The sequence below is a fragment of the Alistipes intestinihominis genome, from assembly GCF_040095975.1.
Taxonomy (GTDB): Bacteria; Bacteroidota; Bacteroidia; order Bacteroidales; family Rikenellaceae; genus Alistipes; species Alistipes senegalensis.
Window position 1 is genome coordinate 57,672 of the sequence record NZ_JBBMFL010000014.1, and the last position, 54,320, is coordinate 111,991.

Sequence of the window (54,320 nt, forward strand, 5' to 3'; positions counted from 1 at the left end):
GAACATCCCCGACCACGTCAGCTCCGCGAAAACCGCCGAGCTGCTGAACGTGGCGCTGAAAAACACGCAGAGCTTCGGATCGCTGATTCCCCAATGGCAGATCGACGAATACGCCCGTCCGTCGTCGAAGATCAACACGATCCGCTACCCCGACACCGACTGGTTCGACCTGACCATGCGCACATGCGCCCAGACGATCACGGCCAACTACAACGTTTCGGGCGGCTCGCAGCGCGTCAAATACTTCCTGTCGCTCGGCTACAACCACGAGGGTTCGATCTTCAAGGATTTCTCGGAGTGGACCGCAGCCAACTTCCGCTACGACCGCATCAACTACCGTTCGAACTTCGATTTCGACGTAACGAAGAGCACCCGGCTCTCCGTGAAGGTCGGCGGCGTGCTGGGCATCCGTCAGGCCCCCACGGGGGCTTCGGTCTCGGGGCTCTTCAACATGATGTATTCGGCCTCGCCGATGATGTTCCCGGCCTACTACCCCGCCTGGATGCTGGATATGGTCTCCGACCCGGACTACCCCGACGCCTCGGGAGAGCGTCTGGCCAGTTCGAAAGGCAGTTTCTACGGCAATGCCAAGACGACGCTCTCGACGGGCGACTACCAGCAGACGACGAGCAACAAACTCTACACGGACCTCGTTTTCGAGCAGAAACTCGACTTCATCACCAAGGGGCTCTCGCTGAAGGCCAACGTCTCGCTGAGCACTTACTATTCGCGCGTCTCCCAGGAGGCGAGCAGCGCGAACCCGATGTACTACATCGACTGGGACGCCTACGACTCGGGCGAGGGCAATCCGTGGGTGCTGTCCACGCAAAGCGACTACGTGTACGAGCGCGATCCGTATTCCGTCACGACGGGAGTCATGCAGGACAACTACTATACGACCTTCTACTGGGAGGCGGCGCTCAACTACAACCGCACCTTCGGCGACCACACCGTGACGGCCCTGGCGCTCTTCAACCAGCGCGAGAACGCCAAGGTCGTGGATTTCCCCTACCACTCGCAGGGCCTCGTGGCGCGCGCCACCTACGACTACAAGCACAAATACCTCTTCGAGTGCAACATCGGCTACACCGGCTCGGAGCAGTTCTCGCCGAAGAACCGCTACGGATTCTTCCCTTCGGTGGCCGTCGGCTGGGTGCCCTCGCAGGAGCGTTTCTGGAAAGAGGCGATGCCCTGGTGGTCGAAACTGAAGATCCGCTACTCCGACGGTCTGGTCGGAAGCGACAGCGCGGCCGAACGCTGGCTCTACTACACGAGCTACGTCAGCGACAGCAGCGGCAACATCACCGAAGACAAGAGCGCCAACCTCGAAGCCCAATGGGAGGAGGCCCGCAAGCGCGACCTGGGCATCGAGATGGGGTGGCTCGACAACCGGCTGACGCTCAACCTCGACCTCTTCGACGAGAAGCGCACGAACATGCTGGTGGAACCCAACGTCACGATGCTCGTCGGCACGCAGTACAAGGTCGTGAACCGGGGCAGCATGAAGAAGCACGGCATCGACATCGAACTGGGCTGGAACGACCGGACGAAATCGGGCTTCAACTACCACCTGACGGCCCTGCTGTCGCTCAACGAGAACCGCATCACCAACTACGAGGACGCACCCTACGCCCCCGACTATCAGAAAGTGGCCGGCAAAGCCTACATGGGGCAGACCGGCGGCATGAGCGTCGTGGATTCGGGGTACTATGAAAACGTCAACGACATCCACAACTACCCCGCCTACTCGGACAACTGGCTGTACGTCAATATCGGATCGTACAAATACCTGGACTATGCGGTCGATGGCTCCCTCAACTCGCAGGACCTGCACGCCATCGCCGGCAGCCAGTATCCGCCGGTCAGCTGCTCGTTCCGGGGCGGATTCGAATACAAGGGGCTCGAATTCAACATGCTGTGGACCGCCGACTTCGGCAAGTACGTCAACTACAACAACAGCTGGGAGATCGAGTTCACGAAGGGCGACTACCGCGCCTCCAAGTCGCAGCTCGACTACTGGAGCCCGACCAATCCGAATGCCAACCACGCCACGCTGGTCTTCGGCGGCTCGTCCGGCCACCCCATGTACTCGTGGGCCGGAACCACCGGCGCCGGCTCGACGATGATGCTCGAAGGCCGCACGTGGCGCAAGGCCGACTACATCAGTCTGAAAGAGGTCTATCTGGGCTACACGTTCCGCTCGAAACGGGTGCTGCAACGCGCCGGATTCCGCAACCTGAGCCTCTATCTGACGGGCACCAACCTGCTGACGCTCTCCGACCTGATCGAGGGCGACCCCAAGAGCACCACCTTCACCACGGGCTTCTACCCCATGATGACCAGCGTCAAACTGGGCGTAAAAATCGGATTCTAAGATTCTAACCAAGAAAAGAGCATGAAAAAAGCGATCATATCCATTCTTTCGACCCTCACGTTGAGCGTCTCGGGATGCAACTACCTGGACATCAACCCCGAGATGGGTCTCGACGAGGATCAGGTGTTCACCGTATGGGACAACTTCAAGTCCTACTACTACAATATCTACACGACACCGACGGGAATCCATTGTGCCTATCCGCTCTATCTCGACATGAACGCCCGCCGCTACACCTGGTATCAGTTCACCGATCTGAGCGACGCCGGCCGCCTGCTGCGCTGCCAGCAGATCAAGTCGGGGACGATGGGCGAGAACGCCGCGGAATTCACGACTTCGACGGCCGGACGGGCGATCTCCTATTCGATGTTCCGCATCATCCGCGTCTGCAACAAGTGCATCGAGAACATCGGCCGCGTGCAGAACGTCAAACAGGAGAACAAGGACGACCTGCTCGGACAAGCCTATTTCGTCCGCGCATACGCCCACTTCACGCTGTGCCGTATCTTCGGCGGCATGCCCTATCTCGACAAGGCGCTCGACGAGAACGACGAGTGGGACATGGCGCGGCTGACGGCCTGGGAGACCTATTCGCGGTGCGCCGAGGATTTCGACCGCGCCTACGAGTGCTTCGTCTCCGCCGGCAAGGTGCGCCGGGATGCCGCTCCCGGAACCGAAGGCCATCTGACGAGTTCCGACATGGCCTATCCCAACGGCGTGGCGGCCAAGGCGATGAAAGCCCGCGCACTGCTCTATGCGGCCAGCAAGCTGAACAACCTGCACGGCCAGAGCGACTGGGAGGATGCCGCCGAAGCCTGCGGCGAAGCCATCCGCATCGCCGAAGAGTACGGCTACGACCTGGTTCCGGGAAGCGAGTGGTCCAGCAACTTCTGGGGCGCCGCCTACACCAACGAACACATCTGGGCCTGGAACTACGGAAGCGGCAGCTACTACCAGACGGATGTCTGGTCGGCGGTCTTCGCCTATCCGCAGGCGAATTTCTCCAAATCCAGCGGAGAGTGCCCGACGCAGAACTGCGTCGATCTTTTCGAGACCGTCTGGGGCGACCCGCTGGAGACCGAGGCCGAGCGTCAGGAGGCGATCGCCCAGGGACACTACGACGAGCAGGACCCCTACTCGAACCGCGACCCGCGTCTGGATCTGACGGTCGTCCACGACGGCAGCGTCGTGTCGATGTGTCCGACCGGGATCAACATCCACTACGACCCCTCGACGGGAACCTATCCGATGACGGTGATCAACAGCCAGTCGCGCCAGTTCGGAATCGCATGGGGCTCGATGGACAGCAAATCCACGGGATATTCGAATACGGGCTATTACATAAACAAGTGGTGGAACGGCGGTTACGGATCGGGCACCGCATCGAGGACCGAGCACACCGACCCGCTGATCCGCATGGCGGAGCTCTACCTCAACTACGCCGAAGCCGTGAACGAGGTATCCGGACCGCAGGGCACGGCCGGCGGCCTTTCGCTGACGGCGCTGGAGGCCGTGAACAAGGTGCGCAACCGGATAGGAATGCCCGACGTGCTCGACAAATTCACGGGCAGCGCCCCGCTGCTGCGCGAACGCATCCGCAACGAACGCTGCGTCGAACTGGCCTTCGAAGGCCACCACTACTACCACGACATCCGCCGCTGGATGATCGCCCCGCAAAAGATGACCGCGACCCTGACGGGCATGTACATCGAGAAAACCGATGTCTCGGAACAGTATCCGAAAGGCCGCATCTACACGCGCCGTGCGATTCCGCAGAACCGGCAGTCATCGTGGAAGGATGCCATGTACTACATCCCGTTCCCCACGGAGGAGGCCAACAAGATGAAGAACTTTGTCAACAACGAAATTTGGTAGAACCACATCATGAAGAACACCTGCATATACCTATGGGGCATCCTGACGGTATGCGTCATCGGAACGATTCAAGGCGCTCCGCATCCGGAAGAGGCGGAAAACCGCGTCGCCGCGATGTCCGATTCCGCGATTCGGACGGACTCCGCGATTCGCGCCCGGCGCGTCCTGCGTATCTATCAGACTTTGGACATGCCTTTCGCCCGCACGCTCGACAAGCGCAGTTCGACGAGCAGCACCGCGGCCTATTACGAAAACGACCTGGACAAATATCCGTCAAACGACCTGCGCAACGCCTTCACGGGCGTCGTGGACGGACTGACGGTCACCGAGCGGAGCGGCATGCCGGGGCTGCACTACGGGGAGGAGTCGCTCCGCGGGTCGATCACCAGCCGGGGATTCACGCCGACATTCGTCGTTGACGGCATGCCGATATACCTCTCGCAGCTGCAACTCGATCCCGAGGAGATCGAATCCATGACGTTCGTCCGCGACATCGCCGACAAGGCCCTCTTCGGATCGCGCGCCAGCGGCGGCGTAATCAACATCACCACCCGTCGCGGACATCCCGGCGAACGGCGCATCCGCGTGGGGTTCGAAAGCGGCGTGAGCGTGGTGGACCGCAGTCCCGAATGGGTCAACGGCGTCGAATACGCGCAGTTGCAGAATCAGGCGCGCATCAACAGCGGATACGCGCCGCTCTACTCCAACGAAACGATCGAAGGGTTCACGCTCCGCGATGCGAACAGCCTCACGGCGCCGAACGCCGACTACCGCAGTCTGATGTTCAAGGACACGAAACCCTATTACAAGGCCAACGTCTCGTTCGACGGCGGGTCGGAGCGGCTCGCATACAGCACCTACCTGGGGTATGCCGGCGAAGGGGACATCTTCAAGGTCGGGAGCACGGCCGACTTCAACCGGCTGACCGTCCGCACGCACCTCAACGCCGCCATCACGCGGGACCTGAAGATCGACTTCGGATTCGCCGGCGGCCTGAGCTTCCGCCGTTCCCCGCGCTACGGCAACAGCGGAGCGGCCTCCGCCGCGGAGTTCGACAATGCGTTCGTCGGGGCCGTGCGCACGCCCGCGGTGGAATTTCCGCTGATCGTCTCGCGCGACGAGACGACCGGAAACGTCGTCTACGGCGTCAGCCAGAACTACGGAACCAACCCCTACGCCGCACTCACCGAAAACGGCTTCTTCACGGAGAAAGGACGTTCGGGCACCGTTGCGACCACACTGACCTACGATCTGCACGCCCTGCTCAAGGGGCTGAAGTTCCAGTCCTATGCGGCGCTCGACCTCTTCAACATGACCCGCATCGGCAAGAATCCCGACTACACGGCGGTGATCTACGACCAATCGACCGGTTCGACCATCAAGACCCCGCACGAAGGGGCGCAGGTCTCCGGCAAGTCCATCATGGGCAAATGGACCCATCAGGGGCTCTTCCTGCACGAAAAGCTGAGCTACGACTACCGGAACGACGACCACCGGGTCGGCGCGGCGGCGGTCTTCTATCTGGAGACGGTCGAGCGCTCGGGAAACTCCTACCGCGAACGCCAGCTGGCGCTGATCGGCTCTCTGGACTATGCGTTCCGGGAGAAGTATCTCTTTCAGGCCGTCGTGAACTACGCCGGTTCGTCGATGTTCCGGCCGGGGAAACGCTTCGGGGTTTTCCCATCGTTCGGCGTGGGCTGGGTCGTATCCGAAGAGGGATTCATGCAGGACGTGAAATGGATCGACTACCTCAAGGTGCGCGGTCAGGCGGGCGTGATCGGCTACGACACGTTCGGCTCGCAGGACCTCTACGAGGACTACTACGTGAAAAGCAAGGGAATCAATTTCGGGTCTTACACGACGAATTACCAATGGCTGGGCTCCTCGAACCGCTACCAGTCCTACATCAATACCATCTCGCGGCTGGGCAATCCCGACCTGACCTGGGAGAAACGCAAGGAGATAACCGCGGGCATCGACGTGCTGCTGCTGCGTAAACGGCTCTCGCTGGAGGTCAACTACTTCAACACGAAGCGCGAGGGCATCATCACCAACATGAGTTCCGTACTGCCGAAACTCTACGGCATGGACGGCATCGGCACCTACGAGAATTACAACGACATCCGCTATCGGGGCTGGGAGGCCGCGCTCTACTGGTCCGACCGGATCGGCAAGGTGGAGTACACCGTAGGCGGCAGCATCTCGACGCTCAAGGGCAAATACCTGCGCTACTCCGAAAACGTGGTTTACGATTACCAGCGCGTCACAGGATCGGCGACGGGTTCCTACCGGGGCTATGTCTGCCTGGGCAAGTTCACCTCGCAGGAGGAGATCGACACCTCGCCCCGGCAGCTCTTCGACGACGAAGTGCAAGTCGGCGACCTGAAATACGCCGACCTGAACGATGACGGACTCATCGACAGCAACGACACGCGGGTGATCGGCAACACGACGCCCAAAGTGAACTACTCGGTGAGCATCAACCTGCGCTACCGGAATTTCGACCTGACGATCGTCGGAACGGGCCGGGCCGGATTCGACACGGCGCTGACCAACAGCTGGTATTGGAACGGCTGGGGAACCGACAACTATTCGACCTTCGTGCGCGACAACATCGGCGGCGACTATCCGCGCCTGGCCTACGTCAAGTCGAACAACAACTTCCAGAACTCCTCGTTCTGGCTGCGCGACGGCGGATACTTCAAGATTCAGAACGTCGAACTGGGCTACAACCTCCGCTTCCGCAGCCAGTCGGTCTTCAAGGGGCTGCGCGTCTTCCTGCGCGGCGCCAACCTCTGCACCATCAGCGGAATCAAGGATGTCGATCCAGAAAACATCAACTCGGGAGTGACCGAGTATCCGCTCTACCGCACCTTCACGGCAGGGTTCAAACTCTCTTTCTAAATGTTTCCGATCATGAAAAATACAATTTGGGGGCTGACAGCCCTGCTGGCGCTGGCCGGATGCTCCGACTTCCTCGATCCGCTGCCCAACGGCCACTATACGGACGAAAATCTGAATGAATACCCCTCCATGATCCGCGGTTTCGTCGAAAAAAGCTACGACCTGCTGCCTACGGCCTACACGAAGGCGGAGTATCTCTATCTCGACGGTGCGACGGACGACCTGGTCATAACAGAGCGGAACCATGCGATGCGCAGCTTCGCCCTCGGCACCGGAACGCCCGCCAGCGACCCGTTCAAGACCTACTGGATACGCGACTACCAGGGCATCATGTATGTGAACAAGTTTCTGGACAACGATCTGGGCCTCACCACGCGCTATATGATCAACGAGGAGCAGAACAGGATGTTGCAGAAGAACCTGCAAGGCGACGCCTACGCCCTGCGGGCCTGGTGGCAGTACGACCTGCTGCGCAAATGGGGCGGCCGGGGCACCGACGGGCGGCTGTTAGGATTCCCCATCGTGCTCGAACCCGTCGATGTCTTCGACGCCGACGCCGGCTCGTTCGAACGAGCCACCTACGAGGAGTGCGTGAAGCAGATTCTCGACGACTGCGACCGGGCGCTCGAATACCTCCCGGAGGCCAACCGCGACTGGCTCACGACCAATACGAACCTCGAAGGGGCGATCCGCTGGCATCGTTTCGACCAGCTGTCCGTCAAAGCCTTGAAGGCGCTGGTCTACCTGCAATGGGCCTCTCCGGCGTTCAACCCCGACAACGACCTTTCGCGCTGGGAGAACGCGGCGAAATACGCCGCCGAAGTGATGGATTTCAAACTCACGCAGGACGGAGCCCACGGATTCGATCCCGCAGCGGCGTTCGCCTGGACTGATCCCAACAGCCCCGAGATCATCTGGTCGTCCGACTACTCGAAAGGCAGCACGCTGGAGAAGCTCTTCTACCCGGCCGGATTTCTCGGGACCGGCAGCCTGGGCCCCACCCAGGAGCTGGTCGATGCCTTCCCGGCGGCCAACGGCTATCCGATCGACCATCCCCTGTCGAATTACGATCCGCTCCGGCCCTATGCCGACCGGGATTCGCGCTTTTACAGCGCCATATTCCATAACGGGGCGGATGTCTGCCGTGTCGGCAACGGCGAAGTGATGTACACTTTCGACACCTCGGTCGGCGGACGCGACGAGGCCGGAGGCATCAACAATTCGATGACCAACTACTACATCCGCAAGTACCTCTACCTGGGGTGGAACGGCAACGACGAGTCGATCCAGACCATGCCCAAGTCGATCTTCTTCATCCGCTGGGCCCAGATGTGCCTCACGTTCGCCGAGGCGGCCAACCGGGTGTCGGGCCCGACGACGGAACTCTACGGCTACACCCCCAAGCAGGCCCTCGCCTATCTGCGAAGCCGCCCCACCAACGACGGAATGCCGGGCGTCGGAGCGACGGCGGACCCCTATCTCGACGAATGCGCCGCCGCGGGCCCCGAGGAGTTCGAGAAGCTCGTGCGCAACGAACGCCGCATCGAACTCTGCTTCGAGGGGCAGCGTTTCTACGACCTGCGCCGCTGGGCGACGGACGCCACCGCACTGAACGGCTCGGTGAGCAAGCCGGTCATCTCCGCCGCGCAGATCAACCGCGTCGAGGTCGAAAAGCGCAGCTACCAATCATTATGGGTGCCCATCCCCTACACGGAGATGATCCGCATGGAAAAGATGGTGCAGAACGAAGGATGGTCCAACTGGGAATAAAAAACAACGCATTATGAAAAATAGAATTGCAGCGCTGCCGCTCTTGCTCGCACTCTTCTGCTCGGGCTGTTACGACGATTATGTCGAGGATTACGACCACAGCGGCGTCTATGTCGCCTATCAGTACGATCTGCGCTCGTTCATCGTGGGCGAGGAGATGTCGTTCGAGATCGGTTCGGTGCTCGGAGGCGTGATAGAGAACGAACGCGACCGTTCGGTCTACTACGTCCTCGACGACGATCTGGTCGATGGCGACCTCTCGCCTTACAGCGGAGCCGCATCGCCGTTCACGGCATGGCAGGCGATGAGCGGAGCCGTCACGGTCTCCGGCATCAGCCAGTCCTATGTCACCGAGGCCGTAAAAGCGAGCGGCATCGGCCGGCTGACGCCGCTGCCGCGGGAGTATTTTACGGTCAGCGACGACCGGAAGATCTCGATTCCGCGCGGCCGGCATACGGGCACGGTCACCGTAACGGCCGATCCGGAGGCTCTGCTCGCAGATCCGAACATGAGCCACGATCCGTACTACGCCATCGGATTCCGCCTCACGAGCGCCGATGCCGACACCGTGCTGATCGCCAAATCCTATCAGGTAGTCGCCGTGCGCTATGAAAACATGCTTTTCGGGCACTACTACCACGGCGGAAAGATGCACACGGTCAATGCGGCAGGACAGATAACGGCGACCAAGGTCTATCCGACGACGATCCCGAGTCAGGAGGGCACCCACGCCGTCTATACGCTGACCACGGTGGCTCCCGACGCCGTGGAGACGGACTACATCGGAAACGGCACCAAACAGGGAGCGCTGCGGCTGACGCTCGACGGGGATAAAGTCACGGTCTCGTCGTCTTCGATCTCCGTCGAGGATCTGGGGTCCGGTTACAACCGGGCCCGCCTGCTCCAGGACCGCAAGATCTTCCTGCACTACCGCTATCCCAACGGGGACGGAACCTCGACGGAGGTGATCGACACGCTCTCCTTCCGCAACCGCATGCACGACGGCGTGAACGAATGGCAGGACAGCGACCCCGCCCATTACGATTGACCGGCGGATCATGAAACGCTTTCTGACATACGCCGCTCTGCTCGCCTGTTCCGCCGTTCATGCCGGCACCGGGTCCCTGGACGCCCTCCGTGCGGCGTTCGTCCGGGCCTCGACGGCATCGTACGCCCCCGACAGGCAGCTCGCGGAACGCTTCATCGAGTGCTCGGACAGCGGCCGCGCCAACGACGTGCTGCTGTTGCAGCTCTACATGTCCGTACATCTTCCGGCGGAGGAGGTGCGGCGTCTGCTCGGCCTGATCGACGAGCAGGGGCGCTGGAGCGACATCGACTACGCGGACCGCACCCGCGGACGCTGGCAGCCGACGCTCCACCTGACGCGGCTCTACGCCCTGGCCAAACTCTGGGCGGACCCCGGTTCGGAGAGCTACCGCAGCCAGCGGCTGCGCGACGTGCTCCATGCCGGCATCGGGCTCTGGCTGCGGATCGACCCCCGGTGTCCGAACTGGTGGCACAACGAAATCGGCGTTCCGAAAAAGCTGACCGCCATTCTGTTGATGCTCGGCGACGAAGCGACCCCCGAAGAGATCGCAGGAGGACTGCGGATTCTGAAACGGTCGCAGTTCGGACGCACCGGCCAGAACAAGGTCTGGCTCGCGGGCAACAACCTCATGAAGGGGTTGCTGACCGACGACGGGGAGCTGGTGCAGCGGGCCCGCGACGCTATCGCCGAGGAGATCCGGCTCACCACGGGCGAGGGCATCCAGCCGGACTGGTCGTTCCACCAGCACGGCCCGCAAATTCAGTTCGGCAACTACGGACTGGCCTACGCCGAGAGCATCTCGTTCTGGTTCCGGGTGCTGGAGGGTTCGCCCTATGCCTTCCCGGCGGAGCAGTACGACATCGTGCGGAGGCTGCTGACCGACGGCATCTGCCGAAGCGTCTGGCAGGGCACGATGGACCCGAGCTTCTGCGGCCGTCAGGTCTTCATCGACGCCGGACGGGGCAAGGCGCTGTCGCTGGCCGTAACGGCCCGGAACATGGCGGCGACGGGGCGTCCCGGAAGCCGGGAGTTCGCCCGCATCGCAAAGCGGAATCTCCGGCCGGGAGGCCGGGAGGCTGCGGGCAGCAGCTACTACTGGCGTTCGGACTGCGGCATCCACCGTTCGAAACGATGGTATGCCTCCGTGCGGATGCACTCCGAACGCACGGTCGGATTCGAGATGACCAACCGGGAGAACCTGTTGGCGAACTTCTCGGCCGACGGTGCGCTGCTGACCATGCAGCACGGGGCGGAATACGAGAATATTTTCGCCTGCTGGGACTGGCGGCGCGTCCCGGGAACCACGGCTTACGACGACGGAGCCCCGATCAAGTGCAGCGACGACGCCGACGAAAAGCGGAACCGCTCCCGGTGGGTCGGCGGTCTGGCCGCCGACGGCCTGCTCTGCACGACGATGGAGCTGCGGCGCGACAGCCTCCGGGCCGTCAAATCGAACTTCCTGTTCGAAGAGATCGTCGTGGCGCTGGGCTCCGGCATCCGGAACGACGCACCGCCGCGGGAGCTCTTCACGACGCTGGAACAGAACCGGCTGCGCGGCGAGGTCGTCGCGGGAACCTCCGGCGGCAGGCTCAGCATTCCGGAGGAGCGACCGACCGGGCGCAGTTTCCGGCCGGGAGAGGTGCAGTGGATTCACCACGACGGACGCGGCTATCTCCTGCTCGACGAACAGGAGGTGCGGCTCTCGACCGCCATGCAACACGGCAAATGGGACCCGATCGACCCCTTCTACCGCGACCGCGCGGACTCGGCCCGGATCTTCAAATGCTGGGTGGAGCACCGCTGCGACACGGCCGGCAGCTATGCCTATGCGATCCTGCCCTGCCGGAATGCGAAGCAGACGGCGCGCACGGCAGCCAAACGCCCGGTGGAGCTCCTGCGCAACGACGACGCCTGCCAGGCCGTGAAATACGGCCGCACGATCTGCGCGGTGTTCCGCAGGCCCGGAAGCGTCGGGGCCGGAGGGCTGACGCTCCGCGTCGATGCCCCCGCCGTCGTAGCGATCGACCTGCGCACGAAACGCATTGCGGCCTCCTCGCCGTGCGCGTCCGCGCTGAACGTATCGCTGTCGGACGGAAAAAGGCGGCGCGCGGCCAGCCTCAGCCTTCCGGACGGCGACGCCATGCAGGGCGCGACCGTATGCGGACGATTGAAATAACAAAAAACCATAAAAATATTCCTATGCGAACCGATTTGTTTCTCTTTCTGACCCTTTCTCTGGCGGCAATCACCTCGTGCGACGAGGCATCCGGCGACAGATACGACCCGTCCACCTACAAAAACCCGGTCACGACACAGAAGATGCCGGACCCCACGGTCATCCGCGACGGCGACACGTTCTATCTTTATGCGACGGAGGCCGTCCGCAACGTGCCGATCATGAAATCGCGCGACCTGGTCAACTGGACGCTGTGCGGCACGGTCTTCTCCGAGGCCACGCGCCCCGACTTCACGGAGGGCGGCGAGATATGGGCCCCCGACATCAACTATGTCGGCGACCGCTATCTGCTCTACTATTCGCTCTCCTCGTGGGGCGGCATCGAGGACTGCGGCATCGGCGTCGCCGAGGCCGAGACGCCCGAAGGACCCTGGATCAACCACGGCAAGCTGTTCATCAGCAAGGAGATCGGCTGTCTGAACTCGATCGACCCGTTCTTCATCGAGGAGGACGGCGCGAAATACCTCTTCTGGGGAAGTTTCCGCGGCATCTGGGGCGCCCGGCTGTCGGACAACGGGCTCACGCTGGACACCTCGACCATTCAGCTGGTCGCCGGCACGGCTTTCGAGGCGACATACATCCACAAACGCGGAAACTACTACTACCTCTTCGCCTCGACCGGCAGCTGCTGTTCCGGACTGAACAGCACCTATTCGGTCGTGGTGGGACGCTCCGAGAATCTCTTCGGCCCCTATGTGGACCGCAACGGCGAGGAGATGCTCTCGAACCATTACGAAACAGTCCTGAAGGGCAACGGAGCCTTCGCCGGACCGGGGCACAACGCCGAGATCGTAACCGACCGCGACGGCACGGACTGGCTCCTCTACCACGCCTACTGGGTCAACAGCCCGAGCAGCCGCACCCTGATGCTCGACCGGGTGAACTGGACCGACGGCTGGCCGCTGGTCAACGACGGCTATCCGTCGAATCAGGCCGCTTCGCCGCGCCTCTGATCCGGGATTCGGCCCATGCCGCGGTCCCTGCTCTTCGGGCCGCCCGAAATATCCGTCGCGGCCCGAAGAGATTCGAAGCCCGAATAAACGCGCCGACGGCAAATCGCCCCGAGGATTCGCAGGTTATCAAAACCGACGATCTCCGGGGCTTGTCGTATCCATAGAGGAGGCCATGCCGAAAGGAGGCGGAGAACCCGCCGCACAGGCCGATCGGAGCCATTCCGTACCGACCAACAGCGGCCATATGCGAGCAGGGTTGCAGCTTTGAAAGCTGCAACCCTGCTTGAAAACGGGCGGAACCTGCCGGGCAGGCCCGTTCGGAAATTCGGGGAATATGCGGCGACTGGCGCCGCAACCGTCGGAATCAGACCAGACCGGAGAATCCCATGAACGCCATAGCCAGAATTCCGGCCGTGATCAGCGCGATGGGAATGCCCTTGAACGCCTTGGGAACGTCCTCGAAATCGAGACGCTCGCGGATGCCGGCGAAGAGCACCAGCGCCAGCGCGAAGCCCAGGGCCGTGGCCACCGAGTAGGTGACGCTCTGCAAGAGGTTGAACTCCTTCTGGATCATCAGGATCGCAACGCCCAGCACGGCGCAGTTGGTCGTGATGAGGGGCAGGAAGATACCCAGCGCCTGATAGAGCGACGGCGACATCTTTTTGAGCATGATCTCGACCATCTGCACGAGGGCCGCGATCACGAGGATGAAGACGATCGTCTGCATGTAAACGATGTCCAGCGGCACCAGCACGTAGGTCTGGATCAGCCACGCCACGACGGCCGCAATGGCCATCACGAAGGTTACGGCGGCTCCCATGCCCATCGAGGTCTCGACCTTGGACGACACGCCCAGGAAGGGGCAGATGCCGAGGAACTGCGCCAGCACGACGTTGTTGACGAAGATGGCGCCGATGATGATTGCAAAATAGGAAATCTCCATAACTATTTCTTGGCTAATTTGTTAAACAACACCATAAGGTATCCGAGCACCAGGAATGCACCGGGAGCCAGCACGAAGATCAGCGGCGTGTAGTCGGCGATTCCGAGGCTGACGCCGAAGATGGCCCCGCTACCGAGAATCTCGCGCACGGCGCCGACAACCGTCAGCGACAGCGTGAATCCCAGACCGATGCCCACGCCGTCCAGCGCGGAGTCGAACGGCGAATTCTTCGAGGCGAACGCCTCGGCGCGTCCCAGGATGATGCAGTTCACCACGATCAGCGGGATGAAGACGCCCAGCGCATCGTACAGCGCCGGCACGAAAGCCTGCATCAGCATCTGGATGATGGTCACGAACGAGGCGATCACGACGATGAACGCCGGAATGCGGACCTTGTCGGGAATGATGTTCTTGATGAGCGAGATCACGAGGTTCGACATGATCAGCACGGCCATCGTCGCCAGCCCCATGCCCATGCCGTTCCCGGCCGAAGTGGTCGTTCCCAGCGTGGGGCACATGCCCAGCACCAGCACGAACGTCGGGTTGTTCTTGACGATACCGCTCAAAATAATCTGCAACTTATTCATTTTGACCTCCTTCCTGAGCCTCAGGCCCGTTGGTTCGTTCGGCGGCGGCCGCTGCCGTCGCTCCGGATGCCGCGTCCGCCGGGGCTTCGCCCGTCACGACGCTCTTATAAGCCATCCATGCACGGTTGATCGCATCGACATAGGCGCGCGAAGAGATGGTCGCAGCGGTCAGCGCATCGACATCGCCGCCGTCCTTCTTCACGGCCAGTTTGCCGTTCACGAGCTTCTTCTCCTCGAGTTTCTGTCCTTTGACGCTGGCGAGCAGGACGTTGCCCTCGTCGGCCATCTTGGTTCCCAGACCCGGGGTCTCGGTCTGCTCCAGCACGTTGACGTTCACCACCTCGCCCTCGGGCGTAAAGCCCACCATCAGGCGCACCACGCCGCCGAATCCCTGCTTGGTCATCGACTGCACGGCATATCCGCTCACGGCGCCCTCCTTGGTGGCCGTGTAGACCGTAATCGGCATTTCGTCGATCGTCAGCTCCTCGGCCTCCGTCGCATCGAACGCCGGGAGTACCTCCGTAAGCGCCGCCTTCGTCGCCGCCTCCTTGGCCGCGGCGATCGGCTCTTCGGTAATCATGTTGACGACGCCCACTCCCGCCGAAGCCGCGAGGGTGATGCCGAAGAGGACGGCCGTCATGTTCAAAAGTGTGCTTTTCATACTGCCACCTCCGTTATTTCACGCCGAAGCGCTTGGGTTTGACATACTTGTTGATCAGGGGCACGCAGGCGTTCATGATGAGGATGGCGAACGACATGCCCTCGGGATAGGCGCCCCACAGACGGATGCACATGGTGATCGCGCCGATTCCCACGGCGAAGATCACCCCGCCCCGCACGGTCATCGGCGACGTGGAGTAGTCCGTCGCCATGAAGACGGCGCCGAGGATCGCACCGCCGGCCAGCACGTGGAACAGCGGCAGCTGCCACAACGCCGCACCCGACTCTCCGGAGCAGAGCGCCACGACGAAGGCGAACAGGGCCATCGTCACGAGCACCGTCACGGGAATCTGCCACGTGATGACGCGCCGCCACAGCAGGTAGACGAAGCCGCACAGCAGCGCCAGCGCGGCCACCTCGCCCATCGAACCGGGCATGTTGCCCAGCAGCAGCTCCTGCACGCCCAGCACATCGGCCGCAGCGCCGTGCTTCACGGCGGCCAGCGGCGTGGCGCCCGAAAGGGCGTCGAACGCGCCGTTCACCGGCATCGGGAAGGTGGTCATCTGCACCGGGTAGGCGATCAGCAGGAACACGCGGCCCACCAACGCGGGATTGAAAGGATTCTTGCCGAGACCTCCGAAGGTCATCTTGGCGATGGCGATCGCCACGAACGCGCCGATCACGACGATCCACCAGGGAATCGACGCCGGGAGGTTGAAGGCCAGCAGCACGCCGGTCACCGCGGCCGACCAGTTGGTGACGGTCACCGCGCCGCGGACCAGGAATTTCTGAATCAGGTACTCGAACGCCACGCACGCCGCCACCGAAAGGGCCGTAACGCGCAGCACGTCGGCTCCGAACACCACGGTCGAGACGACCAGCGCAGGCATCAGCGCGATCACCACGTCGCGCATGATCCGTGCCGTTGACTGCGAGGTCTGGACATGCGGCGCAGGAGCTACAATGAGTTTGTTTGCCATAAGTTATACTATAATTTTACATTCTTCGTATTATCGGACCGTTCCTGCCATTCCCGAGGCATCGTCCCGCGGCTTGCAGCCGCGTTTACAAATCCTGCCCCACCCTAAACCCTCCATCGAGAGGGACTTACGGCCGCAAGCGGCCGCCGGGCCGGAATCTTCGGAACGGAAATCCACCCTTATTTTTTCGGCGCTGCGGCAGCGCGTGCGCGGATAATTCCCATCACGGTCTGTTTTCCGAGACGTATCCAGTCCAGCAGCGGCAGGTACGAGGGGCACGTGGACTGGCAGCATCCGCACTCGATGCACGAGGTGATCATCTGCTGTTCCAGCACGTCCCATCCCTTCTTCTGCGTCATTTTCGAGAGGTAATAGGGTTCCAGACCCATCGGGCAGGCCGACACGCACTTGGCGCACTTGATGCACTGCGCGGCTTCGCGGCGCACGGCCTCGCGGCCCGAGAGGACCGTGATTCCCGAACACCCCTTCGTGACGGGCGAGTCGAGGTTGACCATCGCACGACCCATCATCGGACCGCCGTTGATCACCTTCGCAGGCTCGTCGGGAACGCCCCCGGCAGCCTCCAGCAATGCCGAAACCGGCGTACCCATGCGGGTCAGCAGGTTCTTGGGCTCTTTCAGACGTTTGCCCGTGACGGTCACCACGCGCTCGATCAGCGGCATCGACTTCTGCACGGCGCGGTAGACGGCCACGGTCGTCGAAGCGTTGCACACCACGGCGCCCACGTCGATGGGCAGCGCGGGCGGGGGCGGCACCTGGCGGCCCGTGACGGCCGCGATGAGCTGTTTCTCGCCGCCCTGCGGGTACATCACTTTCAGGGGCACCACCTCGATACCCTTGTATCCCTCCGCGATGCGTTTCAGATGCGCGATGGCGTCGGGTTTGTTGTTCTCGATGCCGATATAGGCTTTCTCCACGCCCACGGCCTTCATCAGGATCGTCACGCCGACCACCAGCTCCTCGCCGTGCTCCAGCATCGTGCGATGGTCCGAAGTGAGATAGGGTTCGCACTCCACGCCGTTGATGATGACGCACTCGGCCTTCTTACCGGGAGGCACCGAGAGCTTCACGTGCGTAGGGAACGTCGCTCCGCCCATGCCGACGATACCGGCATCCTTGATCTTGGCGACGATCTCCTGCGCCGAGAGGGGGCAGACCTTCACCAGCGTCTCCGAGCGGTCGATGCCCTCGGCCCACTCGTCGCCCTCGCGCTTGATCGTGATCATCATCTGGCGCAGGCCCTGGCCGTTGGGAACCATATCCACGGCCGTGACCGTTCCCGACACCGGGGAGTGAATGTTCGCCGACATGAAGCTGCCGGCTTCGGCGATGAGCTGTCCCGTCAGCACCTTGTCGCCCTTGGCGACCTTGGCCACGGCGGGAGCCCCGATGTGCTGCGCGAGGGGAATCGTCACCACCTCGGGCAGCGGCAGAACCTCGATCGGTTTGGCGCAGCTCAGCTTATTTTCCGACGGATGGACTCCGCCCATTGGAAATGTCTTCATATATTATTTGGTTCGTTTTTACGTTTCTAAAACCGAATTTGTTTTCGTTCCGCTTTTCCGGACCGGAGGGTTTTACCATTCGCCGCCAAGGCGGCGTCTTTATTCCGCCCCTCCCCTAAATCCTCTCCTCGGAGGGGACTCGTCCGCCTGCGGCGGAAAATCACGACTCCGACGGAACTTTCGTATCAGGCGTAGCCTCGGCCTTCGGGGCTGCGGGAGCCGCAGGTTTCTCCGCCGCAGGGGCCGTTTCGGCCTTGGGAGCCGCAGGGGCAGCCGGAGCTGCCGGAGCTGCCGGAGCGGCCGGGGCGGCCTTCGGGGCCTTGGGCAGCGGGTCCATGCCGACGAGCCGGATGGCGCCCGTGGGGCACTCGTTCACGCACTTGCGGCACAACTTGCACTTCTGCGGGTCGATGTAGGCGAGGTTGTTCTCCACGGTGATGGCGTCGAAGGCACAGACCTTCACGCACTTGCCGCAACCGATACACCCGGCCTTGCAGGCTTTCATCACCACGGCGCCCTTGTCTTTCGAGACGCACGACACGTAAACCGCGCGGTTCTTGGGCCACTTCTTGCGCAGTTCGATGATCATTTTCGGACATGCCTTCACGCAGGCGCCGCAGGCCGTACACTTGTCGGGATCGACCTCCGGAAGCCCCGTCGCGGGATTGATGTGAATGGCGTCGAAGGCGCAGACCGCGACGCAGTCGCCGAATCCGAGGCAGCCGAACGCACAGCCCGTCTCGCCCACATAGAGCGACGAAGCCACGGCGCACGACTTGGCCCCGTCGAAATCGTTCGTCCGGGGACGCTTCTCGCACGTACCGCCGCAGCGGACGGTCGCCACTTCGGGCTGCTTCTCGGCAGCGGCCTTTCCGAGGTAGGCAGCCACGGCCTTCATGCAGTCGCCGCCGCCCACGGGGCAGAACAGCGACGAAATGTCATCCTGCTTGACCAGCGCATCGGCCATACCCCGGCAGCCTGCGAATCCGCAGCCGCCGCAGTTGGCGCCGGGGAGCATCTTCTCCACCTCGTCGATGCGCGGGTCCTCCTCGACCCGGAACTTCTGGGCCACGAAATAGAGGATCACCGCCGAGAGCACGCCCAGCGCGCACAGCGTCAGGATCGTGTAAAGTAATACTTCCATCAGATTTTAGTTATTGTAAATTGAATTGTGTGTTCGATTTTCGCGCGGAAGAGCCACAGCACGAAATAATAGACGCCCACGCCGGCGATCGCCGCGAGGGCGCCTGCGCCTTCACTCCACCCCATGCCGGCGATGGCCGCCACGAGCACCGCCATGAGCACCGCCAGGGCGCCGACGTATGCCAGCACGACGGCCCGCATGCCTGCGCTTCGGCGCACGCCGACCGACACGGCATCGCCCGCCGCGAACGACGCGGCCTCCGGGGTCGCCACGACGACGACCTTTTCCTGAGCCTCGGCCAATCCGCACGCCTGACGGGCCTTGCAGCTTCCGCAGGCGCTCCGGGAGGTGATACGCACATGGACCGCGCCGCGCTCCGTACGTTCCACCACGCCGCTGTGTTCGATCAGTTCCGCCACGCCGCTAATCTCCGTATTTATTGGTCAGGGGCATCAGCCGCTCGTGACCGAAGGTGCACGACGACAACCGCAGCACGGGCGGGAACTGGTAGCGTTTCTTCTCGTTGTGCATGATCATCGCGTGGATCTTCTCCACGACTTCCGAATCGAATCCCGCGTTGACGATCTCCTCGCGGTGCTGTCCCTCCTCGATCATGCGCGTCAGAATGGCGTCCACCACCTCGTAGGGAGGCAGGATGTCGCTGTCTTTCTGCCCCGGATGGAGTTCCGAAGAGGGTTCTTTCGTCAGAATGCTTTCGGGAATCGGATTGCCCTGCGTACGGTTGATGTAGCGGGCCACGTCGTACATTTCGCTCTTGTAGAGGTCGCCCGTGGGGCTGAACGCACCTGCCGTGTCGCCGTACAGGGTGCAGAGTCCCAGCGCGTTCTCGCTCTTGTTCGAGGAGTTCAGCAGGATGTAGTCCGTCTTGTTCTGCAAGGCCATCAGCAGCACCGTGCGGATGCGGGTCTGGATATTCTCCTCCGTGGCGTCGAACTCCGTGCCGCCGATGACGGGTTTCAGGGTGTTCACCACGCTGGTATAGATTTCGGAAATGGGAATGACGTTGTATTCGATGCCGAGGTTGCGGGCCAGCTCCTTGGCGTCCTCCACCGACTCGAAAGAGGAGAACGGCGAGGGCATCAGCAGCGCCCGGACATTCTCCGCGCCCAGCGCATCGGCGGCGATGCAGGCCACCACGGCCGAGTCGATACCGCCCGAGAGGCCGATCGAAGCCTTTTTGTAGCCGTTCTTGCGGAAGAAATCGCGCAGTCCGCAGCGGGCCGCCTCGTAAACCAGCCGCGTGCGGTCGTTGTAGGTCGAGGGGAGAGCGATCGGCTCCGCAGCGGCCTCGGTGTCGAAGATCTGGAAATCCTCCTCGAAATTCTTCATCATCAGCACCACTTCGCCGCGGCCGTTCATCGCCCCCGACGTGCCGTCGTACACGATGTCGGTCGAACCGCCCACCTGGTTGACCAGCACGAGGTTCTTGCCCTCGACGAACGCCAGATGGCGCATCATTTCATACCGGTAGGTCATGGTTCCCTTGCCGTACTTGCGGGCATTGATCGAGATGACGGTTTCGACCGACTGGTCGAAATCGTGCTCGCGGCTCAGGTCGTCGCCCACGATGATGGCGCACTTGTGGCCCTTGATGGTGGCGTATTCGAAGCCCTTCGAGGGGGTCAGGAAGCCCATCTCGCGGCGTGCCGTGATGTATTTCTTGCCGACGTAGCGCAGCACCTTGCGGTCCTGGATCAGCGCCGCGGCGCTGATCGTGCCGTTGTTCGTGAGGATCGGCAATCCCACGATGGCGGCGATGCCGTCGCAGCACGAGGCGATCTCGACCAATGCGTCCTCGCACAATTCGAGGAAGGTCGTTTTCCGCAGCAGGTCGAAGGCAGGGGTTCCGCTCACGGCCTGTTCGGCGAAGATCACCAGGTCGGCGCGCTGTGCTTTCGCTTTGTTGATCGAGTCGATGATCTTCGATGCGTTGCCGTCCACATCTCCGATCGTGTAATTCAACTGGGCAATAGCTATTTTCATGGCGATAGTTTAAGTCGGGGCATTACAACTCCGCAAAGTTAAGGATTATTTGCAAAAGTCGGAAGAAATTTCAATGTTAATAAATTAACATTCTTCCATTTACAAAAATTCTTAAAAACGAACGAAAGGCTCCCGGAAAACCGGAAGCCTTTCGCCGTCGCTGCAATCCCTATTCCTGCGATTCTTCGGGATCGGCCACCAGAATACGGCCGCAGTACTCGCAGATAATGATCTTCTTACCCTGGCGGATGTCCACCTGACGCTGGGGCGGGATGCGGTTGAAACACCCTCCGCAGGCATCGCGCTTCACGGTCACCACGGCCAGCCCGTTGCGGACGTTGCGGCGGATGCGCTCGTAGGCGGCGAGCAGCCGCTCGTCGATCTTCTCCTTGACGCCGTCGGCCTGCACGGAATACTCCGCCACCAGCGGCGCGGTTTCCGCCTCGATGCCCTCCAGCTCGGCCTTCTTGGCCCCGAGGTCCGCGGTGCGCTCCTTCGAGAGCGCCTCGGCCTCCTCCAGCTGGGCTTTCTTGACCTTCACACCGGCAGCATACTCTTTCAGACGCTTTTCGGCCAGCTCGATTTCGAGTTCCTGATACTCGATCTCCTTGGTGATGGCGTCGAACTCGCGGTTGTTGCGCACGTTGTTCTGCTGCTCCTTGTAGTTGCCGATCATGATCTTGGCTTGGTCCACCTCGCGCTTGCGCTGCTTGGAGAGCGTGTTGAGCTCCTCGATCTCCGCATTGATGTGCTCGATGCGGGTCTTCATCCCGGCCATCTCGTCTTCGAGATCCTGAACTTCAAGAGGCAGTTCACCTTTCACCTTGTTGATCTCGTCGATCTTGCTGTCGATCTTTTGCAGCTCGTAGAGCGCCAGGATCTTCTCCTGCATCGAGTAATCAACCTCGGCCGTCTTCTTTTGTGTTGCCATATAATGTACTGTATAGTTTAGACTTGCACCAGATAATTCACCGGATTGCGAGAGTGTTCACTCTTGCGAACCGCAAAGGTACATAAATTTTTCGATAAAATATCAAATAATAGCTCAATTACGCAATATTCGCTCTCAAAATGGCCTATATCCGCTACCGTGAGGGCCTTATCGGGTGTCATGAAGTCGTTGTACTTCAAGTCCGCGGTGATGTAGATTCCGGCTCCGGCGCGGCGTGCGTCGCCGATCAGCGAGGCCCCGGCACCGGTGCAGACCGCCACGCGGCGCACCTCGGGAGTCGCCACGTCGCTGTGTCTGACGACCTTCACTCCGAGCTTCCGCCGGACGAACCGCATGAACTCCACGGTATCGACGGCTTCGGGCAGATCACCCACCACGCCGAACCCCACGCCTCCGCCGGCTTCCGCGGGTTGCAGCACTTCGAGGTTCCCGACGCCCAGCATCCCGGCCAGCCGCCAGCTCATCCCTCCGGGGGCGCTGTCGAGGTTGGTGTGGCAGGCATAGAGGGCGATCCGGCTGCGGATGGCCCGCTCGACGCACCGCTGCACGGGGTCCGCGGAGTTGAAACGCTTGAGCGCATGGAAGACGATCGGATGGTGCGTCAGCACGATGTCGCACCCCTCGGCTTCGGCCTCGTCCAGCACCTCTTCCGTGACATCCACGGCCAGCAGGGCTTTGTGGACCTCGTCGTCGGGACGCCCGACGATAAGTCCGGCATTGTCATACGATTCCTGCCAGCCCAGCGGGGCGAAGCGTTCGATGACTTCGGTTATCTGACTGATCTTCATAGGTTTTTCCTTAAAACAACGATTGTTCGTAGAACGCGAACAGCTCCTTGTGCTCGACCTCCTCCTTCTTGCGGCGGGGCTTGCGGACGGTGCGTTTGGCAGCGGCCTGTCCGTCATCGGAAAGCTCCCCGCCCGTCGATTCGTCGATCTTCACCACAGCCTTGGCACGGCGGCGCACGGGAGCGGCCTCCGGCGTCCCGTCCTCAGCGGCGTCGTCCGTATCGGCCACGATCTCCCCCTCCCCGGCTTTCAGGTCCTCGCGGACCTCGACCAGCAGGGCGCGGATGTGTTGCAGACGTTCCATCAGTTCGGCGTCGCGGTCCACGCCGCTCCCGGCAGGCCCCTTGCGGAGCGCCTTGCGGGCCCCTTCGAGCGTCATGCCGCGCTCCTTGACCAGATGGTAGATCAGCTTCAGATTCTCAACGTCCTGCGGCGAGAAGAGGCGGTTGCCTTTCTTATTGCGCTTGGGGCGGAGGATGCTGAACTGCGACTCCCAGTGGCGGATGAGCGACGTATTGACATCGAACATCTCGGCCACCTCGCCCATCGAATAATAAAGTTTTTCGGCCATATCTATTGTTTTATGATTCGCAACGAATTGGGATACATGTTGTTCACCCGGGCGCCGATCCGCTTGGCGAATCCCAGCGCACGACCCCGCGCGCAGACGAGATTCACCCCTTCAGCCAGCCCTGCGGCGGCGATCTCCTGCTTGCGCAGGTAGCGCAGCGCCTCCGCTTCGTCCAGCTCCGCGACGGGCACCGCCCCGCGGTTCAGCCCGTCGAAGAGAGCCAGCGCGGGATCGGGTTTCAGCGTCCCTTTGAAGACCTGCCCCAGCGCCACGCCCGAACAGATGACGGGCAGCGCCTCGGACAACGCCCGCACGGCGTCGGCCTGCGCCGCATACCACGCATAGAACGTGTCGGCGACCTGCGCGAAACACATCCGGTCCAGCTCCCGGACCCAGCGGGCCAGTTCGGCGGAGGTCTTCCTATCCGCCGCCGCAAATACCGTGCGCCGCGCCTTCGGCGTGCGTACACGGCCCCCGGCGTCGAACGACTTGCGGGCCACGGCGGCGAAGAATCCCTCGCCGCAGGCCCTGTGGGGATAGAACCGGAACGTCCGGAACGCCCCGACACGCCCGCAGACGATGCCCCACGCATCCTCCACGGCGATTTCATCCGATTCGGCGACCTCGTCGCCGGCCCATGCGAGCATCCGCTCCAACGCCCCCTCGTCCTCGTCGCGGTTGAAGGTGCAGGTGCTGTAAACGAGCGTTCCGCCCGGCTTCAGAGCCCGCCACGCCTCGCGCAGGATGCCGTCCTGACGCGCCGCGCAGAGTTTCACACTCCCCTCGCTCCATTCGCCGCGGGCCTCGCAGTCCTTGCGGAACATCCCCTCGCCGGAGCAGGGGGCGTCCACGGCCACGATGTCGAACCACGCCTCGAAGTCGCCCAGCATACGCGGTTCGCAGGTCGTGACGGCCACGTTGCCCGTGCCCCACTTGCGCACGTTGTCCGCCAGCACGGCGGCACGGCGGCGGTCGATCTCGTTGGCGACGACCAGTCCGCCGGGCCCGGCCAGCGAGGCGTAGAGCGTCGTCTTGCCGCCCGGAGCCGCACACAGATCGAGGATGCGGGCCCCCTCGGTCCGCACGCCCTCCAACAGGTGTCCCACGAACTGCGACGAAGCCTCCTGCACGTAGTAGGCCCCGGCGTGGAAATCAGGGTCGAGCGTGAAGGACGGACGCACGGCGAGGTAACGCCCGTCACGGCACCACGGCACCTGTCCGGCGATCTCCAAAGCCGACAGTGCATCGGCGGCAGCCTTCGCGGGATTGATCCGCACCGACACCGGCGGCATCCCGTCGAGCGCGGCGCAGAGGGCGCGTCCCTCCGCCTCACCCAGGTCGCACAGGACCCGTTCGACGAATTTCGCAGGCAGCGTCATCCTCAGCGTTTTCGGGCCTTGATCGCATCGAGCCGCGCGCAGATCTTCTCCAGCACGTCCGGATTCGACACGAAATCCTCATGATCCTTGTCCACGACGAGCACCTCGCCCCCGTAAATGTGGTCGATCCAATGGTTGTACTTGTCGTTCAGGCGTTTGAGATACAGTTCGTCGATATTCATCTCATACTCCCGGCCGCGCTTGCGGATCTGCGAGATGAGCGTCGGAACGCTCGCCTTGAGGTAGATCAGCAGGTCGGGCTTGGGGATGAGCGTCGTCACCAGCCGGAAGATTTTCATGTAGGTCTCGATATCACGCGTGGCCATCAGCCCCATTTCATGCAGGTTGTCGGCGAAGATGTGCGCATCCTCGTAGATCGTGCGGTCCTGGAAGATCACCCCCGAACGGCAGTCGGCCAGCATGTCCATCGTCTGCTGGATGCGGCTCCCGAGGAACGAGATCTGGAGATTGAACGCCCAGCGGTTCATGTCCTCGTAGAAATCGCCGATGTAGGGGTTGTCGCACTCTTCGAGATAACACTTGGCGTCGTAGCGCTTCGTGAGAATCTGGGTCAGCGTGGTTTTCCCGCTCCCGATGTTTCCGGCTATGGCTATGTACATATAGTATAGGTATTTGTTTATCTCTCCGTTCCCGCCGGCTCCGCCCGGAAAGCCGCCAGGTCGTCGGCCACACGGCGGTCGTTCACGAGCCGCGGCACCTTGTTCTTGCCCCGCGCACGCATCCACGCGAGGAACGTCCCGCGCTCCGCCACCGTCAGACGCTGGCGTTCGAGCGTGGTCCGGCGCTTGGCGTCGTAGTCCGAATTGACGGCCCGCAGCTCCTCGTCCAGCACCCCGGCGAAACGTTCGAGGCTGTCGGGCTCGCGTTCGAACTCCACTATCCACTCGTGGGCTCCGCGTTCGCGCAGCGACATGTAGCACGGCGCGACGCTGTATTCGCTCACCGCGGCCCCGGTCCTGCGGCAGGCCGCCAGCAGGGCGCGCTCGGCGTTATCGACGATCAGCTCCTCGCCGAAGACATTGATATACTGCCGCGTGCGGCCCGCGAAACGGATGCGGTAGGGATTCGTCGAGGTGAACTCCACCGTATCGCCGATCTCGTAACGCCACAGTCCGTTGTTCGACGTGATGAGCACGGCGTAGACCTTCCCGCACTCCACGCCCTCCAGCGGCACGATCTGCGTCCCGCTGCGGAACTCGAAGAAGGTGCCGTAGTCGAGCATCAGCAGCATGTCGCTGCGCGCGGGATCGTCGGCCATAGCGAAAAAACCCTCCGAGGCGTTGTAGGTCTCCATGTATTTCATCCGCTCCGAGGGGATCAGCTCCTCGAACGACGCCCGGTAGGGCGCGAACTCCACGCCCCCGTGGGCGAACATCTCCAGATCGGGCCACACCTCCAGCAGATTCCGTTTGCCGGTGTATTCCAGCACGCGGCGCATCATCGCCAGATTCCACGACGGCACGCCTGCAAAGGCCGTGATCCGTTCGCCGACGCACTCGCGGCAGATCGCCTCGACCTTCTCGTCGAAATCCGGAATGATCGCCGTCTCGGTCCGCGGGGCCCGGAACCAGCCGCTCCAAAACGTCGTCTCGTGGATCAGCAGCGCCGAGAGGTCCCCCACCAGGTTGCGCCCCTCGCGGCTGCACGAACCGCCCAGCGTCAGGGTCTTGCCCTCGAAAACCCGCGACTTCGGATAGTTGGCCGAAAAGACCGTCGCCACGTCGCGCATGCCCAGCGTATGATTCCACCACAGCGACTCCATCGTCACGGGGATATATTTGCTCCGGTCCGAGGTGGTGCCCGACGAACGGGCGAACAGCGACACCCGGCCCGGGTAGGCGACGCTCCGCACCCCCTCCATCATCCGTTCGACGTAGGGTTTGAAGGTCTCGTAGTCGAAGGTCTCGACCTGCGACTGGAACTGCTCCACCGAGCGGATATGCCGCAGGTCGTAGCGGTCGCCGAACTCCGTCAGCCGCCCCCGGCGCAACAGCCGGCGGAACATCCGTTCCTGCGTTTCGACGGGCCGGCGGCGGAACCGGTCGATCGACCGTTCGCGCTGCGAAAACCACGCCCTGAGAATTACACTGCGGAAAGACATTTCGCTACGCAATTAAAAATTAAAAATGAAAAATTAAGAATTGAAAATTTGCCTGCAACTTGCATTGGCCATTTTTAATTCTTAATTTTTAGTTAAAGTAATATCCCACTTTCCCCACGGCACCCGGCATGGCGAAGACCACCACCCGGTCGTAGGGGTTTATTTCCATGTTGTCCACCGCGATGAAGACCTTGTCACCGCGGACGATGCCGCCGATGATCGTATCCTCGGGCAGCCCGAGGTCCTTGATCCGGGACTTCGTGGCCGGGGAGTTGGGCTTCACGATGAACTCCAGCACCTCGGCGTCGCTGCCCGTCAGGCACTTGATGGCCTGTACGTCGGTTGACATCGTGAAGCGGAAGATATTCGACGCCGTCACCAGCTTCTTGTTGATGATCGTGTCGATGCCGATCGACTCGGCGAGGTTGATGTAGTTCATGTTCTCGACCTCCGCGATGACCTTCTTGACCCCCATGCGCTTGGCGAGCATCGCCGCCAGAATGTTGGTCTCGCTGCGGCCCGTGACGGCCACGAAGGCGTCCATATTGGCGAGCCCCTCCTCCATCATGGCCTCCGTATTGCGCCCGTCCTCGTTGATTATCAGCGTCTTGTCGAGCATCTCGGCCAGCCGGTAGGCTTTGTCGGCATTGTAGTCCACCAATTTGATGTTCACCTCGTCCTGCAACTCCGTGGCGATGCGGATGCCGATGCGCGAACCGCCGAGGATCATCATGTTCTTGATCTCGATGTTGGACTTTCCCGAGAACTCCATCACCTCCCGGACGGCGTCCTGCCGGGCGATGACATAGACCGTGTCGCCCTCCATGAACTGCTCGCCCTCACGGGGGATGATCGTCTGTCCGCCGCGCGTGATAGCCACCGTGCGATAGCTCAGCGGCGTTTCGTCGGCGAAGCCCGTGAGCACCTGCCCCACCAGCGGCGAGGCCGGTTCGAGGCGGAAAACCACCAACGAGAGCTTGCCGCTCGAAAAATCGACGTATTCCGTGGTCGAAGTGTGTCCCAGCAAGTTGATGACCTCGCGGGCCGCGACCTTCTCGGGATAGAACAGGTAGTCGATGCCCATGTCGATGAACATCTCCTTGTTGTTGGGTTCGAGGTATTCGTTGTTGTCGATGCGGGCGATGGATTTCTTGGCCCCGAGCTTCTTGGCCAGCATCGCCGCCACGACATTGGCGTTCTCCTCGTGGTTGACGGCGATGAACAGGTCGCATTTGCGCACCGAAGCCTTGCGCAGCACGGCGAAGATCGTCGAATCGCCCTCGACCGTAATCACGTCGGCCAGGCTGCTCACTTCGGAAAGCAGCTTCTGATCGCCGTCGATGACGGTAATGTCGTGGCCGTTTCCGCTGAGCATCCGCGCCAGGTGGCTGCCCATCTCGCCCGCACCCGCTATCACGATTTTCATAGATACAACATTATTGGGTTGCGCTCCATACGCCCGGTCCCGAACGTACGGGCAACATTTTTGCAATTTATCTTACAAATGTATACATTTGTCCCGGAAACCCCAAATTTCGGGCACTAAAAAACTGAATCCCATGCCGACCTGGTTAATCGTCATACTGTGTGCCGTCGCGGCCGTCGGGCTGTTCGTCGTCGGCATGTCGCTGACCCTGATGATCAAGGGCCACCACATCGACTCCGAAATATCGACCAACAAGAACATGCAGCGGCTGGGCATCAAATGCGCCGTGCACGAAACCCGCGAGGCGGACGGCAGCTCCGACTGCGCCGACGGGCAGCCCGCGGGCTGTTCGGGCAACTGCGGGGCGTGCGACATCGAGTCCCACGAGGCGGGAAAATAGCGCCTCGCGCGGAAACAGGAGAGGAGCCCCGCCCGGGCTCCTCGTTTTTCACAGCTTGCAGAATTTCGACCGGCAGACGAACCACGGGTTGCGGAGGTCCGGTTCGTTGTAGAGCAGCTCCCCGCCGCCGGGCAGCGTGCGCGTGCTTCCGCCGGCTTCGGCGAGAATCAGCTCCCCGGCCGCGGTGTCCCATTCGTAGGTGTGCGTCGTGCGGACGTAGTAATCGACCCGTCCCTCGGCCAGCAGGCAGAATTTGTAGGAACTCCCCTGCTCCACGATCTCCAGATCGGGATGCGTTTCGCGCAGGCGTGCGATGTGCTCGTGGGTCTCGGGGGTCTGGTGCGACCGCGACACGGCCACGACCGGATGTCCGTGGTTCATCTCGGATGCGAGCGGCAGAGGCGTCCAGTCCTGCACGATCTCGTCGTAGGTGAAGGCCGCCGCCGCGTCGGGCGCGATGCGCTCTTTGAGGAAGGCGCCCCCGCCGCGCCCCGCGACATACATCTTTTCGAAATAGGGAACATAGATGACTGCCCCCATGCAGACGTTGTTCTCCATCAGGGCGATGTTCACCGTGAATTCGTTGTTGCCCTTGATGAATTCGACCGTGCCGTCCAGCGGATCGACCAGCCAGTAAAGCTCCCAGTTGCGGCGCTCTTCGTAGCGCATCTCCCGGCCCTCCTCCGAAAGGACCGGAATGCGCGTGGTGCCGAGGTATTCGCGGATGGTCTTGTGAGCCACGCGGTCGGCCACCGTGATCGGGGTTTTATCTTCCTTGAGGCTTATATCGTAATCGTCGAGGTTCTTGTATACGTTCATTATCGAAGCTCCGGCTCGGACCGCTGCGTTGAACAGAGGCGGCAGCAGATACATTCTCACCTTGTCGTTAATCATCGAAACTCTTATTTTGGGGTCGGATACTTTTATTGTCATGGTAAAGGTAACAAGAATTTATGATATGGTGAAATATTTCGGGTCCTTAATAGTAACGGAAAATACGCCGTATTGGTATGAAACGCCGGAGTCCGGACCAAGCCTCTCCAGAGACGGCCCGCGAGACGCATGCGGCGGCAGCCCACACCAGCGCGGCGGTCACGACGGCGGCCGCAGCCGTCCACCGTCCTGCGGCGACCGACAGGCCGAACGCCGCGGCCAGCAGCAGCGCCGGCAGGAAAAGCCACCTCCGGGACAGGCTCCGTCGGGCTTCGGACGGCGCTAGCAGCGGTTCCCAAAGAGTCCGCCGCCGGCTGCGGGGAATCCCCCGCAGAGGCCGCATTCCGAAGCCGCCCGCGGCGACCAGCGCCTCGCGGCTCAGGAGCGCGGCGGGTTCGCCCAGATGCGAGCGCACGAGGTCGAGCGATCCGGGCAGTTCGGAGCCCAGTTCCGCGACGAGGCGTTCGACGGTCCCGGGAAGCAGGCATTGCCCCCTGCCGACGGGAAGCAGGTAGTCGTAGGTGGCCACGGCGGCGGCCGCGTCGAGATCGCCCGCAGCACCGTCGAACACGCGATCGACAAGCACCAGCCGCCGGAAGCACCGCTTGCGCGAACGCCCCAGCGCCCGCACCCCCGTAACCTCCAGCTCCCCCGCGAAGGTCCACTCGACGCGGATCATGCGGTAGCGGGCGACCAGCGCCCCGAACTCCGCAGCCTGACGCCGGGAGTCGAGCACGACGACCACTTCGTAGCGGGAGTATTCGGGCGAAAGCAGGTTTTCGAGCTGCGCGGGGTCGGTCACGCCGCTGCAAAGGACCGAGATGCCGATGCCGTCGGGAGCGTCGCTGTACGCGGTGCGCGCAGCGGCGACCAGCAGACGCCGGTCCCGCGCCCGCAGGACGGCCAGCAGCAATGCACAGGCGCACCCCGCCGCGACGACGAAAAACAGAAGTAGAAAAAGTTTCATGCCAGGGAACGTTTATAGGATTGCACGAGCGATTCGCAGTAGCTGCGTTCGCGGGCGTCGAAAAGCCGGCGGAGAAGTCCCGGAGAGTACCCTTCGGCAGCCATGTAGCGCATCAGGGCCTTGCGTTCGGTGGGGCTCATGGCGGTCAGGCGGCGGCCGACGCGGCGGCGCGTCAGCGGACGCCGCAGGGTGCAGAGCGTATAGAGCGCCTCGCGTCCCAGCTCCGGCGCGTCGTCCCCGGCGACGATGCGCAGCAACTGCCGCTCGGCCTCCTCAATGCCGAACTGCCGCACGATGCCCAGCCCCACGATCCGCAAGTTGCGGCAGGGCGACTCCACGAGCGGTCCGTAGGCGATCGGCAGCATGCCGCGCCGCAACAGGATCAGAATCTCCCCCACCTCGCAGGCCGAAAAGGGCGCGGGATATTCGGCCATCAGCCGCAGGGCCGTCGAAGGGTCGGCCGACAGCTGCACCATCAACGCCTGGAAGCGGACCCAGCGGTTGCGGCTCCGAACGTAACGCGCCGCCCGGGCTGCCACGGCTTCGTCGAGCGGCAGACGGGCCAGCAGCATCAGCCCACGGGCCCGGCGGCATCCGGAGGCGAGACGGATGCGGCCCAGCAGCCAGCAGTCGAGGCCGTATGCCGCGACGACGCGCCGCAGAGGCGCGGCATCGAGTCCGCAGGTCACGCCCGTCAGTCCGGCGACGGTCTCGGCCAGCAGGCGCCGCGCCCCGGCACGGCGGATCATCGGGAAGCGCGGCACGGGGCCTGCGCCCGAAAGCAGGTAAAGCATCAGAATGCGCAGGTATCTGCTTCTCAGCACGGTATCGCGGCCGCTCCGGCGGCGGGTGCGAAGCTCCGAGATGCACAATGCCGCGAGCAATGCGGCCGTGGCGAGTGCCGCAAGCGCCGTATAGGCGATCAGAAGTCGTTCGGTCATAACTGGCGGTCCAATTCGTTGGCGACCTTCGTCCGCAGCCGCTGCAAGCTCACGGGAAAGGTCAGATACTGATCGACGCCGCATTCCAGCAGGCTCAGCACCGACTGCTCGGCCTGCTGCCACGCCACGACGTAGACCAACGGCCTCCGCAGTCCCGGAGGACGCAGGAGGCGGACCACATCGCAGCCCGAAAAGAAAAGCGACGTGCCCACGACGATCACCAGGTCGAAAAGCATGCGCCGCGACAGACGTTCCATCGCGGCCACCCCCGACACACAGCGCACGTCGGTCCGCATGTCGGCCAGCGACAGGCGGATCACATCGCTCAGAAACTCCTCTTCGGATACGATCAATATTCGGTGCATGGGCGTCATGCCGGCTTTGCCGGCCGGGAATGGCGCGCCCAAAATCGTGCCAGAACGCCGTGCGGACAAAAAAAATTGCCGGACGTGTTGTTTATAAGATAAATATGCGTATATTTGCACTCCGAATTTATGTTCAAATACATAACCGAATTCAATGTACGTTATAGTAGAGATTGCAGGTCAGCAATTTAAGGCTGAGAAAGGTCGGAAACTTTATGTCCACCGTCTTCCGGGCGAGGAAAATTCGTCCGTAAGTTTCGACAAGGTCCTGCTCACAGACAACGACGGTCAGGTCAAAGTCGGCGCACCTGTAGTGAAAGGCGCCGCAGTGAAGTGCAAGATCCTGAAGCATCTGAAAGATGACAAGGTTCTGGTGTTCAAGAAAAAACGTCGCACGGGATACCAGAAGTGCAACGGCCATCGCCAGTACCTCACCCAGATTCTCGTCGAGGAAATCGTTGCATAAACCTTTATAAACTGAATCAACATGGCACACAAGAAAGGTGTAGGTAGTTCGAAGAACGGCCGTGAGTCGGAAAGCAAGCGACTCGGCATCAAACTGTTCGGCGGTCAGTTCGCAAAGGCGGGCAACATTATCGTTCGTCAGCGCGGAACGGTGCACAATGCCGGCGAAAACGTAGGCATGGGCAAGGACCACACGCTCTTCGCTCTCGTAGACGGAACCGTGGAGTTCTGCAAGAAAGGCGAAGGCAAATCGTATGTAAGCGTATCTCCGCTGAGCGAATAAGCACAGCGTCAAGAGCATAAGGAAACGGCCTCCCGAAATCGGGAGGCCGTTTCCTTTTCGGGGCGGTTAGGCAAAACCAAAACCCGCCTCCGGTCATTCCGGAGGCGGGTTCATTCGCCGGACGAATCCGGACGGTTACTTCTTGGCCGGGGCGGGCACGGCGCGGAACTCGGCGACGACCTTCTTGTCGTCGTAGAATTTCAGCTCCGAACCTTCGATCGCATAGCTGTCCACTTCGTCGAGCATCTTCACGAAAGCATCTTCGTACTGCATGTCGGGGCAGGCCATCCGGGTCATGCCCAAGTTTCCGAACGACAGCTTCTGTCCTTTCAGTTCGTATTTGCCGAAGAAACGGTTGCAGTTGGTGCGTCCGGCCACCATCGTATCGGCAGCGTTGAATTCCAGGGTGAAGAAATCGGCCTCGGCGGCGACGGCCTTCGCGGGAATGGCCTCCATCCTGGCGAGTTTCCATTGGGTACCCTCCAACGGCAGGGCTTTCTGCTGCGAGCCGCCGCAGGCGGTCATCGTTCCGAGCAGCACAGCGGCTGCGAAAATCTTTTTCATCATATCATTATAAATTATTCTCCGTTCCGAGCAATTTATACGCCAAACGCGTTTCAGCAGTAAAGATAGCAATTTTCCGGCCGGCGTCCAAATCATCGGTCCGAACGGCACAAAAAACGGCCCGGAAAATCCGGACCGTTACCGTATCGGCAGGCGGCCGATCAGATACGCTTCAGGGGAAGAGCTATCTCCAGTTCCGTCGTGTTGTCGAGAACCTTATTGACGATATCTCCGAGTTTGACGCCCATGAACGCGGCATCGTCGCCGAGCAGCGAGAACACCATATCGAGCACCCCGCGGAAAGAGAGGATCATCGCACGATCGACATAGAGTTTGGTCACGCCGTCCTTGACGCTGTATTTCAAAGGAATTCCGTAATAAGCGTCCGTCGAGACGATATCGAGCTTATAGGTTTTGATCATCTCGTCAACGATCGACAGCACGTCAAGTTCGGCAGACACTCCTTTCAGGAAATCCTTGCTGATCGTGAAATAGAAGCGGGAATTCTTCGTGTAATAGCCCAGCGCCCCTTCGGGAAGCAGTTCGGCAGTAGCGGCACCGGGGAAAGTTTTCAGTTCGGTCCCGAAAGTGGGGTCCATCAGCGAGCTGATGATATCCGGCTCCCCGCTTCCGTCCGTTTTGATGACCAGATCGTAGTAATTCGCGCCGAACGAACCGTCGTTGCCGAGGTCCAACTGATCCAGACCGCCTTTGACGATGGCAGATGCCATACTCTGAATCAAACCGCAAATCGTGTTCATCGGCATAACGAAGGAACCGGCAGGCATCCCCATCGACTCCGACATGTCGATGCCAGGGATATTCTCCGGATCGGACCACGTCGGGAGCAGGATGAAATAAAAATCCGAAGGATCATCGACCACATCGGGAATGGTCATCGTGACGGGAGTCGGTTTGTAGCTGCCGATCAGTTCGGATTTGAACGGTTCGGGACCGTCATTGTCGTCGTTGCATGCGGTAAAGGTAAATGCCGTCGCGGCAACGGTCAGCAGCATCGCTGCGCGTGTGAAAAGTCTTTTCATAATAAGGTGTATTAGAATTCAATTTGCGCCGTAAAATTACCTTTCGGGACCATTACGGGCAAATAAATTCAATCGGGGGGGGGAAAGCGACAACGAAACGGAAGGTTTTCATCACGAACCTTTTTGCCGGAAGCCGAAAACAGGCCGCCGGCGCAAAAAAAGCCGCGGCATTGCTGCCGCGGCTTTCACCTATTATTTAATGGAGATATCAGAACTCCATCTTCGAAAGACGGACATAGCCGTTGTAACGCCACTTGGCGTTCTCCTCGGCAGCGGCGAACAACTCGTCGGCCTCGGCGGGGAACGACTTCTGGAGCGAGGTGTAACGAACCTCCTTCATCAGGAATTCGCGGAACTTCGACCAATCGGGCTCCTTCGAATCCAGCACGAACGGATTCTTGCCCTGCTCTTCGAGCATCGGGTTGTAGTGCCACAGGTGCCAGTAACCGCAGGCCACAGCCTCCTTGCCGACGGTCTGCGTGCGGGTCATGCCGCCTTTGATGCCGTGGTTGATACACGGGGCATAGGCGATCACGAGCGAAGGTCCGGGATAGGCCTCGGCCTCCTTCAGCACGTTGAACAGCTGCTGCTGCGAAGCGCCGATCGAAACCTGGGCCACATAGACATAACCGTAGGTCATGGCCATTGCGCCGAGGTCCTTCTTGCGGATGCGCTTGCCGCTCGATGCGAACTTGGCGACGGCGCCCACGGGGGTCGATTTCGACGACTGGCCGCCGGTGTTGGAGTAAACCTCGGTGTCCACGACGAGGATGTTCACATCCTGACCCGAAGCCAGCACATGATCCACACCGCCGTAACCGATGTCGTAGCCCCAGCCGTCGCCGCCGATGATCCACTGCGACTTCTTCACGAGCCACTCCTTGTGTTCGAGAATCTTCTTGCAGGCGTCGCAGCCGCAAGCCTCCATCAGAGGAATCAGGCGCGCCGTAACCTCGGCCGACTTGGCCGACGAACCGCGGTTCTCGATCCACTCCTTCATCACGCCTTTCAGCTCGTCGGAGCACTTCGCGCAGTTGGCAATGGCATCCTCCATCGCCAGCTGGATGCGGTCGCGGAGTTTCTCCACACCGACGTGCATACCCAAACCGAACTCGGCGTTGTCCTCGAAGAGCGAGTTGGCCCATGCGGGACCGTGGCCCTCCGCGTTGGTGCAGTAGGGCGTCGAGGGAGCCGAACCCGAATAGATCGAGGTACATCCCGTGGCGTTGGCGACCATCATCTTGTCACCGAAGAGCTGCGAAATTGCCTTGATATAAGGGGTTTCGCCGCAGCCGGCGCAGGCGCCCGAGAACTCGAACAGCGGCTGTGCGAATTGCAGGTTCTTGACCGACTTGGTCTTGTCCACGACCTGCTTGTAGCCGATATGCTTGGTGATGTAGTCCCAGTTCTTCTGCTGAGGCATCTGCTCCTCCAGCGGACGCATGACGAGCGCCTTCTCCTTGGCGGGGCAGACATCGACGCAGTTCGAGCAGCCCGTACAGTCGAGCGGCGAGATCTGGATGCGGAACTTGTACTCCTTGGTTTCGCCCAGGCCCTGCTTCCAATCCACGCCCGAAGCGGCGGCCTCCTCCTCGGTGGCGAGGAACGGACGGATCACGGCGTGGGGGCAGACATAGGCGCACTGGTTGCACTGGATACAGTTCTCGATCTTCCACTCGGGAACGTTGACGGCGATGCCGCGCTTCTCGTAAGCGGCCGTGCCGTTGTCCCACGTGCCGTCCTCACGGCCGTTGAAGGCCGAAACGGGCAGCATGTCGCCTTTCAGGCCGTTGATCGGCTCGACGATCTTGCGCACGAACTCCGGATACGAGGCGTTCGAAGCGTGTTCGAAGCCCTTGTCCTCGATCGAAGCCCACTCGGCGGGAACGTCGATCTTCACGACGGCGTTGCCGCCGGCATCGACGGCCGCATAGTTCATGTTGACGATGTCCTCGCCCTTCTTTCCGTAGGATTTGAGGATGGCCTTCTTCATCTCCTCGACAGCCTTGTCGAACGGGATGACGTTGGCGATCTTGAAGAACGCCGACTGCATGATGGTGTTCGTACGCGAACCCAGACCCAGTTCGGCGGCGATCTTCGTAGCGTTGATGATATAGAAGTTGATCTTGTTCTTGGCGAGGAAGACCTTCATGTGGTCGGGCAGCGTCGCGCAGGTGGTCTCGGCGTCGTGCACCGAGTTCAGCAGGAACGAACCGCCGGCCTTCAGGCCCTTCAGCACGTCGTACTTGTCAACGTACGAGGGAACGTGGCAGGCCACGAAGTCGGGGGTGGTCACCAGATAGGGCGACGTGATGGGCAGGTCGCCGAAACGCAGGTGCGACGAGGTGTAACCGCCCGATTTCTTCGAGTCATAGGAGAAATAAGCCTGGCAGTACTTGTCGGTCGTGCCGCCGATGATCTTGATCGAGTTCTTGTTGGCACCCACCGTACCGTCGGCGCCCAGACCGAAGAAGAGCGCCTCGAACGTGCCGGGCTTCGCCAGCGAAATCTCCTCGCCGACGGGCAGCGAACGGAACGTCACGTCGTCCACGATACCCACCGTGAACTGATTCTTGGGCTCGTTCATCTTCAGGTTCTCGAACACGGCCAGCATCTGCGCCGGGGTGGTGTCCTTCGACGAAAGTCCGTAGCGGCCGCCGATGATGAGCGGTTTCTTGTCGCACGGGCAGGTTGCGAACGCCTCGACGACATCCAGGTAGAGGGGATCGCCGTTGGCTCCCGGCTCCTTCGTGCGGTCGAGCACGCAGATGCGCTTCACGCTCTCGGGAAGCACCGCCATCAGGTATTTCACCGAGAACGGACGGTAGAGGTGCACGGTGACGACACCCACCTTCTCGCCTTTGGCCGTCAGGTAATCGACCGTCTCCTTGAGAGTCTCGGTCACCGAACCCATCGCAACGACGATGTTCTCGGCATCCTCGGCACCGTAATAGACGAACGGCTTGTAGTCGCGGCCGGTGATCTTCGAAATCTCCTTCATGGTGTCGGCCACCATGTCGGGCACGGCGTCGTAGAACTTGTTCGAAGCCTCGCGCGTCTGGAAGTAGATGTCGGGGTTCTGGGCCGTACCGCGGGTCACGGGGTGCTCGGGGTTCAGGGCCCGGTTGCGGAACGCTTTCAGAGCGTCGCGGTCGAGCATGGCCGTCAGCGCGGCTTCGTCGATGAGCTCGATTTTCTGAATCTCGTGCGACGTGCGGAAGCCGTCGAAGAAGTGCAGGAACGGCACGCGCGATTTCAGCGACACGAGGTGTGCGACGCCGGCGAGGTCCATGACCTCCTGCACCGACGAGGTGGCCAGCATGGCGAATCCGGTCTGGCGCGTGGCCATCACGTCCTGATGGTCGCCGAAGATCGACAGCGACTGTGCGGCCAGCGCACGCGCCGAAACGTGGAACACGCCCGGGAGCAGCTCGCCCGAGATCTTATACATGTTGGGGACCATCAGCAGCAGGCCCTGCGAGGCCGTGAAAGTCGAAGTCAGGGCACCGCTTTGCAGCGATCCGTGCACGGCGCCGGCAGCGCCGGCCTCCGACTGCATTTCAACGACCTTGACGGTCTCGCCGAAAATATTTTTACGTCCCTGGGCAGCCCACTCGTCCACGAGTTCGGCCATCGTCGATGACGGCGTGATGGGATAGATGGCTGCGACTTCCGAGAACATATAAGCCACATGGGCCGCAGCGTAGTTACCATCACAGGTGATAAATTTCTTTTCTGCCATTTTAGTTGAAATTTTAGATGATATTTGTGTGCATTTCCTAACGATTCAGACACAGCCCGGACAAACGAGCGATGCAAAGATACGAATTTCGACCGAAAAACGATGTCGATTTTTTCACAAAAAAGTGTAAATTTTTACCTTTTCGAATGTTATTGAAATAACAATCAATCTGTTATTTAGCTAACAGAAAAGTCGCGGAAAATCACTGAGTTGACGAACGTTCTATCCGATAGCGCGTTAACCCGGAGCGCACACCGGAAACCGGAGTCCGACGCAAAATACGGACCTAAAAATAGGACTTTCGGATCAGCAGCGTTCATGTCCGGAAAAATTGTTAACTTTGTCCGCGCGATATTCCGTTATCCGCAACCGTTCTTGAATAATCGGATATAAAAGACGATTGTATTGGGGCTCCTGAAATCTGGTAAATTTTTGTAAACCCACGATGATCGTACCTAAGGGTGCGTGCTGATGCGAAGGGTTTACAGGCTTACCAGAGCCGCAGGAGCCAGACTGTCGGCAGCACTCTTCTCGTTTCTGCCGGTCATGAATGAAAAACATGCAGCGGCGGGAGCGATGGATTCTCTACATCCCAAACTTCTTCATAGTCACCGAATCCATTTTTCTGAAAACAATGAGGCGTCACTTGTGCTCCCCGCCGCTGCTTTTTGAAAAACTGCACGCAATTTGAACCTGTCCTCAGTCCGGTATTTTTATTACCTTTGGTGCCGTAACGGCACTTTTACCGGTCGGGACGTTTTGACGAACCGCACGCAACCCGGTTTTGCACTCGTCCCCGCTTTTTTGTACTTTCGGTGTCGTAACGGCACTTTTACCGGTCGGGACGTTTTGACGAACCGCACGCAACCCGGTTTTGCACTCGTTCCTGCTTTTTTGTACTTTTGTAAATTATGATTCCATACACTAAGAAAATACTGCCGAACGGCCTCACCGTCGTCGTCAACCGCGACCGGGCCTCGAAACTCGCCGCCGTGAACATCCTCTACAAGGTCGGAGCGCGCAACGAAGATCCCCGGCGCACGGGATTCGCCCACCTGTTCGAACACCTCATGTTCCGCGGCACGCGCGAAATCCCCAACTTCGACCTCCCGGTGCAGATGGCCTCGGGCGACAACAACGCCTTCACGAACAACGACTATACCGATTTCTACATCACGCTCCCGAAGGACAACCTCGAAACGGCCCTCTGGCTGGAAAGCGACCGCATGGAGGGGCTCGACATCACCCCCGCGAAGCTCGAAGCCGAAAAGAAGGTGGTGATCGAAGAGTTCCGCCAACGCTACCTCAACCAGCCCTACGGCGACCAGACGATGCTGCTGCGGGGGCTGGCCTACAAAGTCCATCCCTACCGCTGGGCGGCTATCGGCCTCACGACGGACCATATCGCCGAAGCCACGCTGGAGGATGTGGAGGCTTTTTACCGCACCCACTACCGTCCGTCGAACGCCGTGCTGTCGATCTCGGCGGACATCGAGGAGGAACGGATGCTGGAACTGGCCGAAAAGTGGTTCGCACCCCTCGCCGACCGCCCGGCAGACGCCGCGCCGATCCCGCAGGAACCCGCACAGACCGAAGCGCGCCGCGAGGAGGTCGAACGCGACGTGCCGGCGCCGACCGTCACCGTGGCCTACCACATGGGCGGGCGCACGGACGCCGGATTCTACACGGCCGACCTGGTTTCGGACCTGCTGGCGGGAGGCGACTCGGGGCGGCTCTACACGCATCTGGTCAAGGAACGCCGATTGCTGTCGAGCGTCAACGCCTATGTCACGGGCGACGTGGACCCGGGGCTGTTCGTCTTCACGGGCCAGCTGCTTCCGGGCGTGACGCCCGGAGAGGCCGAAGCGGCGTTCCGCGAGGAGATCGAAACCCTGCAAACCGCATCCGCGGCCGCCCGCGAGATCGAAAAAGTCAAGAACAAGTTCGAAGCCAACACGCTCTTCGGCGAACTGAACGTCATGAACAAGGCGATGAACCTCGGATTCTACGAGATGCTGGGCGACCTCGCCCTGATCAACCGCGAGGTCGGCCTCTACCGCGCCGTCGGCGACGACGACATCCGTTCGTTCAGCAGCCGCACGTTCCGGCCCGAAAACAGTTCCACACTCATTTACAACACGAAAAAATGACACAACCCCGCATAACCCCCTCGGAGGTCGAGGTCGCCGAGGCCGCAAAGACGCTGCTGCCCAACGGCGTCGCTCTCTACACGCTCGCTTCGGAGGAGTTCGAAGTGCTGCGCATCTCGTTCGTTTTCCGGGCCGGATCGGCACTCCAGCAGGTGCCCTTCTCGGCATCGGCGGCGGCCAATCTGCTCGCCGAAGGCACGCGCGACATGACGGCCCGCGAGATCGCCGAACAACTCGACTACTACGGCTCGTGGTACGATGTCAACATCGACCGCGACTACGCCTATATCAATTTCGCCACCCTCTCGAAATTCTTCGACCGGACGCTCGCCGTGGCGGAAGAGATTCTGCTCCGCCCCGTATTCCCCGAAGAGGAGCTGCGCACCTACGCCGCCAAACGCAAACAACGGCTGGCGATCGACCGCACGAAAGTCGATGTCGAGGCCCGCGAAGCCTTCGCCCGGGCGCTGTTCGGGGCGCACCACCCCTACGGCATCTCGTCGGACGAACGCGAATACGACAACCTCACGCGCGAAGCCGTGGCCGATTTCCACCGGAGGTTCTACACCGCCGAGAACTGTTTCGTCGTATGCAGCGGCCGCATCGGGGAGCACGAATTGCAGGCCGTCGGGGCCCTCGCGGCGCAGCTCCCCCACGGGGAGGCCGAAACGGCGATCCGGTTCCCGGCGCCCGAGACCACGCACACGGCGTTCGTCGAGCATCCCGGAGCGGTGCAGTCGTCGCTGCGGCTGGGACGCCTGCTGTTCCCGCGCCAGCATCCCGATTTCGTGGGCATGCAGGTCGTGGCGACGGCACTGGGCGGATACTTCGGGTCGCGGCTGATGCAGAACCTGCGCGAAGAGCACGGATACACCTACGGCGTGGTGTCCGCGATGGTCAATTTCGAGCGCGAGGGCTATTTCGCCGTGGCGGCGCAGGTCGGAACCGGCGTCACGCAGGAGGCTTTGCAGGAGATCTGCAAGGAGATCGAACGCCTCCGCACGGAGCCGATGCCCGAAAAGGAGCTGGCGTTGGTGAAGAACATGATGACGGGCGAGATGATGCGCATTCTCGACGGACCGTTCGGCATCGCCGACGTGACGATCGAGAACATCCTCTGCGGCACGGACAACACGGTGATCGGCGAAAACATCCGCCGCATCCGGCAAATGACGCCCGCCGACGTACAACGGCTGGCCCGAAAATACCTGGCGAAAGAGGATTTGGTGACGGTTATTGCCGGTGCGCGGCAACCCAATTCGTAAGCTCCACGAAATCGGCCACCGAGAGCTGCTCGGCGCGCCGGGTGAAGAAGGGATGTTCGGCACCGCCGAAGTCGCCGAACACGGATTTCAGCGAGTTGCGGATCATCTTGCGCCGCTGGCCGAAGGAGGCTTTCACCACCTTGACGAACAGCGGCTCGTCGCACCCCAGGCGCTCCGTGGCGTTGCGGCGCAGGCGGATGACGGCGCTCTTGACCTTCGGGGGCGGATTGAAAACCGTCTCGTTGACGGTGAAGAGATATTCAATGTCGTACCACGCCTGCAAGAGCACCGAGAGGATGCCGTATTCCTTCGATCCGGGAGGCTCGGCCAGCCGCACGGCGACCTCTTTCTGAATCATGCCGACGCATTCGGGCACGAGGTCGCGGTTTTCCAGCACCTTGAAGAAAATCTGGGACGAGATGTTGTAAGGGAAATTGCCGATGATCCGCAGCCCTTCGGGAAAGCGTTCGCGGAGGTCCATCCGCAGGAAATCGCCCTCGATCAGCCGCGGCGAGAACTCCGGGTAGTGTGCGTGGAGGTAGGCGACGCTCTCCGAGTCGATCTCGGCGCCCCACGTCACTATATCGCCGCGGCGCAGCAGAAACTGCGTCAGCACGCCCATGCCGCACCCCACTTCCAGCACCGGGCACGGCGCAGAGGAGGTGCCGCCCGAAAGCGAGTCGCAGATCTTGCGCGCAATGTTCAGGTCGGTGAGAAAATGCTGTCCCAGCGCCTTTTTAGCCCTTACTTCCGTCATAATTCCTTTCAAACAGGATACAAAGGTAGCAAAAAACCGGACGGGACAAAACCGAATCGCACAGAGTCCGGCAAAACTTTCCGACAGTCAAAGGCGTCGTCGCGGCACCGGAAGCACGAACCGTCGCCGCCGTCATCGCCATACGCCCCCGAAAATCCGTCCTGCGGAGTGCCTCAGCGTCTCCTGCGGCGGCTGCGCTTCTTTTCGAGGCGCTCCTGCTCGCGCCGGGCACGGGCCGCACGCCGCTGCGTCAGGCGGAACGTATAGAGCAATCCCACGAATCCCACGCCCAACAGCGTGATCCAAAACCACACGGCAATGCCGCGCTCCATGAATTCGAGGGCATAGATGATGCCCGCGACAGCCAGCACCATCGCCACCAGGCGCACGAGCTGCATAAGATTGTTCTTCATATCAATCCTCGTTTTGAGCATGTCTGTTTTTCCGGTGCCGGAGCGCTCCGAGGGTCATCAGGGCCGAGGCGACGGCCAACAGCAGCGGAACATACCAGATGTCCCGGCCGCCGGCGACGGCCACACGCCACGACGCGGTGACCGCAGCGACGAAGAAAACAGCGGCCATAATCGCCTGAAAACGGTCTATCGCACGCATCCGGCTACGGAATCTGATGCCGGTTCACCTCGTCGAGATGGCGGCACCTTTTCTTTTTCATTTCGTTGTAAACCATTCCGATTCCGGCCGCGACGAACAGCACGCCCACGACCAGATCGAACACATTCACACAATTGGAGCGCGTCACGCGCCAATAGACATTGGCTCCGAGCCACCCCAGCGCGCAAATCAGAAAAATCACGGCTAAAGTAAAAGTTTTCTTGTTCATAGGCATCTAAATATAGGTTGTATGCTGTCCGATCAGTTTCCCTGTTCGCACATGAACTTGATGCGCACGAGGCGAATCTCCTCCTCGGTATAGTCCGCCCCCAGCTCCTCGATGGCCGCGTCGAGCGAATCGCTCTCGGCGTCCTCCTTGAAATAGAGGTAAATATCCTCGATCTTGTCCTCGTCCATGAACCCCTTCAGGTAATAGGAGATGTCGAGTTTCGTACCCGAATTGACGATACCTTCGATCTCGGTGAGCAGTTCGTCGAAATCGAGGTCCTTGGCCCGTGCGATGTCCTCGAAATCCATCTTGCGGTCGATCGACTGGATGATGAAGATCTTGTTGCCCGACTTGCTGGCCACGCCCTTGACGACCATGTCCTGCGGACGGATGATCTCCTTCTCCTCGACGTAGGCTTTGATGAGTTTGACGAACTCCTCGCCGAACTTGCGGGCCTTGCCCACGCCCACGCCCGTGATGTTCTGCATCTCCTCGATGGTGATCGGGTACTGCACGGCCATGTCTTCCAGCGACGGGTCCTGGAAGATGACGAACGGCGGCAGCCCGTGCTGCTTGGCCACCTTCTTCCGCAGGTCCTTGAGCATCGAGAACAGCTCCTCGTCGGCGGCTCCGCCCTTGCCCATCGGGGCCACGGACTCGGCCTCCTTCTCCTCCTCGTCGTAATCGTGGTCGAGGGTCACGGTCACCGGGAACGGCAGGGCGATATACCCCTCGCCTTTCTTGTTGATCGAAATGAGGCCGTAATTCTCGATATTCTTGTCCACGAGCCCCAGAATCAGCGCCTGCCGCAGCACCGCGCCCCAGAAGCGGGCGTCGTGGTCGGCGCCGGCCCCGAACCATTTCGACTTGTTGTGGCCGTAGCTCTTGATCAGCGCCGTGGTCTTGCCCACCAGCACGTTGACGAGATAATCGGCCTTGAACTTGTCGCCGATGTCGCGCAGGGCTTCGAGGGCCATTTTGAGCGCCGCACGGGCGTCGATCTTCGGCTTCGGGTCGCGGCAGTTGTCGCAGTTGCCGCAATTGTCCTCGGTGTAGTCCTCGCCGAAATAGTGCAGCAGCGTCTTGCGGCGGCACATCGAACTCTCGGCATAGGAGACCGTCTCCAGCAGCAGCAGTTTGCCGATCTCCTGCTCGGCGATGGGCTTGCCCTGCATGAACTTTTCGAGTTTCTGAATATCCTTGTAGCTGTAAAAGGTCAGACAGTGGCCCTCGCCGCCGTCACGGCCGGCGCGGCCCGTCTCCTGATAATACCCCTCCAGCGACTTGGGGATGTCATAATGGATGACGTAGCGCACGTCGGGCTTGTCGATGCCCATGCCGAAGGCGATCGTGGCGACGATCACCTCGACGCGCTCCATCAGGAAATCGTCCTGGTTGGCGGCGCGCGTCGCGGCGTCCATCCCGGCGTGGTAGGCCCGCGCGCGGATGCCGTTGGCCACCAGCAGTTCGGTGAGCTCCTCGACCTTCTTGCGGCTCAGGCAGTAGATGATGCCGCTCTTGCCCTCGTTCTGCTTGATGAAGCGGATGATGTCGTGATCGACGTTGCGCTTGGGACGGATCTCGTAGTAGAGGTTCGGACGGTTGAACGACGACTTGAAGACCGAAGCGTCGGACATCCCGAGGTTCTTCTGGATGTCCATCTGCACCTTGGGCGTGGCCGTGGCCGTGAGGGCGATCAGCGGCGCCGTGCCGATCTCGTTGATGATCGGTCGGATGCGGCGGTACTCGGGGCGGAAATCGTGGCCCCACTCCGAGATGCAATGCGCCTCGTCGATGGCATAGAACGACACCTTTATTTTATGCAGGAACGCCACGTTGTCCTCCTTGGTGAGCGACTCGGGGGCGAAATAGAGCAGTTTGGTCTTCCCGGCGAGCACGTCGGCGCGGACCTGCGCCACGGCGGTCTTGTTGAGCGACGAATTGAGGAAATGCGCGATCCCCGACTCGGCCGAGAAGGTCCTCATCGCATCGACCTGGTTCTTCATCAGGGCGATCAGCGGCGAGATGACGATGGCGACCCCGTCCATCAGAAGCGCCGGCAACTGATAGCACAACGACTTGCCGCCGCCCGTGGGCATCAGCACGAAGGTATCCTTGCCTTCCAGCACGTTGCGGATCACCGCTTCCTGGTTCCCCTTGAACGACGAAAAGCCGAAATACTCTTTCAGCTTGTCATGCAACAGGGATGAATCGAATTGTTTCATTTCGCCGTTTGTCTGCTTTAATCTTTTATAAATCGGAAAATTCAATGTAAAGATAAAAAACTTTTCGGAAAAAAGCATAACTTTGTAAAAAATTTTATCGCCGATACGCAATGCGTCTTTACACCAGTGAACTCGTAAAAAAATACAAGGCCCGCACGGTCGTGGACCACGTGTCAATCGATGTCAACCAGGGCGAGATCGTCGGACTGCTGGGCCCCAACGGAGCCGGCAAGACCACTACGTTCTACATGATCGTCGGACTCATCAAGCCCAACGAAGGACGCATCTTCCTCGAAAGCGACGAAGGAGAGGCCACCGAGCTGACCGATTTCCCGGTCTACCGCCGCGCCCAGTTAGGCGTGGGCTATCTGGCCCAGGAGGCGTCGGTGTTCCGCCGCCTCTCGGTCGAGGACAACATCCGCGCGGTGCTGGAGATGACCTCCTACTCGAAGGAGTACCAGGCCGAACGGGTCGAGGCGCTGATCGAGGAGTTCCGCCTGCAAAAGGTGCGCAAGAGCCTCGGCATCCAGCTCTCGGGCGGCGAGCGGCGGCGCACGGAGATCGCGCGCGCGGTGGCCATCAACCCGGCCTTCATTCTTTTGGACGAACCGTTCGCCGGCGTGGACCCGATCGCCGTGGAGGACATCCAGTCGATCGTGGCGACACTCAAACACAAGAACATCGGCGTGATCATCACCGACCACAACGTCGATGAAACGCTGGCCATCACCGACCGCACCTACCTGCTCTACGAGGGCAAGATTCTGAAAACCGGTACGGCCGAGGAGCTGGCCGCCGACCCGATGGTCCGCAAGGTCTACCTCGGGCAGCATTTCGAGCTCAAGAAGAGCCACCAGCTCACCCAGGAGATGAAAAACCGCAAAGGACAGGAGACGAAGGAGTAATTATGGACAAAACGGCTGGCCCGGGCCGCGTCAAAGGCACACTGACGCCGCCCTGTTCGAAAAGTTATGCCCAGCGCGCCCTCGCGGCGGCGCTGCTTTCGGAGGAGGTTTCGGTGCTGCGCAACCTCGAATTCTGCGACGACACCCGTTCAGCCCTGCGCTGCATCGAGGCGCTGGGCGCCCGGGTCCGTCAGGCGGACCCCACGACGCTCTCCATCCAAGGGGGGCTCGACCCCAGGGTCAGCCGGCTCGATGTCGGCGAATCGGGGCTTGCGACACGCCTCTTCACCCCTCTGGCATCGCTCTGCTCCACGCCCATCGTCATCGAGGGGCGCGATTCGTTGCTGCGCCGCCCGATGGGAATGATGCTCGAACCGCTGCGCCGGCTGGGCGTGACGGTCCGCGACAACGACGGCTACCTGCCGGTCGAGGTCCGCGGCCCGATCCGCGGCGGGGAGGTCGAGGTTGACGGATCGGTCTCGTCGCAGTTCATCACGGGGCTGCTGCTGGCCCTGCCCAAAGCCGGACAGGACACGACGCTGCACGTACACGGCGCAGTATCGACACCTTATTTAGATATGACGCTCGACACGGCGGCCCGCTTCGGCGTGGAGATCAGCCAGCGCGACTACGAGGAGTTCTACATCCCGGGACGCCAGCACTACCGTTCGACCTATTTCAGTATCGAGGGCGACTGGAGCGCCGCGGCCATGCTGCTGGTGGCGGGCGCCACGGCGGGAGAGGTCACCGTGCGCAATGTCTCGATGCTTTCCAAGCAGGCCGACACGGCCATCTGCACGGCGCTGGTGCGCGCCGGGGCGGCGGTCATCAACGAGCCGGAGTCGGTGACGGTCCAGCACCGTCCGCTCCGCGCCTTCGAGTTCGACGCCACCAACTGCCCCGACCTCTTTCCGGCGCTCGCCGCGCTCGCCGCGGCGGCCGACGGCGTGAGCGAGATCCGCGGCACCTCGCGCCTCGAATACAAGGAGTGCAACCGCGCCGAGGCCATCCGCGACGAATACGCCAAGCTGGGCATCGAAGTCGATACCTCGGAAGAGGACCTGATGCGCATACGCGGCGGACAGGCGCACGGAGCGCACACCCGGAGCCACGGCGACCACCGCATGGCCATGTCGCTGGCCGTCGCAGCGCTGCGCGCCGACAGCGAGATCACGATCGAGGGGGCCGAAAGCGTCGCCAAAAGCTATCCCGGATTCTTCGAGGACCTCGAACACATCCGGTATTAAACCCATTTGCCCATGAACCAATTCGGACACAATTTCCGGCTCACCCTCTGGGGTGAGTCGCACGGGGCGCAGATCGGCGTCTCGATGGACGGCGTTCCGGCCGGAATACCCCTCTCGGAGGCCGATTTCGCCGAAGACCTCGCACGCCGCCGCAGCGGAGCCCCCGGGACCACGCCGCGCCGCGAACCGGACCTGCCGCAAATCGTCTCGGGCATCTACGACGGCCGCACGACGGGAGCCCCGCTGACCGTCGAGTTCGCCAACACCAACACCCGGTCGCAGGACTACTCCAACGTCGTGCTCCACTACCGCCCCTCGCACGCCGACCTGGTGGCCCGTCACAAATTCGGCGGGTTCAACGACCCGCGCGGCGGAGGCCACTTCTCGGCCCGCCTGACGCTGGGGCTGGTCGCCGCAGGAGTCGTCGCCAAAAAGATACTGCCCGCCGGGGTGCGCTTCGCCACACGGCTCACCGAGATCGGCGGATGCACCGACCCGGCGGGATTCGACGAGGTGCTGCGCGCAGCGGCCGCCGACCGCGATTCGGTGGGCGGAGTCGTCGAATGCCGCGTGCAGGGCGTTCCGCTGGGGCTGGGAGAGCCGTTCTTCGACTCGGCGGAGAGCATGATCGCCCACCTGCTGTTCGCCGTTCCGGCGGTCAAGGGGGTGGAGTTCGGCAGCGGATTCGCGGGCTCGCGTCTGCGCGGCTCCGAGAACAACGACTGCTTCACGGACGGCGAAGGCACGACCGCGACGAACCGTGCCGGCGGCATCAACGGCGGCATCACCAACGGCAACGAGATCGTGGTCCGCGCGGCGCTGAAGCCCACGCCGAGCATCAGCCGCGAACAGATGACCTACAACGAAGCCACCGGCCGAGTGGAGCCGCTGGAAATCCGCGGCCGCCACGACACCTGCGTCGCCCTGCGCGGTGCGGTGGTCGTCGAGGCCGCCGTGGCCATCGCCCTGGCCAACTTCATCCGCCGATGACCCGCCGCGATGCCGTCAACCGACTGACCGCACGCCTCGTGCCCCTCTACGGGGAGCGCGAAGCCCGCGCAATAGCCCGCAATGCCGTCGCAGAGCTCGCGGGAATCCCGCTGTCGGCGCTGCTGACCGATCCCGGGGCAGAGTTCGCCGCGGAACGGTCGGAGGAGGCCGCGGAACGTCTTGCGGCCGGAGAGCCGCTGCAATACGTCGTCGGACACACCGAATTTTACGGGCGCCGCTTCGCCGTGCGCGCGGGGGTGCTGATTCCGCGCCCCGAAACCGAGGAGCTGGTGGACCGGATGCTGCGCGGCGAGTGCGGATCCCGGAGGATTCTCGACGTGGGGACCGGAAGCGGCTGCATCGCGGCGTCGCTGGCGCTGGGGCTTCCCGACGCGGAGATTTTCGCGGCCGATATTTCGGATGACGCGCTGGCCGTCGCCGCGGAGAATTTCCGGACGCTCGACGCCCGGGTCACGCTCCGCAAGGCCGACGCGCTCGGCGGACTGGCGGAGGCATTCCCGGAGCGTTTCGACGCGATCGTGTCGAACCCGCCCTATGTGCCCGAAAGCGACCGCGCGGAGATGCACTCCAACGTCCGCGACCACGAACCCGCCGTGGCGCTGTTCGTCCCGGACGACGACCGCATCCGCTTCTACCGGGCCATCGCGCAGGCAGGGCGGCGGATGCTCGTGCCCGGCGGACGGCTCTGGTTCGAGATTTACGAACACGCCGCGGACGAAATCGTCCGCATGCTGGAGGGCGAAGGATATACCGACATTGCGGTCCACAGGGACCTTTTCGACAAACCCCGCATGATATGCTGCCGGCTGAAGTGAAAAAACGACGCGACAAGACCCCCGAACAGGCGCTCGCCGCGCTGATGCGGCTCTGCGCCCGGGCCGAGAAGTCGGAGAGCGACGCCCGGCGGCTGATGCGCGGCTGGGGGCTGGCCGAACGGGACGCCGAGCAGGTGCTCGGAAAACTCGTCCGCGACCGTTTCATCGACGACGGCCGCTATGCCGAAGCCTTCGTGCGCGAAAAGCTGCGGCTGAGCGGCTGGGGCGCATACAAGATCCGCACGGCGCTGCAACGCAAGGGCATCCGCCGGGAGCTGATCGACGCGGCGCTGGCGCAGGCCGAAGGCGCGGACATGGGCGAACGCCTGGCGCAGATGCTCGCCCGCAAGGCGCGGACGGTGCGGGCCGCCACGCCCTACGAACTGAAAACGAAACTGATACGCTACGGGCTTTCGCTCGGATACGAATACGAGGCGGTGCTCGATGCCGCCTCGGCAATGGTGAGGGAGACAGATACATGCGAAGATTTTTGACCGTTCTGCTGTTCAGCGCGATCGGTGCCGGGGCGCAGGCCCAGCGGCTCGATCCCGGCGATTACATTTATCCCATACGCGACGTGGCGCGGCTCTACTCGGCCAACTTCGGCGAGATGCGCCCGGGGCATTTCCACGCGGGCATCGATATCAAGACCGACGGCACGGAGGGCAAACCTCTGGTGGCTGTCGCCGACGGCTACGTCTCGCGCGTGAGCCTCGCGGCGGGCGGCTACGGCAGGGCCGTCTACCTCACGCTGCGCAACGGCACGACGGCCGTTTACGGCCACTTGCAGCGCTTCCGCGACGACATCGAGGAGCACGTCCGGCAGGAGCGCACGGCCCGCCGAGCGAACGGCGTCAACCTCTTCTTCGGTCCCGGAACGTGGCCCGTGAAGCAGGGCGACGTGATCGGATTCTCGGGCGACAGCGGCTCGTCGATGGGCCCGCACCTCCACTTCGAGATCCGCGACACCCCGACGCAGCGGCTCTACAACGTCGTCCGCGAGGGGGTCATCCGCCCCGAAGACGACCTGCCGCCCCGCATCATGCGTCTGCACTACGTCGAGGTGGACACCCTGCAAGGCGTTCCGGTGCGCAGCCGCATGGAGAGCTACGCCGTGGTCCGCGAAGCCGAAGGCCGCTACCGCCTGACGCGCGAAGAACCCGTCGGCGCGGGACGCAAGGGTTATTTCGTGGCCGAGGTCACCGACCGCCGCAACGGCGTGCACAACACGTTCGGCATCTGGCGTGTCACGGCTTCGGTTGACGGCGTCCCCTATTTCGAATACCGCATGGACGGCTTCACCCACGACCTGTCGCGCTGCTGCGACGCCGTGAGCTGCTATTCGCTCCAACCCGCATCGCGCAACGAAGTGATCCGCCTGGCCCGGCTGGCCGGTTCGCCCGGCTGTTTCTACCCGGTGATGGAGGAGCGCGGCGTGGTGCGCACGGCCGAGGGGCAGCTGCGCCGCATCCGCATCGAGGCCGAAGACGACTGCGGCAACCGCTCGGCGCTGGAATTCACGGTCCGCGGACGCTCGGAGAGTTTCCAGGCCGAAGCCGACACGGCGGCCGTCGCCCTCTACCCCGGCCGGACCTCGCTCGTGCAGGTCGGACGCGAAGCCCGGGCCAGCATCCCCGAAGGGGCGCTCTACGAACCGATATTCGTGAAACCCGAACGCCGCGAAACCCCGCAGGCCGATTCGGGCGTCGTGGTGCTCTCGCCCGCCTACCGGTTCCTCAGCCCCGACACACCGCTGCGGCATCCCGCAGCCGTCACCGTCCGCACCCGCGTACCGCGGCGGCTGCAATTCCGGACCGCGCTGGCCGTGCGCAACCGCAAAGGCCGGCTGGCGTGGGTCGGAGGCTCCTATGCGAACGGCGCCGTGACGGCCTCGACCTACGCCACGGGCGACCTGGTCGCGGTGGCCGACACGCTCGCACCCGCGGTCCGGCCCCTCTTCGCCGAGGGCGCCGACCTCTCGAAATCCGAAAGCCTGCGTTTCCGCGCCGCCGACAATTTCTCGGGCATCGCCTCGTGGACGCTGCGCATCGACGGCGAATGGGTCCCCTGCGACCGGTTCCCCGTGAAGGGCACGCTCGTCCACTTTTTCGACGCCCCGCCGCAGCGGCGCAGGCACGACGTGCAGCTCTCGGTGAGGGACGGATGCGGCAATACGGCACACTTCAAGGGCACATTTTACCGGTAACGCGCAAGGGATTGTGAAAAAATTGCTATATTTGCGATAATCGTAACACTAAGCGAAATGAGCGACAACAATACATCAGAACGTAAACCGCTGATCCTGATCGCGGAAGATGTCGAGAGCAACTACAAGCTGCTGGAAATAATCCTCAAAAAAGAGTACGATCTGCTGTGGGCCAAAAACGGCAAGGAAGCCGTGGAGTACGCTTTCGCAGAGCATCCCGACGCCGTGCTGATGGACATCAAGATGCCGGTGATGGACGGGATCGAAGCGCTGAAAGAGATCCGCCTCCGCACGACCGAACTGCCCGTCATCATGCAGACGGCCTATGCCTTCGACACCGACCGGCGCACTGCCGAGGAGGCCGGATGCAACGGATTCATCACCAAGCCCGTCATGCCGCGCGAACTGAAAATGTATCTCGACAAATACCTCAAATAGCGGCTTCGGCGGCCCTCTTTCCCGAAAAAACAGGCCGGAGATTCGTCCGGTCTGCTTTTTTTATCCATATCGTCCCAGCCCGCACGAACGCCGGAAAGCGGCGGACCCTGCCGCGCAAACAAATCCCGAACGAATATATGGAACCGCTACCACCCGAAACCGGTTTGCTCCTGAAACTGAAACGCCGCATCGCGGAGTATTTCGAGTTCCGGCAGGAGAAAGAACCTGCGAGGGCTTCGGACATTTACGATTATGTAAAGAACAAGCCCGAATTCCGACAGTCGATCCCCGATTCGACCGAATTCAGCCGTTTCCTGCGGAAAATGCACGACTGCGGCCTGATGCGGCAGTTCATCAAAAATTACGAGGTTGACACCTCCTGCCATTCGAGGTATCAGTGGAGATTCTTTCCCGCAGAAAAGAGCGTTCCCGAAAAGACGACCGAAAACGACCGGAACGAAGCGACCTCGCATCCCGACGACGCCCCCGGGTTCCTGCCGCAGACCAAATCGTTCAAAGCGTCGAACGGCGTGACGGTACGTTCGAAGGCCGAACTGTACATTATGAACCGGCTGCTGGCCGTCCGGCATTTCGATGTCTATTACGAACGTCCGCTGACCGCCCGGGGGCAAACCCGATACCCCGATTTCACGATCCGGAACAAACGGACGAACACGGTCTTCTACTGGGAACACTTCGGCATGACGGACAATCCGGCGTATGCGGACGGCATGGCCGAGAAACTCGCCTGGTACCGGCAAATCAGCTACAAAAGCATCGAGGAAAACGGACGGCTCATCGTAACCGTCTATGAGAACGCCGCGCAGTTCATCGACGCCGTGGCACGCATGATTCAGCGCATGGACGAAATCATCGCACCGTGCGGTTTTCTCAGTCCGTCGGCCAAAGAGAGGGAATGACGGCAGATCACTCCGGCAGTTTGCGGTTTATTCTGCATTTCAGCTCTCCATAGGTGCAGTTCAGGATTTCGTAGCGTCCGGAAATTCCTCCGGTCTTATATTCCTCGACCAGATAACACCGCTTCCCCCGGGCCTCGATCGAGTAGCGGCAATGCACGGATTCCCGGACCAGCGCATGTCCGTCCATAATATTCCAGAAGATATTGCGCAGCACGTCGAATCGGGTTCCGAATGGCACGAAATCGCCCGATTCATCCTTGAAATTCACGTCGTTGAAGTTTTCTTTCGCCCGTCCCATAGTCAGTTGTTTTCGACACCCATAAAAGTACGATAATTTATCGACAATCGAAAACGACGGCAAAAAGAAAACTTCCGGCCCCGGCCGAAAGTTTTCCGGATGTGATTCCGGAGCGGTTCGAACGCTCGACCCACAGCTTAGAAGACTAAGGTATTATCTATCCTATTTCAATTCATATTCAGCAATTTGCAACCTTGTACGAAATCTTATTTGGGCAACATTTGGAATTTATTTAATTGATTTTAATTCTGTTGCGAGGTTATGCAAAGTAGCGCAATAGACGCCATTTATGATTTTAAGGCCCCGAATTTCGTTTTTCTCCAAGAAAATGAATAAGAGTCCATATTCGATTTAAGGCGGATAATTAAGGCTAAAATACGCGATTCATTTTATTGCGTGTTTCTCGCCTCTCCTGCGTACTATTCTTTATCAACTGGACTTAGTGAATGTTTTGCCTCCGATTCTGCAAGATGGGGGGGGGTATAAATTCCTGTATTTGTGTGTTTTGCAATCATTTCCTGTTGCTGAAGTATGGTTTCATTTGCCGCAGATAACGCTTTATTTGCATCAGCAAGTGCCTGAACAAGTTTAGCATTCACAAAATCGGGAGCCTCATTTTGAGAAATTGCTTCGTCTTTTATCATATTCCCTTCACCACTCAGCAACCAATCCGCGGATATATTTTCGCATTTAGAGTAAATTATTTCAAGATCAAATGTTCCTCGCGTAATCCAGCTGCTTAATCCTTGGGGAGTAATGCCAATTTTACGTGCAAAGTCTGATTTATTGCCATTCGAATAATAATTTACCAACATCCTGATTTGCTGCTTTTTAACTTTTTTATCAACCATACTGTCAAATAAATTGAGTAAAAAATACGCAAATTGTTTTGTTTTTACTCAAAATGCGCATATATTTGCATCGTGGTACGAACGTACCATACGTTCATACCCCAATAAATCGGGGTAAGTTACTGAAAAAATAGGAATTAACCAAAAATGGGCAGAATCTTAAAAAAGCGACCAGAATCCGCGCCGTCCAACTGGCAGGCTGTACTGACAGAAATGGAGATAAATGATGCTTGGTCGCTGAAATTAGAAGACAACACGGCAGATAATGCTCGTGCCGCAATTAAACGATTGCGAAGGAGCGCAAGATATTCTCATTTACGATTTAAGACACACAAACACAGGAAACCGAAACTGTTTATTATAACACGGATCACTACTGTCCCGTAAAAGTTGATAAATAGTTCTTTGAAATTATTGAAATATAGTCAATTACGTGGTTTCTTGAG

The 54,320-nt window shown here is 61.1% G+C and carries 49 protein-coding genes (1 of these 49 only partly in view); 20 read left to right on the forward strand and 29 right to left on the reverse strand.

Going from position 1 to position 54,320, the window contains the following annotated elements:
- The 7 genes in view from WMO46_RS11555 to WMO46_RS11585 are tightly spaced (at most 23 nt apart) and all read left to right on the forward strand, a layout consistent with a single transcriptional unit that may run on beyond the window.
- A protein-coding gene (locus WMO46_RS11555) for a SusC/RagA family TonB-linked outer membrane protein (protein ID WP_349094415.1) crosses the window boundary here: on the forward strand, positions 1-2,374 show its 3' portion. It extends 470 nt beyond the left edge of the window; only the last 2,374 of its 2,844 coding nucleotides appear in the window; its start codon lies off the left edge, out of view; its stop codon occupies positions 2,372-2,374.
- 21 nt (positions 2,375-2,395) lie between these two features.
- Positions 2,396-4,249 (forward strand): RagB/SusD family nutrient uptake outer membrane protein, encoded by a 1,854-nt coding sequence (locus WMO46_RS11560; protein ID WP_019151035.1) that lies wholly within the window; start codon positions 2,396-2,398, stop codon positions 4,247-4,249.
- Between the two features lie 9 nt (positions 4,250-4,258).
- On the forward strand, positions 4,259-7,153 hold the full coding sequence (locus tag WMO46_RS11565) for a SusC/RagA family TonB-linked outer membrane protein (protein WP_129651794.1): 2,895 nt from the start codon (positions 4,259-4,261) through the stop codon (positions 7,151-7,153).
- Positions 7,154-7,165: 12 nt separating this feature from the next.
- Positions 7,166-8,923: a RagB/SusD family nutrient uptake outer membrane protein gene (locus WMO46_RS11570; protein WP_278963565.1), complete on the forward strand. Its 1,758-nt coding sequence runs from the start codon at positions 7,166-7,168 to the stop codon at positions 8,921-8,923.
- Between the two features lie 13 nt (positions 8,924-8,936).
- Positions 8,937-9,971, forward strand: a complete 1,035-nt coding sequence (locus WMO46_RS11575; protein WP_278963566.1) for a DUF1735 domain-containing protein — start codon at positions 8,937-8,939, stop codon at positions 9,969-9,971.
- A gap of 10 nt (positions 9,972-9,981) precedes the next feature.
- Entirely contained in the window at positions 9,982-12,147 is a 2,166-nt protein-coding gene (locus WMO46_RS11580; RefSeq protein WP_349094408.1) for a polysaccharide lyase family 8 super-sandwich domain-containing protein, read from the forward strand.
- Positions 12,148-12,170: 23 nt separating this feature from the next.
- A complete protein-coding gene (locus WMO46_RS11585) occupies positions 12,171-13,160 on the forward strand; it encodes a family 43 glycosylhydrolase (protein ID WP_349094409.1) in 990 nt (329 codons plus the stop codon).
- A 364-nt stretch (positions 13,161-13,524) separates the two neighbouring features.
- Here WMO46_RS11585 and rsxA read toward each other — a convergent pair whose 3' ends face one another.
- From rsxA to trkA, 15 genes are all read right to left on the reverse strand, one after another.
- Positions 13,525-14,103, reverse strand: coding sequence for an electron transport complex subunit RsxA (gene rsxA, locus WMO46_RS11590; RefSeq protein WP_019151041.1), 579 nt, complete (start codon positions 14,101-14,103; stop codon positions 13,525-13,527).
- 2 nt (positions 14,104-14,105) lie between these two features.
- Positions 14,106-14,690 (reverse strand): RnfABCDGE type electron transport complex subunit E, encoded by a 585-nt coding sequence (locus WMO46_RS11595; RefSeq protein ID WP_026076590.1) that lies wholly within the window; start codon positions 14,688-14,690, stop codon positions 14,106-14,108.
- The gene (locus WMO46_RS11600) at positions 14,683-15,351 is read right to left on the reverse strand and encodes an RnfABCDGE type electron transport complex subunit G (RefSeq protein ID WP_173390139.1); all 669 of its coding nucleotides are present in this window, start codon (positions 15,349-15,351) and stop codon (positions 14,683-14,685) included. Before WMO46_RS11600 ends, WMO46_RS11595 begins: the two co-directional genes overlap by 8 nt.
- Positions 15,352-15,364: 13 nt before the next feature.
- The gene (locus WMO46_RS11605) at positions 15,365-16,330 is read right to left on the reverse strand and encodes an RnfABCDGE type electron transport complex subunit D (protein ID WP_195497730.1); all 966 of its coding nucleotides are present in this window, start codon (positions 16,328-16,330) and stop codon (positions 15,365-15,367) included.
- Between the two features lie 179 nt (positions 16,331-16,509).
- Positions 16,510-17,856 (reverse strand): electron transport complex subunit RsxC, encoded by a 1,347-nt coding sequence (gene rsxC / locus WMO46_RS11610; RefSeq protein ID WP_165357768.1) that lies wholly within the window; start codon positions 17,854-17,856, stop codon positions 16,510-16,512.
- Positions 17,857-18,016: 160 nt separating this feature from the next.
- Positions 18,017-19,000 carry a Fe-S cluster domain-containing protein gene (locus WMO46_RS11615; RefSeq protein ID WP_349094410.1) on the reverse strand — a complete coding sequence of 328 codons (984 nt, stop codon included), beginning with the start codon at positions 18,998-19,000 and terminating at the stop codon, positions 18,017-18,019.
- The gene (locus tag WMO46_RS11620; protein ID WP_019151047.1) at positions 19,000-19,419 is read right to left on the reverse strand and encodes a SoxR reducing system RseC family protein; all 420 of its coding nucleotides are present in this window, start codon (positions 19,417-19,419) and stop codon (positions 19,000-19,002) included. Before WMO46_RS11620 ends, WMO46_RS11615 begins: the two co-directional genes overlap by 1 nt.
- 4 nt (positions 19,420-19,423) lie before the next feature.
- Positions 19,424-21,004 carry an NAD+ synthase gene (locus WMO46_RS11625; protein WP_019151048.1) on the reverse strand — a complete coding sequence of 527 codons (1,581 nt, stop codon included), beginning with the start codon at positions 21,002-21,004 and terminating at the stop codon, positions 19,424-19,426.
- 169 nt (positions 21,005-21,173) lie between these two features.
- Entirely contained in the window at positions 21,174-21,935 is a 762-nt protein-coding gene (locus WMO46_RS11630; protein ID WP_019151049.1) for a zinc ribbon domain-containing protein, read from the reverse strand.
- A 17-nt stretch (positions 21,936-21,952) separates the two neighbouring features.
- Positions 21,953-22,744, reverse strand: a complete 792-nt coding sequence (locus WMO46_RS11635; protein ID WP_349094411.1) for a Nif3-like dinuclear metal center hexameric protein — start codon at positions 22,742-22,744, stop codon at positions 21,953-21,955.
- 10 nt (positions 22,745-22,754) lie between these two features.
- Positions 22,755-23,315: a MerR family transcriptional regulator gene (locus tag WMO46_RS11640; protein WP_019151051.1), complete on the reverse strand. Its 561-nt coding sequence runs from the start codon at positions 23,313-23,315 to the stop codon at positions 22,755-22,757.
- A gap of 2 nt (positions 23,316-23,317) precedes the next feature.
- Positions 23,318-24,694: a methyltransferase RsmF C-terminal domain-like protein gene (locus WMO46_RS11645; RefSeq protein ID WP_129651784.1), complete on the reverse strand. Its 1,377-nt coding sequence runs from the start codon at positions 24,692-24,694 to the stop codon at positions 23,318-23,320.
- 2 nt (positions 24,695-24,696) lie between these two features.
- Positions 24,697-25,314 (reverse strand): deoxynucleoside kinase, encoded by a 618-nt coding sequence (locus WMO46_RS11650; RefSeq protein WP_019151053.1) that lies wholly within the window; start codon positions 25,312-25,314, stop codon positions 24,697-24,699.
- Between the two features lie 17 nt (positions 25,315-25,331).
- Positions 25,332-26,816 carry a GH3 auxin-responsive promoter family protein gene (locus tag WMO46_RS11655; RefSeq protein ID WP_019151054.1) on the reverse strand — a complete coding sequence of 495 codons (1,485 nt, stop codon included), beginning with the start codon at positions 26,814-26,816 and terminating at the stop codon, positions 25,332-25,334.
- Between the two features lie 88 nt (positions 26,817-26,904).
- Entirely contained in the window at positions 26,905-28,242 is a 1,338-nt protein-coding gene (trkA, locus tag WMO46_RS11660; RefSeq protein WP_019151055.1) for a Trk system potassium transporter TrkA, read from the reverse strand.
- A 133-nt stretch (positions 28,243-28,375) separates the two neighbouring features.
- On the opposite strand from trkA, the gene WMO46_RS11665 reads away from it, so the two are divergent.
- Positions 28,376-28,642 carry a hypothetical protein gene (locus WMO46_RS11665; RefSeq protein ID WP_278963574.1) on the forward strand — a complete coding sequence of 89 codons (267 nt, stop codon included), beginning with the start codon at positions 28,376-28,378 and terminating at the stop codon, positions 28,640-28,642.
- 48 nt (positions 28,643-28,690) lie between these two features.
- On the opposite strand, the gene WMO46_RS11670 is transcribed toward WMO46_RS11665, so the two are convergent.
- From WMO46_RS11670 to WMO46_RS11685, 4 genes are all read right to left on the reverse strand, one after another.
- Entirely contained in the window at positions 28,691-29,536 is an 846-nt protein-coding gene (locus WMO46_RS11670; RefSeq protein WP_276761857.1) for a 3'(2'),5'-bisphosphate nucleotidase CysQ family protein, read from the reverse strand.
- 85 nt (positions 29,537-29,621) lie between these two features.
- Positions 29,622-30,542, reverse strand: coding sequence for a hypothetical protein (locus WMO46_RS11675; RefSeq protein WP_349094412.1), 921 nt, complete (start codon positions 30,540-30,542; stop codon positions 29,622-29,624).
- Positions 30,539-31,483, reverse strand: coding sequence for a hypothetical protein (locus WMO46_RS11680; protein WP_349094413.1), 945 nt, complete (start codon positions 31,481-31,483; stop codon positions 30,539-30,541). Before WMO46_RS11680 ends, WMO46_RS11675 begins: the two co-directional genes overlap by 4 nt.
- Entirely contained in the window at positions 31,480-31,848 is a 369-nt protein-coding gene (locus WMO46_RS11685; RefSeq protein WP_026076595.1) for a response regulator, read from the reverse strand. The genes WMO46_RS11680 and WMO46_RS11685 overlap by 4 nt, the downstream gene beginning before the upstream one ends.
- 154 nt (positions 31,849-32,002) lie before the next feature.
- Here WMO46_RS11685 and rplU point away from each other — a divergent pair, with 154 nt between their 5' ends.
- A complete protein-coding gene (gene rplU / locus WMO46_RS11690; protein WP_019151061.1) occupies positions 32,003-32,314 on the forward strand; it encodes a 50S ribosomal protein L21 in 312 nt (103 codons plus the stop codon).
- A 21-nt stretch (positions 32,315-32,335) separates the two neighbouring features.
- Entirely contained in the window at positions 32,336-32,596 is a 261-nt protein-coding gene (gene rpmA, locus WMO46_RS11695; RefSeq protein WP_015546708.1) for a 50S ribosomal protein L27, read from the forward strand.
- Between the two features lie 135 nt (positions 32,597-32,731).
- On the opposite strand, the gene WMO46_RS11700 is transcribed toward rpmA, so the two are convergent.
- From WMO46_RS11700 to nifJ, 3 genes are all read right to left on the reverse strand, one after another.
- Positions 32,732-33,163 (reverse strand): META domain-containing protein, encoded by a 432-nt coding sequence (locus WMO46_RS11700; protein WP_019151062.1) that lies wholly within the window; start codon positions 33,161-33,163, stop codon positions 32,732-32,734.
- A gap of 158 nt (positions 33,164-33,321) precedes the next feature.
- Positions 33,322-34,203 (reverse strand): hypothetical protein, encoded by an 882-nt coding sequence (locus WMO46_RS11705; RefSeq protein ID WP_019151063.1) that lies wholly within the window; start codon positions 34,201-34,203, stop codon positions 33,322-33,324.
- Between the two features lie 208 nt (positions 34,204-34,411).
- Complete coding sequence (nifJ, locus tag WMO46_RS11710) at positions 34,412-37,945, reverse strand: pyruvate:ferredoxin (flavodoxin) oxidoreductase (protein WP_281717620.1); 3,534 nt, start codon at positions 37,943-37,945, stop codon at positions 34,412-34,414.
- A 911-nt stretch (positions 37,946-38,856) separates the two neighbouring features.
- Here nifJ and WMO46_RS11715 point away from each other — a divergent pair.
- Entirely contained in the window at positions 38,857-40,095 is a 1,239-nt protein-coding gene (locus WMO46_RS11715; protein ID WP_278965035.1) for a M16 family metallopeptidase, read from the forward strand.
- Positions 40,092-41,360: a M16 family metallopeptidase gene (locus WMO46_RS11720; RefSeq protein WP_278965033.1), complete on the forward strand. Its 1,269-nt coding sequence runs from the start codon at positions 40,092-40,094 to the stop codon at positions 41,358-41,360. Before WMO46_RS11715 ends, WMO46_RS11720 begins: the two co-directional genes overlap by 4 nt.
- Here WMO46_RS11720 and rsmA read toward each other — a convergent pair.
- The 5 genes from rsmA to recQ all read right to left on the reverse strand — a co-directional run bounded on the left by rsmA (position 41,329) and on the right by recQ (position 45,183).
- Positions 41,329-42,117, reverse strand: a complete 789-nt coding sequence (rsmA, locus tag WMO46_RS11725) for a 16S rRNA (adenine(1518)-N(6)/adenine(1519)-N(6))-dimethyltransferase RsmA (protein WP_019151067.1) — start codon at positions 42,115-42,117, stop codon at positions 41,329-41,331. The genes WMO46_RS11720 and rsmA overlap by 32 nt on opposite strands.
- 173 nt (positions 42,118-42,290) lie before the next feature.
- Entirely contained in the window at positions 42,291-42,530 is a 240-nt protein-coding gene (locus WMO46_RS11730; RefSeq protein ID WP_019151068.1) for a hypothetical protein, read from the reverse strand.
- A gap of 1 nt (position 42,531) precedes the next feature.
- Entirely contained in the window at positions 42,532-42,729 is a 198-nt protein-coding gene (locus tag WMO46_RS11735; protein WP_129651775.1) for a hypothetical protein, read from the reverse strand.
- 4 nt (positions 42,730-42,733) lie between these two features.
- Positions 42,734-42,931: a hypothetical protein gene (locus WMO46_RS11740; RefSeq protein WP_227901118.1), complete on the reverse strand. Its 198-nt coding sequence runs from the start codon at positions 42,929-42,931 to the stop codon at positions 42,734-42,736.
- A gap of 59 nt (positions 42,932-42,990) precedes the next feature.
- Positions 42,991-45,183 (reverse strand): DNA helicase RecQ, encoded by a 2,193-nt coding sequence (gene recQ / locus WMO46_RS11745; protein WP_129651774.1) that lies wholly within the window; start codon positions 45,181-45,183, stop codon positions 42,991-42,993.
- 110 nt (positions 45,184-45,293) lie between these two features.
- On the opposite strand from recQ, the gene lptB reads away from it, so the two are divergent.
- The 8 genes from lptB to WMO46_RS11785 all read left to right on the forward strand — a co-directional run bounded on the left by lptB (position 45,294) and on the right by WMO46_RS11785 (position 52,725).
- Positions 45,294-46,088 carry an LPS export ABC transporter ATP-binding protein gene (gene lptB / locus WMO46_RS11750; RefSeq protein ID WP_019151072.1) on the forward strand — a complete coding sequence of 265 codons (795 nt, stop codon included), beginning with the start codon at positions 45,294-45,296 and terminating at the stop codon, positions 46,086-46,088.
- Positions 46,089-46,090: 2 nt separating this feature from the next.
- Positions 46,091-47,335, forward strand: coding sequence for a 3-phosphoshikimate 1-carboxyvinyltransferase (gene aroA / locus WMO46_RS11755; RefSeq protein WP_278965028.1), 1,245 nt, complete (start codon positions 46,091-46,093; stop codon positions 47,333-47,335).
- 12 nt (positions 47,336-47,347) lie between these two features.
- Complete coding sequence (locus WMO46_RS11760) at positions 47,348-48,325, forward strand: chorismate synthase (protein ID WP_019151074.1); 978 nt, start codon at positions 47,348-47,350, stop codon at positions 48,323-48,325.
- Complete coding sequence (gene prmC, locus WMO46_RS11765; RefSeq protein WP_278965025.1) at positions 48,322-49,161, forward strand: peptide chain release factor N(5)-glutamine methyltransferase; 840 nt, start codon at positions 48,322-48,324, stop codon at positions 49,159-49,161. Before WMO46_RS11760 ends, prmC begins: the two co-directional genes overlap by 4 nt.
- The gene (locus WMO46_RS11770) at positions 49,143-49,655 is read left to right on the forward strand and encodes a regulatory protein RecX (RefSeq protein ID WP_129651771.1); all 513 of its coding nucleotides are present in this window, start codon (positions 49,143-49,145) and stop codon (positions 49,653-49,655) included. Before prmC ends, WMO46_RS11770 begins: the two co-directional genes overlap by 19 nt.
- Positions 49,640-51,367: a M23 family metallopeptidase gene (locus WMO46_RS11775; protein WP_278965023.1), complete on the forward strand. Its 1,728-nt coding sequence runs from the start codon at positions 49,640-49,642 to the stop codon at positions 51,365-51,367. Before WMO46_RS11770 ends, WMO46_RS11775 begins: the two co-directional genes overlap by 16 nt.
- Positions 51,368-51,424: 57 nt before the next feature.
- The gene (locus tag WMO46_RS11780) at positions 51,425-51,805 is read left to right on the forward strand and encodes a response regulator (RefSeq protein WP_019151078.1); all 381 of its coding nucleotides are present in this window, start codon (positions 51,425-51,427) and stop codon (positions 51,803-51,805) included.
- A gap of 137 nt (positions 51,806-51,942) precedes the next feature.
- Positions 51,943-52,725 (forward strand): hypothetical protein, encoded by a 783-nt coding sequence (locus WMO46_RS11785; RefSeq protein ID WP_278965019.1) that lies wholly within the window; start codon positions 51,943-51,945, stop codon positions 52,723-52,725.
- A 7-nt stretch (positions 52,726-52,732) separates the two neighbouring features.
- Here WMO46_RS11785 and WMO46_RS11790 read toward each other — a convergent pair whose 3' ends face one another.
- Together WMO46_RS11790 and WMO46_RS11795 are read right to left on the reverse strand one after the other, a co-directional pair.
- Complete coding sequence (locus WMO46_RS11790; RefSeq protein WP_019151080.1) at positions 52,733-53,023, reverse strand: hypothetical protein; 291 nt, start codon at positions 53,021-53,023, stop codon at positions 52,733-52,735.
- 419 nt (positions 53,024-53,442) lie between these two features.
- Positions 53,443-53,874, reverse strand: a complete 432-nt coding sequence (locus tag WMO46_RS11795) for a helix-turn-helix domain-containing protein (RefSeq protein ID WP_349094414.1) — start codon at positions 53,872-53,874, stop codon at positions 53,443-53,445.
- Positions 53,875-54,320: the final 446 nt, after the last annotated feature.

Coding starts and splice junctions, on each gene's coding strand:
- WMO46_RS11560 (WP_019151035.1), top strand. CDS start 2,396: ATGAAAAAAGCGATCATATCCATTCTTTCGACCCTCACGTTGAGCGTC.
- WMO46_RS11565 (WP_129651794.1), top strand. CDS start 4,259: ATGAAGAACACCTGCATATACCTATGGGGCATCCTGACGGTATGCGTC.
- WMO46_RS11570 (WP_278963565.1), top strand. CDS start 7,166: ATGAAAAATACAATTTGGGGGCTGACAGCCCTGCTGGCGCTGGCCGGA.
- WMO46_RS11575 (WP_278963566.1), top strand. CDS start 8,937: ATGAAAAATAGAATTGCAGCGCTGCCGCTCTTGCTCGCACTCTTCTGC.
- WMO46_RS11580 (WP_349094408.1), top strand. CDS start 9,982: ATGAAACGCTTTCTGACATACGCCGCTCTGCTCGCCTGTTCCGCCGTT.
- WMO46_RS11585 (WP_349094409.1), top strand. CDS start 12,171: ATGCGAACCGATTTGTTTCTCTTTCTGACCCTTTCTCTGGCGGCAATC.
- rsxA (WP_019151041.1), bottom strand. CDS start 14,103: ATGGAGATTTCCTATTTTGCAATCATCATCGGCGCCATCTTCGTCAAC.
- WMO46_RS11595 (WP_026076590.1), bottom strand. CDS start 14,690: ATGAATAAGTTGCAGATTATTTTGAGCGGTATCGTCAAGAACAACCCG.
- WMO46_RS11600 (WP_173390139.1), bottom strand. CDS start 15,351: ATGAAAAGCACACTTTTGAACATGACGGCCGTCCTCTTCGGCATCACC.
- WMO46_RS11605 (WP_195497730.1), bottom strand. CDS start 16,330: ATGGCAAACAAACTCATTGTAGCTCCTGCGCCGCATGTCCAGACCTCG.
- rsxC (WP_165357768.1), bottom strand. CDS start 17,856: ATGAAGACATTTCCAATGGGCGGAGTCCATCCGTCGGAAAATAAGCTG.
- WMO46_RS11615 (WP_349094410.1), bottom strand. CDS start 19,000: ATGGAAGTATTACTTTACACGATCCTGACGCTGTGCGCGCTGGGCGTG.
- WMO46_RS11625 (WP_019151048.1), bottom strand. CDS start 21,004: ATGAAAATAGCTATTGCCCAGTTGAATTACACGATCGGAGATGTGGAC.
- WMO46_RS11630 (WP_019151049.1), bottom strand. CDS start 21,935: ATGGCAACACAAAAGAAGACGGCCGAGGTTGATTACTCGATGCAGGAG.
- WMO46_RS11635 (WP_349094411.1), bottom strand. CDS start 22,744: ATGAAGATCAGTCAGATAACCGAAGTCATCGAACGCTTCGCCCCGCTG.
- WMO46_RS11640 (WP_019151051.1), bottom strand. CDS start 23,315: ATGGCCGAAAAACTTTATTATTCGATGGGCGAGGTGGCCGAGATGTTC.
- WMO46_RS11645 (WP_129651784.1), bottom strand. CDS start 24,694: ATGACGCTGCCTGCGAAATTCGTCGAACGGGTCCTGTGCGACCTGGGT.
- WMO46_RS11650 (WP_019151053.1), bottom strand. CDS start 25,314: ATGTACATAGCCATAGCCGGAAACATCGGGAGCGGGAAAACCACGCTG.
- WMO46_RS11655 (WP_019151054.1), bottom strand. CDS start 26,816: ATGTCTTTCCGCAGTGTAATTCTCAGGGCGTGGTTTTCGCAGCGCGAA.
- trkA (WP_019151055.1), bottom strand. CDS start 28,242: ATGAAAATCGTGATAGCGGGTGCGGGCGAGATGGGCAGCCACCTGGCG.
- WMO46_RS11665 (WP_278963574.1), top strand. CDS start 28,376: ATGCCGACCTGGTTAATCGTCATACTGTGTGCCGTCGCGGCCGTCGGG.
- WMO46_RS11670 (WP_276761857.1), bottom strand. CDS start 29,536: ATGATTAACGACAAGGTGAGAATGTATCTGCTGCCGCCTCTGTTCAAC.
- WMO46_RS11675 (WP_349094412.1), bottom strand. CDS start 30,542: ATGAAACTTTTTCTACTTCTGTTTTTCGTCGTCGCGGCGGGGTGCGCC.
- WMO46_RS11680 (WP_349094413.1), bottom strand. CDS start 31,483: ATGACCGAACGACTTCTGATCGCCTATACGGCGCTTGCGGCACTCGCC.
- WMO46_RS11685 (WP_026076595.1), bottom strand. CDS start 31,848: ATGCACCGAATATTGATCGTATCCGAAGAGGAGTTTCTGAGCGATGTG.
- rplU (WP_019151061.1), top strand. CDS start 32,003: ATGTACGTTATAGTAGAGATTGCAGGTCAGCAATTTAAGGCTGAGAAA.
- rpmA (WP_015546708.1), top strand. CDS start 32,336: ATGGCACACAAGAAAGGTGTAGGTAGTTCGAAGAACGGCCGTGAGTCG.
- WMO46_RS11700 (WP_019151062.1), bottom strand. CDS start 33,163: ATGATGAAAAAGATTTTCGCAGCCGCTGTGCTGCTCGGAACGATGACC.
- WMO46_RS11705 (WP_019151063.1), bottom strand. CDS start 34,203: ATGAAAAGACTTTTCACACGCGCAGCGATGCTGCTGACCGTTGCCGCG.
- nifJ (WP_281717620.1), bottom strand. CDS start 37,945: ATGGCAGAAAAGAAATTTATCACCTGTGATGGTAACTACGCTGCGGCC.
- WMO46_RS11715 (WP_278965035.1), top strand. CDS start 38,857: ATGATTCCATACACTAAGAAAATACTGCCGAACGGCCTCACCGTCGTC.
- WMO46_RS11720 (WP_278965033.1), top strand. CDS start 40,092: ATGACACAACCCCGCATAACCCCCTCGGAGGTCGAGGTCGCCGAGGCC.
- rsmA (WP_019151067.1), bottom strand. CDS start 42,117: ATGACGGAAGTAAGGGCTAAAAAGGCGCTGGGACAGCATTTTCTCACC.
- WMO46_RS11730 (WP_019151068.1), bottom strand. CDS start 42,530: ATGAAGAACAATCTTATGCAGCTCGTGCGCCTGGTGGCGATGGTGCTG.
- WMO46_RS11735 (WP_129651775.1), bottom strand. CDS start 42,729: ATGCGTGCGATAGACCGTTTTCAGGCGATTATGGCCGCTGTTTTCTTC.
- recQ (WP_129651774.1), bottom strand. CDS start 45,183: ATGAAACAATTCGATTCATCCCTGTTGCATGACAAGCTGAAAGAGTAT.
- lptB (WP_019151072.1), top strand. CDS start 45,294: ATGCGTCTTTACACCAGTGAACTCGTAAAAAAATACAAGGCCCGCACG.
- aroA (WP_278965028.1), top strand. CDS start 46,091: ATGGACAAAACGGCTGGCCCGGGCCGCGTCAAAGGCACACTGACGCCG.
- WMO46_RS11760 (WP_019151074.1), top strand. CDS start 47,348: ATGAACCAATTCGGACACAATTTCCGGCTCACCCTCTGGGGTGAGTCG.
- prmC (WP_278965025.1), top strand. CDS start 48,322: ATGACCCGCCGCGATGCCGTCAACCGACTGACCGCACGCCTCGTGCCC.
- WMO46_RS11770 (WP_129651771.1), top strand. CDS start 49,143: ATGCTGCCGGCTGAAGTGAAAAAACGACGCGACAAGACCCCCGAACAG.
- WMO46_RS11775 (WP_278965023.1), top strand. CDS start 49,640: ATGCGAAGATTTTTGACCGTTCTGCTGTTCAGCGCGATCGGTGCCGGG.
- WMO46_RS11780 (WP_019151078.1), top strand. CDS start 51,425: ATGAGCGACAACAATACATCAGAACGTAAACCGCTGATCCTGATCGCG.
- WMO46_RS11785 (WP_278965019.1), top strand. CDS start 51,943: ATGGAACCGCTACCACCCGAAACCGGTTTGCTCCTGAAACTGAAACGC.
- WMO46_RS11790 (WP_019151080.1), bottom strand. CDS start 53,023: ATGGGACGGGCGAAAGAAAACTTCAACGACGTGAATTTCAAGGATGAA.
- WMO46_RS11795 (WP_349094414.1), bottom strand. CDS start 53,874: ATGGTTGATAAAAAAGTTAAAAAGCAGCAAATCAGGATGTTGGTAAAT.